Here is a 55,932-nt window from a genome sequence, read left to right on the forward strand (position 1 = left end):
AGGCCGACCTGGTGAAATCAAGGCCTGCCTGACGGCAGGCCGCTACCGGCCCGAACACAAAAAATCTGACAGTCCCCCAGCCGCCGTTACCGCAGCAATGGATATGTACTCGATCAACTGACAGGCCCCCATCGCGAGCAAGCTTTGCTCCCACCGGGGGGGGGGGAACGGCATCCATCGGCTATTTTTGCCGTTCGATAATCGCCCAAAACCCACACACGGCAATTGAACCGATCCGGCCCAGCCCTTCACCATCGCTGCCACAAAACCAATAACAACAGGTTCAACGCCATGTCCCTGCGCCCCGCCTCGCCCGGCTGATCCCCCAATCGCCCTAACAACCCTGGCTACCCCCTTACCGCTTGCACCTAAAAAAGTGCGGCAACGATCCGCTTCGTCCAGAAAAAATAAGAGACAACGCCCATGAAGCCCACACAGCATTTGTTCCCCAGCCTCATTGCCATCGCCCTGACCAGCACCGCCCTGCCCGTCCTGGCCGCAGAGTCGGGGTTCGTCGAGGACACGAAAGCCACGCTGAACCTGCGCAACTTTTACTTCAACCGTAACTTCACCAATGCCAACGCAACCCAGGGCAAGGCCGAGGAGTGGACGCAAAGTTTCATCCTCGACGCCAAGTCCGGCTTCACCCAGGGCGTGGTCGGTTTCGGCGTGGACGTGCTGGGCCTGTACTCGGTCAAGCTCGACGGTGGCAAGGGCACCGCCGGGACGCAACTGCTGCCGGTGCATGACGACGGTCGCCCCGCCGATGACTTCGGCCGCCTGGGCGTCGCGCTGAAGGCCAAGGTGTCGAAGACTGAACTGAAGGTTGGCGAGTGGATGCCGGTGCTGCCAATCCTGCGCTCCGACGATGGTCGTTCCCTGCCGCAAACTTTTCGCGGCGGCCAGGTGACTTCCACCGAGATCAACGGCTTGAGCCTCTACGGCGGCCAGTTCCGCGGCAACAGCCCGCGCAACGACGCGAGCATGGAAGACATGTCGATGAACGGCCGCGGCGCCTTCACCTCCGACCGCTTCAACTTCGGCGGCGGCGAGTATGCGTTCAATGACAAGCGCACCCAGGTCGGCATCTGGTACGCGGAACTGTCCGATATCTACCAGCAGCAGTATTTCAACCTGACCCACAGCCAGCCCATCGGCGACTGGACCCTGGGCGCGAACCTCGGTTATTTCACCGGCAAGGAAGACGGCAGCGCCCTGGCCGGCGACCTGGACAACAAGACCGCCTTCGCCATGCTCTCGGCCAAATACGGCGGCAACACGTTCTACGTCGGCCTGCAAAAAGTCAGCGGCGACGATGCCTGGATGCGCGTCAACGGCACCAGCGGCGGCACCCTGGCCAACGACAGCTACAACTCCAGCTACGACAACGCCAAGGAAAAATCCTGGCAACTGCGCCACGACTTCAACTTTGCCACCGTCGGCGTGCCGGGCCTGACCCTGATGAACCGCTACATCAGCGGCGACAACGTGCACACCGCCACCGTCGACGATGGCAAGGAATGGGGCCGCGAAACCGAACTGGCCTACACCGTACAGAGCGGCGCGCTGAAGAGCCTGAATGTGAAGTGGCGCAACTCGACGATGCGGCGGGATTTCAGCACCAACGAGTTCGATGAAAACCGGTTGATCGTCAGCTATCCGATCAGTTTGTTGTAAAAGCCGACGAAGAGGACGGCTGCAGCGCCGTCATCGCGAGCAAGCTCGCTCACCGGAGGATTTGCGCTGGAACGCGAACACTGCGCATACCCAAGGTCCAAGCGAGCCTGCCCGCGATAGCCCATGATCAGACGGAGCAGTTCACCCAGGCACCCCCGCATCCCCGCGCAACCCCACGCCCTCGACCGCGGTCAGCGCCACCCGCTCATCCACATCCGAAGCATCGCCACTGACCCCAATCGCCCCCAATACCTTTCCATCCTGATCGCGGATCAACACCCCACCTGGCGCAGGCACGACGTTGCCCTGCCCCAGCCCGTTGAGCGCAGCGAAGAAGGCCGGGCGCTGTTGGGCGTCCTGGGTGAGCAGGCGCGAGCCCTTGCCCAGGGCGATGGCACCCCAGGCCTTGCCGATGGCGATCTGGGGCCGCAGCAGGCTGGCGCCGTCTTCGCGCTGCAAGGCGATCAGGTGTCCACCGTTGTCCAGGACCGCGACGGTCAGCGGTGCAGCGTTGATTTCACGACCGGCGTCAAGAGCTTGTCCCGCCAGGTCGACGGCGATTTTCAAGGTTAAAGCGCTCATAGGTGCTGTCCTTCTTTTGTTATGAAAAAGCCTTGCGGGTTGCGTTTTCAGAAAAATCCAACACAACTAATAGAGCACAATAGAACATATATTTGTATACAAAAAATCACTCGAATTGCCCTATGCGACGAAAATACACAGCTTTCTAGCCCTTCCGATGAATAAAACAGGTGCTTGAGAAAATGGGTTGACCTGCGTCTTTCGCCGTGAATACACTCTGCGCAAAGCCGCTTGTATACAATTACAAAACGTAAGAGGCACAAACTATGAGCAAAATGAGAGCAATCGAAGCCGCCGTCCTGGTGATGCGCCGTGAAGGCGTGGACACTGCCTTCGGCATCCCGGGCGCTGCGATCAACCCGCTGTACAGCGCCCTGCAAAAGGTTGGCGGCATCGATCATGTCCTCGCTCGCCATGTGGAAGGTGCCTCACACATGGCCGAGGGCTACACCCGTACCCAGGCCGGCAATATCGGTGTGTGCATCGGCACGTCGGGCCCGGCCGGCACTGACATGGTCACTGGCCTGTACAGCGCCTCGGCCGATTCGATCCCGATCTTGTGCATCACCGGCCAAGCGCCCCGCGCCCGGCTGCACAAGGAAGACTTCCAGGCAGTGGACATCACCAGCATCGTCAAGCCGGTGACCAAGTGGGCGACCACGGTCCTGGAACCGGGCCAGGTGCCCTATGCGTTCCAGAAGGCGTTCTATGAGATGCGCTCCGGCCGCCCAGGCCCGGTGCTGATCGACCTGCCCTTCGACGTGCAGATGGCCGAGATCGAATTCGACATCGACGCCTATCAGCCCTTGCCGCTGGCCAAGCCTGCGGCCAACCGCGCCCAAGTGGAGAAAGCCCTGGCCATGCTCGACCAGGCCGAGCGCCCATTGCTGGTGGCCGGTGGCGGCATCATCAACGCCGATGCCAGCGAGTTGCTGGTGGAGTTCGCCGAACTCACCGGCATCCCGGTCATCCCCACGCTGATGGGCTGGGGCACCATCCCCGACGACCACCCGCTGATGGTCGGCATGGTCGGTCTGCAAACATCCCACCGCTATGGCAACGCGACGCTGCTCAAGTCGGACCTGGTACTGGGGATCGGCAACCGCTGGGCCAACCGTCACACCGGCTCGGTGGATGTGTACACCGAAGGCCGCCGGTTCATTCATGTCGACATCGAACCGACGCAGATCGGCCGCGTCTTCACCCCGGACCTGGGCATCGTTTCCGACGCGGCGTCGGCCCTGACGACCTTCATCGAGGTGGCCCGCGAATGGCAGGCCGCCGGCAAGCTGAAGAACCGCGGCGCCTGGTTGCAGGATTGCCAACAGCGCAAGGCCAGCCTGCAACGCAAGACCCACTTCGACAACGTGCCGATCAAGCCACAGCGCGTGTACGAAGAAATGAACCAGGCGTTCGGCAAAGACACCTGCTACGTCAGCACCATCGGCCTGTCGCAGATCGCCGGGGCGCAGTTCCTTCATGTCTACAAACCGCGCCACTGGATCAACTGCGGCCAGGCCGGTCCGTTGGGTTGGACGATCCCCGCCGCGCTGGGGGTGGTCAAGGCCGATCCGAACCGCAAGGTCGTCGCGTTGTCGGGTGACTATGACTTCCAGTTCATGATCGAGGAGTTGGCAGTGGGAGCGCAGTTCAAGTTGCCGTACATCCACGTCGTGGTGAACAACTCCTACCTGGGCCTGATCCGCCAGGCCCAGCGCGGGTTCGACATGGACTATTGCGTGCAACTGTCCTTCGACAACCTCAACGCGCCGGAACTCAACGGTTATGGCGTGGACCACATCGCCGTGGCCGAAGGCCTGGGCTGCAAGGCGCTGCGGGTGTTCGAACCGTCCGGCATCCAGCCGGCCTTGCGCCAGGCCCAAGCGATGATCGAGGAGTTCAAGGTGCCGGTGATCGTCGAAATCATCCTGGAGCGGGTGACCAACATCTCCATGGGCACCGAGATCAACGCCGTCAACGAATTCGAGGACCTGGCGCTGGTGGGCAACGACGCGCCGACGGCCATTGCGTTGCTTGATTGATATCCCGGGGTGGGAGCGGGCTTGTGTGGGAGCAAAGCCCGCCACCACAAGGCTTCATAATATTCATAGGAAACCACCATGCCGCGTTTCGCCGCCAACCTGTCCATGCTGTTTACCGAACAGGATTTCCTCGCCCGTTTCGAAGCCGCCGCCAAGGCCGGTTTCAGTGGTGTCGAATACCTGTTCCCTTATGACTACAGCTCTGCCGAACTCAAGGCCTTGCTCGACGCCAACGGCCTGGCCCAGGTGCTGTTCAACCTGCCGGCCGGCGACTGGGCCAAGGGCGAGCGCGGTATCGCTTGCCTGCCGGACCGGGTTGCCGAGTTCCGCGCCGGTGTCGACCTGGCGATTGCCTACGCCCAAGTGCTGGGCAACACCCAGGTCAACTGCCTCGCCGGGATCCGCCCACAAAACTGCGATGCGGCCCTGGCGGAAAAAACCTTGGTCGCCAACCTGAAATACGCCGCCGAGAAGCTGCAAGCCAAAGGCATCAAGCTGGTGATGGAGATGATCAACACCCGCGACATTCCAGGCTTCTTCCTCAACAACACCGCCCAGGCCCTGTCGATCCGCGAGCAAGTGGGCAGCGCCAACCTGTTCCTGCAATACGACATCTATCACATGCAGATCATGGAAGGTGACCTGGCCCGCACGCTGTCGGCGCACCTGGGCGAGATCAACCATGTGCAACTGGCGGACAACCCCGGGCGCAACGAACCGGGCACCGGCGAGATCAACTACCGCTTCCTGTTCGAACACCTGGACCGCATCGGCTACACGGGTTGGGTCGGCTGCGAATACAAGCCACTGACCACGACCGAGGCGGGGCTGGGTTGGTTGAAAACCCATAACGCGATCTGACCCGGCGCGAGCCCTTGTGGCGAGGGAGCTTGCTCCCGCTCGGTCGGTCCGACGCTTCGGGCGCAGCAGACGCATGATTTCACCCGGCACGATTTCTGGGGTCGCTTCGCGACCCAGCGGGAGCAAGCTCCCTCGCCACAGAAATCCCGGGATATCTAAATAAAAGAGGATTTACTCATGGCTAAAATCGGATTCATCGGCACCGGCATCATGGGTCACCCCATGGCACTGAACCTGCAAAAAGCCGGGCACAGCCTGTTCCTGTCCCAGCATCACGATGCGGCCCCGGCTGACCTGCTGGCCGGTGGCGCGGTGGCATTGGCCAACCCGAAGGAAGTCGCCCAGGAAGCCGAGTTCATCATCGTCATGGTCCCGGACACCCCGCAGGTCGAGGACGTGTTGTTCCGCGCCGACGGCGTGGCGGCCGGTGTCGGCGCGGGCAAAGTCGTGATCGACATGAGTTCGATCTCCCCCAGCGCCACCAAAGCGTTCGCGACGAAGATCAACGAAAAAGGCGCGCAGTACCTCGACGCGCCGGTGTCCGGCGGTGAAGTCGGCGCCAAGGCCGCGACCCTGAGCATCATGGTCGGCGGCGACAGCAGCGCCTTCGAACGTGCCCTGCCGCTGTTCCAGGCGATGGGCAAGAACATCACCCTGGTAGGCGGCAACGGTGACGGCCAGACCGCGAAGGTGGCGAACCAGATCATCGTCGCCCTGAACATCCAGGCCGTGGCCGAAGCCCTGCTGTTCGCCTCGAAAAACGGCGCCGACCCGGCCAAGGTCCGTGAAGCGCTGATGGGCGGTTTCGCTTCGTCCAAGATCCTGGAAGTGCACGGCGAACGGATGATCAAGGGCACCTTCGATCCGGGCTTCCGCATCAGCCTGCACCAGAAGGACCTGAACCTGGCCCTGCAAGGCGCCAAGGAGCTGAGCATCAACCTGCCCAACACCGCCAACGCCCAGCAAGTGTTCAGCACCTGCGCGGCCATCGGTGGCAGCAACTGGGATCACTCGGCGCTGATCAAGGGGTTGGAACACATGGCCAATTTCTCGATTCGCGATCAGTAAGCCCTACACTTCCCTGTGGGGGCGAGCTTGTTCGTTCCTACAGGGACTGCGTCAACGCCAATAATAAAAATCGGGAGCCCGCCATGTCGGTCGATCCGCAACAATTGCTGCGCGAGCTGTTTGCCACGGCCATCGACGCGGCCCATCCGCAGCATGTGCTTGAACAATACCTGCCGACCGACCGCAGCGGCCGGGTGATCGTCATCGGCGCCGGCAAAGCCGCCGCGGCGATGGCGCAAGTAGTCGAGCGCTGCTGGCAGGGCGAAGTCAGCGGCCTGGTGGTGACCCGCTATGGCCATGGCGCGCCCTGCCAGAAGATCGAAGTGGTGGAAGCCGCACACCCGGTGCCCGACGCCGCCGGCCTGGCGGTGGCCCGACGGGTGCTGGAGTTGGTGAACAACCTCAGCGAAGACGACCGCGTCATCTTCCTGTTGTCCGGCGGTGGCTCGGCCCTGCTCGCCTTGCCAGCCGAAGGCATCACCCTGGCTGACAAGCAAGCGCTCAACAAGGCCCTGCTCAAGTCCGGTGCGACCATCGGCGAGATGAATTGCGTGCGCAAACACCTCTCGGCGATCAAGGGCGGACGCCTGGCCAAGGCCTGCTGGCCGGCGACGGTGTACACCTACGCGATTTCCGACGTGCCGGGCGACCTCGCCACGGTCATTGCGTCTGGCCCGACCGTGGCCGACCCCAGCACCTCGGCCGAAGCCCTGGCGATTCTCCAGCGCTACCACATCGACGTACCGGCCGCAGTGCGCGCCTGGCTGCAAAGCCCGGCGTCAGAGACCGTAAAGCCCGGCGATCCGAGTCTGGCCCGCAGCCATTTCCAATTGATCGCCCGCCCTCAGCAATCGCTGGAAGCGGCGGCGGTGAAGGCTCGTCAGGCCGGCTTCAGCCCGTTGATCCTCGGCGACCTGGAAGGCGAATCCCGGGAGGTGGCGAAAGTCCATGCCGGCATCGCCCGGCAAATCGCCCTGCACGGCCAGCCACTGGCGGCGCCTTGCGTGATCCTGTCCGGTGGCGAGACCACGGTGACCGTGCGCGGCCAGGGCCGTGGCGGGCGCAACGCGGAGTTCCTGTTGAGCCTGACCGACAGCCTCAAGGGCCACCCGGGCATCTACGCCCTGGCCGGCGACACCGATGGCATCGACGGCTCCGAAGACAACGCCGGCGCCCTCATGACCCCGGACAGCTACCGCCGCGCTGCCGAGCTGGGCCTGAACGCCAGCGACGAGCTGGACAACAACAATGGCTACGGCTACTTCGCCGCGCTGGATGGGTTGATCGTCACCGAACCGACGCGCACCAACGTCAACGACTTCCGCGCCATCCTGATCCTCGAGAGCCCTCACCATGACGCCTGATAAAAAGGTCAAGATCCTCGCCACCCTCGGCCCAGCCACCCGAGGCATCGATGACATCCGCGCACTGGTGCAGGCCGGTGTGAACATCTTTCGCCTGAACTTCAGCCACGGCGAGCACGCCGACCATGCCCAACGCTACCAATGGATTCGTGAAGTCGAACAGCAGCTCAATTATCCGCTGGGCATTCTCATGGACCTGCAAGGCCCGAAGCTGCGGGTCGGCCGGTTCGCCGACGGCAAGGTGCTGCTGCAACGCGGCCAGGCCTTGCGTCTGGACCTGGATCCGACGCCGGGGGACGCGCGTCGGGTCAACCTGCCGCACCCGGAAATCATCGCGGCCCTGGAGCCCGGCATGGACCTGCTGCTGGACGACGGCAAGCTGCGCCTGCGGGTGACCCGCAAACACCCCGACGCCATCGACACCGAAGTGCTCAATGGCGGCGAGTTATCGGACCGCAAAGGCGTGAACGTGCCCCAGGCGGTGCTCGACCTGAGCCCGCTGACCGCCAAGGACCGCCGCGACTTGAGCTTTGGCCTGGAACTGGGTGTGGATTGGGTGGCGCTGTCGTTCGTCCAACGTCCCGAGGACATCCGCGAAGCCCGCGCGCTGATCGGCGACAAGGCGTTCCTGATGGCCAAGATCGAGAAGCCGTCGGCGGTGGCCCAGTTACGGGAAATCGCCGAGTTGAGCGATGCGATCATGGTCGCCCGCGGTGACTTGGGCGTCGAAGTGCCGGCCGAGAGCGTGCCGCAGATCCAGAAAAACATCATCGGCACCTGTCGTGCCCTCGGCAAACCGGTGGTGGTGGCGACCCAGATGCTCGAGTCGATGCGCTTCTCCCCGGCACCCACCCGCGCCGAAGTCACCGATGTCGCCAACGCCGTGGCCGAAGGCACCGATGCGGTGATGCTGTCGGCCGAAACCGCTTCGGGCGATTACCCACTCGAAGCCGTGCAGATGATGAGCAAGATCATCCGCCAGGTGGAAAACGGCCCGGACTACCAGACACAACTGGACGTCAGCCGGCCGAAAGCCGAGGCGACGGTGTCCGACGCCATCAGTTGCGCAATCCGCCGCATCAGCAACGTGCTACCGGTGGCGGTGCTGGTGAACTACAGCGAATCGGGCAGTTCCAGCCTGCGCGCCGCGCGGGAGCGGCCGACAGTGCCGATTCTCAACCTGACGCCGAACCGGCAGGCGGCCCGTCGGTTGACGGTGGCCTGGGGGGTACACTCGGTGGTCAACGATCGGTTGAAGCAGGTGGACGAAGTCTGTTCCACCGCCCTGGAAATCGCCCAGGCCCAGGGCATGGCCCAACGCGGCGATACCCTGCTGATCACCGCGGGCGTGCCGTTCGGGCAGCCGGGGTCGACCAATTCGCTGCGCATCGAGACGTTGGTCTGATTCTCTGTGGCGGGGGTGCTGGCTCCCTCGCCACAGTACTTTCTTATCCCTGACCCATCATGCCCAACCATTGCGCCAATCCCCACTGCCCCGACTGGGCCACCGCCCTGCTCAACGGCTTCAGCCAGGTTTTCCTCCAGCGCCATCCGCTATGTGGCCTGCTGTGCCTGCTGGCGATCCTGCTGACCGCGCCCGCCCAGTTCGGCGGCGCGTTGCTCGGCGGGGTGGCCGGCCTGCTCACGGCCCAGCGACGCGGCTACGCCAAGGCCGACCGCCAGGCCGGGTTGTTCAGCTACAACGGCATCCTGCTGGGCTTGCTGCTGAGCCTTGCGCTGCCCTGGTCGGCCCTGTTGCCACCGTTGATCATCGCGGCGGGCGGCCTCAGCGCCATGCTGACCCAGCAGTGGCTCAAGCGCAGCCGAGGTCCGCGCTGCCTGCCCGCCTACACGGCGCCCTTTGTAGGGTTGGCTTGGCTACTGTTGAATTTCAACCTGCCGCCCTCCCCAGCCACGCCGATTGAAATGACGATACCCAACCTGCTGGCCGCTCATTTGAGCGGACTGGGCCAGGTCATGTTTCTTCACCAGCCGCTGGCCGGTGCACTGATCGCGACGGGTCTACTGCTTGCCAACCGTCGTGCCGCCGCTTGGGCGCTGTGCGGTTCGGCCTTCGGCCTGGCATTCGCCTGGCTGCAACAAGAGAACGCCCAGGCTCTGTCGGGGCTGGGCGGCTACAACGCGGCCCTGGTGGCACTGGCCCTCAGCCAGCCAGCTTGTCGGCCGTGGGTGCCCTTGGCCGGTATCGTCCTGGCGTTGCTACTGGCGCCCGGTTTTAGCGCCCTCGGCCTGCCGCCTCTCACCGCGCCCTTCATCCTGGCGTGCTGGCTGGTCCACGCCACCGACCGGGCCTGGCGCCAGGCCTGCCTCGACAGCACGCCTTGCGCTCTACCGGGCAATCACCCTAGGCTTCCCTGATCTACGATTCAGGCGGACGTCATGGACCACAGCAACAACTGGCGGGAACGCCTCTACGTCATCATTTTCCAGACCGACACCGTGGCCGGCCGACGCTTCGACAGCACCTTGCTGTTGATCATCCTCGCCAGCCTGGTGACGGTGATGCTCGACAGCATCGACCGCGTGCACCAGAACTACGCCCCACTGTTGGCCGCTATCGAGTGGGGCTTCACGTTCATCTTCATCGTCGAGTACGGCCTGCGCCTGTACTGCTCGCCCAAGCCGTTGCGCTATGCCTTCAGTTTCTACGGCCTGGTGGACCTGCTGGCGATCGTGCCGGGGATCCTGGCGCTGTACTACAGCGACGCCCAATACCTGCTGATCATCCGGATCATCCGGATGCTGCGGATTTTCCGCGTGCTCAAGCTCAGCCCCTACCTCAAGCAAGCCAACTACCTGATGGCGGCGCTGCGCGGGAGCAAGCAGAAAATCATCGTGTTCCTGGTCAGCGTCTCGACCCTGGTGACCGTGTTCGGCACGCTGATGTACGTGATCGAAGGTCCAGAGCACGGCTTCACCAGCATTCCCAAGGGCATCTACTGGGCGATCGTGACACTGACGACCGTGGGCTTCGGCGATATAGTGCCCAAGACGCCACTGGGCCAGGTGGTTTCATCCCTGGTGATGATCACCGGTTACTCGATCATCGCCGTGCCCACGGGCATCTTCACCGCTGAATTGGCCACCGCCATGCGCGGTGATCCGCTGCAGCACGATTGCCCGGTATGCGCTAAAGCGCATCACGAGCAAGACGCCGCTTTCTGCTCGCGCTGTGGCAACGCACTGTTCAAGAAACTGGAATAAGCAAAGCACTTTTTAATGCTTGAAGGCCTATGGGCTTGTCATTAGTGTGCGGGCTAGTTGCCCGCTCCCCCCTAAAAAAAGGAATTCGCAGTGAAGAACTTCTTTGGCGCCTCCCTTCTCGCCGCCGGCTTGGCCTTTGGCAGCCTGGCCCACGCCGCCCCGTCCCTGCTCAACGTTTCCTACGACGTGATGCGCGATTTCTACAAGGACTACAACGTTGCCTTCCAGAAGCACTGGCAGGCCGAGCACAACGAGAACATCACCGTGCAGATGTCATTCGGCGGTTCCAGCAAGCAGGCGCGCTCGGTGATCGACGGGCTGCCGGCGGACGTCATCACCATGAACATGGCCACCGACATCAATGCCCTGGCGGACAATGGCAAGCTGGTGCCCGAGAACTGGGTCACGCGCCTGCCGAACAACAGCGCGCCGTTCACTTCAGCCACAGTGTTCATCGTGCGCAAGGGCAACCCCAAGGCCTTGAAAGACTGGCCCGACCTGCTCAAGGACGGCGTGCAGGTGATCGTGCCCAACCCGAAAACCTCCGGCAATGGCCGCTACACCTACCTGTCGGCCTGGGGCTACGTGCTGAAGAACGGCGGTGACGAGAACAAGGCCAAGGCCTTCGTCGGCAAGCTGTTCAAGCAAGCGCCTGTGCTGGACACCGGCGGCCGCGCCGCCACCACCACCTTCATGACCAACCAGATCGGCGACGTGCTGGTGACCTTCGAAAACGAAGCGGAAATGATCGCCCGCGAATTCGGTCGCGACCAGTTCGAAGTGGTCTACCCGAGCGTTTCCGCCGAGGCCGAACCACCGGTCAGCGTGGTCGACAAAGTGGTCGAGAAAAAAGGCTCCCGCGAAGCCGCCGAGGCGTACCTCAAGTACCTGTGGTCGCCTGAAGGCCAGGAAATCGCCGCCGCCAACTACCTGCGCCCACGGGACCCGGCGGTGTTGGCGAAATACACGGATCGCTTCCCGAAAGTCGATTTCCTCTCGGTGGAAAAAACCTTCGGCGACTGGCGCACCGTGCAGAAGACCCACTTCAATGATGGCGGGATTTTCGACCAGATCTACAGCGGGCAATAAATAAGCAAGCTACACGCGACCTTGTGGCGAGGGGATTTATCCCCTCGCCACAAGAGCATTCTCATATTTCCTGTGGCGGTGCCTACCATTAACCACAAGCATGACAGCTATCAACCACAAAGCCTGTCGCAACATCTGGGAACACTTTAGCCTCTCGCCATCTTCCTATTCCTTGACGAGATCGCCATGAGTGCCCATCCCTCCACCGTGCCCGCCGGTGCCAACCTGACCCGCGGCATGGTCCTGCTCTTCGCCTTCTGCTGCAGCGCCATCGTCGCCAACATCTATTACGCCCAACCGATCATCGAGCTGATCGCACCCGACGTCGGCCTGAGCAGCACCCTGGCCAGCCTGATCGTCTCGCTGACCCAGATCGGTTATGCCCTGGGTCTGTTTTTCCTGGTGCCGCTGGGCGACTTGCTGGAAAACCGCCGCTTGATGATTCTCACCACGGTGCTGGCGATTGCCAGCCTGCTGGGCGCGGCGTTTACCGATCAACCGAACGTGTTCCTGCTGGTGTCGCTGCTGGTGGGCTTCAGCTCGGTCTCGGTGCAAGTGCTGATTCCCCTCGCCGCCCACCTGACGCCGGAAGCGTCCCGTGGCCGGGTCGTGGGAAGCATCATGGGCGGCCTGCTGCTGGGGATCCTGTTGGCACGGCCGATTTCCAGCGTAGTGGCCGATCACTTCGGCTGGCGGGCGATGTTCATGATCGCCGCCGCCCTGATGGCGACGATCAGCATCGTCCTCGCACTCACCGTGCCCAAGCGCCAACCGGACCACAGCGCTTCCTACGGACAACTGCTCGGCTCCCTTGGTACCTTGCTGCGCCAGCAGCCGCTGTTGCGTCAACGGGCGTTTTACCAGGCCTGTATGTTCGCCACGTTCAGCCTGTTCTGGACCGCCGTACCGCTGGAGCTGTCGCGCAACCATGGCTTGTCACAGACGGAAATCGCCCTGTTCGCCCTGGTCGGTGCCATCGGCGCCATTGCCGCCCCCATCGCCGGTCGCCTGGCGGACGCGGGTCACACCCGCAATGCTTCGCTGCTGGCGATGCTGTTTGCCGGCCTGAGCTTCCTGCCGGCATTCATCCATCCGCTCTACAGCGTCATCGGCCTGGCCGTCACTGGCGTGGTCCTGGATTTTTGCGTGCAGATGAACATGGTGCTGGGCCAACGCACGATTTATGCCCTGGATGCGAAAAGTCGCAGCCGCCTGAATGCGCTGTACATGACCAGCATCTTCATCGGTGGCGCGTTCGGTTCGTCGATTGCCAGCGCGGTGTACGAGCACGGCGGCTGGCTGTGGGTGGTGATCGTCGGCAGTGCCTTCCCGCTGTTGGCCTTGCTGCGCTTCTTGAGCACCGAGCGGAAGCCGTCCCTGGCGACGGCGTGAACTCTGGACAAAAATGCCCGATCGCTCAGCGCGACCGGGCATTTCATGGTGCGGTCAAATACGCACATCGCCACGCGGCCCGGCAATGGCCCAGATGATCAGGCCCAGCACTGGCAACAGCAGGATCAGCAGCACCCAGAGGATTTTCATCCCGACTTCCGCGCCGCTCTTGAGTACGTTGATGATCGCCCAGATATCGAGCGCCAGGATAATCAGGCCGATCAGGCCATTGAAAGTGGAACCCATGGTGTCGCTCCCAAGTGGTGACATGCCCACTTAGGATAGCGGGGCCGTGGCGAGGGTTCCGTTTTATTGCTTCAGACGTGCACCGCGACCTTGAGGGCTTCCAGGGCCGGCGCGGCGGCGATGCCGACTTCGGCACACAGCTCCAGTACACGCGGTACGTCGTTGCCGTACACCAACACCATCTGCAGTTCATCGTCGAGCAACTGACTGATGTTCACCAGCGTGTAACCACCGTTTTCCTTGTTCAGGCTGCTCATCTGGATCTGGATGCGATTGAGCGCGGTCAGGGCCTCGGTCTTTGCCAGTTGCTTGGGCTTGAGATTGAACGCCACCCCGGGGCCGAACGACGCGAGGATGCCTTCGAACAACTCCACGTAGGTGTCGGCCTGGAACAGCACGGTGTCCGGCAGGCTACCGATCACCACCCACTCGCCCAGCGGGATCGGGAAGCTGTCGTCGTAGTTGATGTCCGGGTTGGCCGCCAGGAAAGCCGCCGGATCGGCGTAGGCCTGGGCCGCTTCGTCAGCGATCCGCTCGATGTCGGCATCGCCGAGGCAGCCGGAGCTGATTTTGCCGATGAGTTCGATGAGGGCGGCTTTCATGGGGTGAATCCTGTGGGGTGTCTTCAAGGGCGCGCAGGATAGCGCATTCCATAGGGCGAGTCAGAACCCCGTGGCGAGGGAGCTGGCGGTCTTTCAGCCCAACAACTTCTCCAACTGCGCCGTGGTATCCATCGCCCCCATGGTCTTGGCCGCGTCCAGCGCCGAGACGCCGTTGGCGTCCTTGACCTTCGGGTCGGCGCCCTTGCTGATCAGGTAATCGACGATCGCTACACGGTTGAACATCGCCGCCATCATCAATGCGGTGCGGCCATCGAAGGAGGCGCCCTCCACTTGCGCGCCGCCGTCCACCAGTGCCGTCACCACGGCCAGGTCGCCCTTGAACGCCGCACCGGCAATCGGACTCTGGCCGCTGTCGTTGCGGATTTCCGGGTCGGCCTGGTGTTCGAGTAGCACTTTCACGGTTTCGACATGCCCGTAGTACGCCGCGAGCATCAGCAAGGTGTCGCCTTTGTGATTGCGCAGGTTGGGCGGCAGGCCTTTGCTCAGCAGGGCGGCCATCATCGCCGCATCACCCTGGCGGGCGACATCGAACACCTGCTCGGCGAATTGCGCCGCTTCTTCGGGGGTCATCTGGCGGCTGGTATCGGACATGGGAAACTCCATTCAGGGTCATTCGCAAAGTCGCTAGTTTCCCGAGCGGCTCGCCCACTGTCATGCCTTTTTTCGCTGTAACGGTCATAGCCAGAATCAATGGCAACAGTGCAACGATCGATGCGGAACAGGCGAAGCGTGAGCACAGCAAAGCGATTTGGTTCCAAAAATGATCGCCGGGCCTCGCAAAATGCAGGACGCACGATGGCCATTCATGCAAGTTGCACGACACCAAAATCGCCAAGGAAAATTAACTCATTGTTTTAAAAGCAATTATCTCGGAATCCAATACTGGCATAGACACTGCACCTACTTCCCCATGGTTTGCCACACCAGGAGCAGTCAACGATGAATATGATTCAGGAAAAGTTTGCCTCGCTGTTTTCCAACTACGAAGTGACCACACAACCCCGCCCGGATGGCGGCATTCTGCTGACCTTGCGCAACAGCGAAGGCAAGCTGTTCAAGCGCACGATTTCCTATGCCCAATTGCATGCCGGGGACCAGTTGTCCTGGGCGATCAGCGCGATCCGCCGTGACCTGGCCGAACAGGCCAGCGAGTTGCCGCAGATCACGCTGTTGCAGAGCCAGCATCGCTTTGCCTTGCCGACTTATCACAGTGCTTGAGCCTGCTGGGTAAGGCTTGATGCTGCCTACTTCGGAAACGGCGCCTTCTCAGAAATGGAAAGCCAGGAATGGAAAGCCAGAAATGGAAAGCGCCGTTTTTTGAGGGGAGGCGTCAATCCTCCAACCGCGAAAAACGTCCAGCAATATCATCCCCAGTAAGCTGCGTCTCCTGCGAGCCGGCGGACATACGAACAGCAACCCAATAAGGGCGTTCCCCCATATCGAACCAATGCGGCGTACCCGCTGGCACCGTGATCAGATCATTCCGTTCGCACAACACCGCATAGACATAATCATCGATGTGCAAGCTGAACAAACCACGACCGGCGACGAAAAGTCGTACTTCGTCGTGACGATGGCTGCGCTCCTCAAGAGGCCCGGCCTGCGGTTCGGCTTCTTGCGCGTCATCGCTTTTGACCCTCAAGACCTCGACCGTGACGTAACCGCACTCGGTCATCAAGGCATCGATACGAGCCTGATAGGCCGCGATAATGTCCGCCTCGCTGGCATCCGGCTGGATCCTGGTCGCCGCTTCCCAACGCTCGAAACGCACGCCTCTTTCGGCCAAGGTCGCGGCAATGTCTTCGAAGTGGGTCAGCACCTTGTTCGGGATGTCGGGGCTTGAGACGTGGTAGACGGACAGGCTGCTCATGGCAATGGCTCCAACAAATTAGGGTTTGTACCTGGCGATTCGACGGCTCAGGGCCGCTCTTCCGGCATACGGGTGGCAATGATAACGGCTGCGGCAAAAGCGGCGAGGCTGGCAAGGGTGAATGTCCAGGCAGCGCCCAGGGCGTTCCAGCTGTAGCCCGAGTACAACGCGCCCAAAGCCCCGCCGGTGCCCGCGAGTGCCGCATACAGCGCTTGGCCCTGGCCTTGTTGACGAGGGCCAAAGCTGCGCTGTACGAAATGGATGGCCGCCGCATGAAAACTGCCGAACGTCGCCGCATGCAACACCTGGGCAAACAGCAGCACGGCGAGAAATTCCGCCAGCGACCCCAGCAACAACCAGCGCAAGGCGGCCAGCAGGAAACTCACCAGCAGTACCCGGCGCACGGAAAACCGCGCCAGGATCCGGCTCATAAACAGGAAAACCAGGACTTCCGCCACCACGCCCAGCGCCCACAGCAGGCCGATCAAGCCGCGACTGTAGCCCAGGTGTTCGAGGTGCAGGGTGAGGAAGGTGTAATACGGCCCATGGCTCACCTGCATCAGGCCCACGCACGTATAGAACGCCAGCACGCCAGGGTTGCGCAACTGCCGCAGGAAACCCTCCCCCGCCACACCCGGCCCTTGCACTGGCTGGGCGTTGGGCACCCAGAAACTGGCGAGCACGATGCCGGCCATGATCAACACCAGTGCCACCGGGTAGATGTCCAGGCTCAGCCATTCGAACAACCGGCCCAGCCCGACCACGGTGATGATGAAACCGATGGAGCCCCACAAGCGAATCTGGCTGTAGCGCGAGGCCTGTCCGCTCAAATGAGCCAGGGTAATGACTTCGAATTGCGGCAGCACGGCATGCCAGAAAAAGGCGTGCAAAGCCATGACCAGCGCCAGCCAGGCATAACTCTTGTGGATAAAGATCAGTGAGAAGGCCAGCAGCGTGCAGATCGCGCCAAAGCGCACGATCGCCAAGCGCTGGCCGGTGTAGTCCCCCAACCAGCCCCAGATGTTCGGTGCCACGCAACGCATCAGCATGGGGATCGCCACCAGCTCGCCAATACGCGCCGCGTTGAACCCCAGGTGATCGAAATACAACGCCAGGAACGGCGCCGTCGAACCGAGCAAGGCGAAGTAGAACAGATAGAAGCTGGAGAGCCGCCAGTACGGCAGTGCCGCCATGGTCTCAGGCCACGGCGGTCGGCAGGCCAGTCATCACAACTGGCCCAGCACCGGGGTGCTGACGCGTACGTCGGCGTTCTGGCCGCGATGGCGCAGCAGATGGTCCATCAACACGATCGCCATCATGGCCTCGGCGATCGGCGTGGCACGAATGCCCACGCACGGATCGTGGCGACCCTTGGTGATGACGTCCACGGGGTTGCCGTCGACGTCGATCGAACGACCCGGCGTGGTGATGCTCGACGTGGGCTTGAGTGCCAGGTGTGCAACGATCGGCTGGCCCGAAGAAATACCGCCGAGGATGCCGCCGGCATTGTTGCTGAGGAAACCTTGCGGGGTCAGTTCGTCGCGGTGCTCGGTGCCACGCTGGGCGACACAGGCGAAACCGGCACCGATTTCCACGCCCTTCACCGCGTTGATGCTCATCAGCGCGTGGGCCAGTTCGGCGTCGAGGCGGTCGAAGATCGGCTCGCCGAGGCCCGGCATCACGCCTTCGGCCACCACGGTGATCTTCGCGCCGACCGAATCCTGGTCCCGGCGCAACTGGTCCATGTAGACCTCCAGCTCCGGCACCTTGTCCGGGTCAGGGCTGAAGAACGCGTTCTGCTCCACCGACTCCCAGGTCTTGAACGGGATTTCGATCGGGCCCAATTGGCTCATGTAGCCACGGATCACGATGCCCTGGCTGGCCAGGTACTTCTTGGCGATCGCCCCCGCCGCCACGCGCATCGCGGTTTCCCGCGCCGAACTGCGACCGCCGCCGCGGTAATCGCGCTCGCCGTATTTATGGTGGTAGGTGTAGTCGGCGTGGGCCGGGCGGAACAGGTCCTTGATGGCCGAGTAGTCCTTGGACTTCTGGTCGGTGTTGCGGATCAGCAGGCCGATGGCGCAGCCGGTGGTACGACCTTCGAACACACCGGAGAGGATTTCGACTTCGTCGGCTTCCTGGCGCTGGGTGGTGTGGCGGCTGGTGCCGGGCTTGCGGCGGTCCAGGTCACGTTGCAGATCGTCCAGGGAAATCTCCAGGCCCGGCGGGCAGCCGTCGACAATGGCGACCAACGCCGGGCCATGGCTTTCGCCCGCGGTGGTGACAGTGAACAGCTTGCCGTAGGTATTGCCGGACATGCAGGGTGCTCCGTGAAATCGCTGAGATTCGTAATGGGCGCCAGTATACGCAGGCTCCCCGAGTAGTTCATCCTCGAACCTTATCGACGGCGGCCAGTCCAACCGCCATCTTCGCAACTAATGGCGTCATGATGTCAAGAGCGCTCGCCTTAAGCCTTATCCTGTTCACCAGCCTGCTTCCCGGCCTGGCCCAGGCCACCGTGCTGCAACGTCCCATCAGCCTCGATACCGGCAGCGGTGAGCTTTTCGGTTCGCTGTTGCTGCCCAAGTCCGACACGCCAGTGCCGGTTGTCCTGATCATTTCCGGGTCCGGTCCTACGGACCGCGACGGCAACAACCCCGAGGGCGGGCGCAACGACAGCCTCAAGCGCCTGGCTTGGGTGCTGGCCCGGCACAACATCGCCAGCGTGCGCTATGACAAGCGCGGCGTAGCCGCCAGCCTCGCGGCCACCCCGGACGAACGCAACCTCAGTGTCGACGCCTATGTGGCCGATGCCGTGGCCTGGAGCCGCAAACTGGCCGCCGACCCTCGTCTGGGCCCATTGATCCTGCTGGGCCACAGCGAAGGTGCGTTGATCGCCAGCCTCGCGGCGCCCCAGGCCAACGCGGCGGCGGTGATTTCCCTGGCCGGCAGCGCCCGCCCGATCGACCAGGTGCTGCGCCAGCAACTGAGCAATCGCCTGCCACCGCCGCTGATGCTGCGCAGCAATGAGTTGCTCGATAGCCTCAAGGCCGGTCGAGTCGATCCGAATGTCCCCGCGCCATTGCAAGTGATCTTCCGCCCCAGCGTGCAGCCGTACCTGATCTCGCTATTCCGCCAGGATCCGGCCCAGGCTTTCGCGGCGTTGAAGATGCCGGCCCTGATTATCCAGGGCAGCCATGACATTCAGGTCAGCGTCGATGACGCCAGGCGGTTGAAGGCCGTCAAGCCCGACGCCGTTCTGGTGCTGATCGAGGGCATGAACCATGTGATGCGCATCGTGCCCAGCGACATCAAGCGGCAAGTGGCCTCCTATCAGGACCCCAACCTGCCCCTGGCCGCCGAGCTCGGCACGCAAGTTCTGCGCTTTATTGACTCAATCGCCGCTCGTTAAGCGGATTTCGCTCCAGTCCTGGCAAAAACGGCCGATAACCCGAGTGTCGGACAGCGCGATAGCTGCCGACTCGCCGGCCTGACAGGACTTTGCCGTTATGACTGACACTGAAACTTCACCCGACACCGCTGCCGAAACAGCCGCCCCAGCCGCGGCGGAGTTGCCTTGGGCAGACGTGCAGGCTGAACATCACAAGATGCTCCGGCTGGCGCCGCTCAAGACCGACCGGACCACGGGTGCGCGGCCCCTGCGGTTTGTCGAATTCAACTATGCCGAGCGCCATAGCAAGGAACGCAGCCTGTTGCGCATGAGCATCCAGTTGCCGGGCCAGCGGGTGCGCAAGGAACAGAATCACTTGGACGTCTGGGCCGATCATGTCGAGAAACGCGTGTTTTTTTCGCCGGACAGCCTGCAAATCGAACCGCTGAACCGCGGCATCGGCCGTTTCCTTGCCGCCCAGGGCATCACCTGGGCGAAGAAACGCTGGTCCTCCTACCGGGTCGACGGCGCTGACCTGAACAACAAGGACGCGCTGAACGAAGACACCCGCCTGCGCCGCGATCGCTTTCTCAAGGCCCACGGTTTCGAGGTGGTCTACGCCGACGCCCAGCACCTCAAGGGCAGCGTCAAGCAAACCCAGGTCGGTGACCTGACCGGTGACTGGAACACCGAGAAGCTGCAGTTCGTGGAAATCCTCGAAGCCGCGCAGATGCTGCAACAAGCCGAGCAGAACCTGGCGGAACAGGAGGTCAAGCTCAAGCAGCAGGAAGAGAAGGTCAACAAGTTCAAGCGCGAAGACACTGGCCTGCGCTTCACCATTACCTGCCTGGTGGCGTTTGCCATGTTCCAGGCGGGGTTGCTGATCTGGATTGCGACGCGGCATTGATGGCCGGCTGGGAGGTCGCTGGCAAGTCACCTTGTGGCGAGGGGACTTATCCCCTCGCCACAGATGCGGTCACATCAGGAACAGGGATCAAACCCGCGAAGCGAACAACGCCTGATGCTCGCGGCACTGTTCGGCGCTGAGCATGAACACACCGTGCCCGCCGCGCTCGAAGTCCAGCCAGGCGAAATCGACTTCCGGGTACAACGCCTCGACATGAACCTGGCTGTTGCCCACTTCGACAATCAACAAGCCTTTTTCGGTCAGGTGGTCGGCCGCTTCGGCGAGCATCCGGCGCACCAGGTTCAAGCCGTCTTCGCCACAGGCCAGCCCCAGTTCCGGCTCGTGCTGGTACTCGGCCGGCATGTCGGCGAAATCTTCCGCGTCGACGTAGGGCGGGTTCGACACGATCAGGTCGAAACGCTGGCCCGGCAACCCGCCGAAGCCATCGCCCTGGACCGTGAACACCCGCTCATCGACACCATGGCGCTCGATGTTCTGGTTGGCCACTTCCAGCGCTTCGAACGACAGGTCGGCCAGCACCACTTCGGCCTCCGGGAACTCAAAGGCACAGGCGATCCCGATGCAGCCGGAACCGGTGCAGAGGTCGAGAATCCGTGCAGGCTCCTGGCCCAGCCACGGTTCAAAACGCTTTTCGATCAGCTCGCCGATGGGCGAGCGTGGAATGAGCACACGCTCGTCGACGATGAACGACATTCCGCAGAACCAGGCTTCACCCAGTAGGTAAGCGGCCGGAATACGTTCGGCGATACGTCGGCGCAGCAGGCGCTGCACATGGACCAATTCTTCGTCTTCAAGACGGCAATCCAAATAGCTGTCGGCAATTTCCCACGGCAGGTGCAACGCCCCCAACACCAGTTGGCGGGCTTCATCCCACGCATTGTCGGTGCCATGACCGAAAAACAGATCCTCCCCATGGAAACGGCTGACGGCCCAACGAATGTGGTCGCGCAGGGTGCGCAGGCGGGAAGTGATCACGGCGGTAACTCCTGGAAAATCGACGGGCGAGTCTACCAGCCAAACACGCCGCCACCCAAACCCGCGCCGAATACGAACGAAAAACACCGAGCCACCCGTAGGATTCGTCCCTTTTTTTCGCAACCCATTGAACAAGACATGCATCTTGACAAGGCTGTAGGCCAGCAACGACGGCCCTTGCAATGGAAGCGATTCACAGAACCGCTCAGCCAGAGGAGAATGTCGCAAAAGCCCCACCCGAAGGAGCCCCAGAATGTCCGTTCCAAAAACGATGTTTCAACTCAGCGGTCGTGGTTACGCGGCGGCCAACCTGAGTCAAGCGACCCTGATCATCATCGACGCCCAGAAAGAGTACCTCGCCGGCCCCCTGGCCCTGAGCGGCATGGACGCAGCGGTCGCGAACATCAAGCAATTGCTCGGCGCGGCCCGTGCCGCCGGCCGACCGATCGTTCATGTACGCCACCTGGGTACCCACGGCGGGCTGTTCGATCCACAGGGTGAGCGCGGGGAGTTCATTCCAGGCCTCGAACCCCAGGCTGACGAAACCGTCATCGGCAAGACGCTGCCCAGCGCCTTCCACGGTACCGAACTGAAAAAACGCCTGGAGGAATTCGGCCCCCTGGACCTGATCGTCTGCGGGTTCATGAGCCACTCCAGCGTCAGCACCACCGTGCGCGCGGCCAAGAACCTGGGCTTTCGCTGCACCCTGGTGGAAGACGCCTGCGCCACCCGCGACCTGCCGCACAAGGGCGGCGTGTTGAGCGCCGACCACGTGCACCAGACCGAAATGGCGATCATGGCGGACAACTTCGCCACCCTGGCCCTGACCCGCGATTTCGTCTGATCTCCCCTCGATGAGCGGCCAGCTTCGCCGCTCATCCGCAAAAATCTCTCATTTGCTAACCTCAGGAACAACCCGAACATCTTCCGGTCGAAGGGCCGATACCCATTGAGGAAGGTCGGAATGAAGTTATCCGATGGTTTTGACGCACGTCGCTTGCGGCCCAAGGGCCCGAGCAACTGGCGATTTCGTTTCGGCGCCGCCATCGCGGCGCTCCTGGCAACGCTGGGTGTACTGCTGGCCATGGCCGGTGCCGCCAGCCTGCTGGGCCGCCCTCCCGCGCTGGGCGAGTTGAACGCCACCCCAGTGGGTTCGGCGATCATCCTGGCGGTCGGTCTTTTCGTTCTGTTACTGGGTGTCTGGCTCTGGCGCCGCTGCCGCCGTCGCGCCCGCCAATCCCTGGAGCTGGCCATGGCTCCGCACCTGATGAAAAAGCACGACTGAAGCGCCATCCGACGTTTTTGTCGCGCCAGATCCCACCGCAGTTGGGTAAACTGGCCGACCTTCGCGGAGGCTGACATGCAAGACGACGACTTTTCCCTGTTCAAGAGTGCGATCCAGGGCGTAAAACCGATCAAACATGATCGCGCCGAGACCGGCAAACCCAAGACCGATCGCGCACAGATCGCCAAGCTGCGCCAGGCCGCCACCGTGCGCACCGAAACCACGACCGTGGACGGCTTGTCCGATCAGTTCGTGATCGACGTAGGACCGGAAGACGAGTTGATGTGGGCGCGCGACGGTGTCCAGGACAGCCAGATACGCAAGCTCAAGGCTGGCCAGATCCCCTTCGAAGGCAGCCTCGACCTGCACGGCATGAACGTCGAAAAGGCCCGGGAAACCCTCTGGGCCTTCCTCGCCGAAGCCACCCGCTTCGAAATCCGCTGCGTGCGCGTCACCCACGGCAAAGCCGTGCGGCTGGACGGCAAGCGGCCGATGATCAAGAGCCACGTCAACACCTGGCTACGCCAGCATCCGCAAGTGCTGGGCTTCACCTCCTGCCAGGCGAAACACGGTGGCGCCGGAGCGGTGTACGTGATGCTCAAGCGCACCATGATGGAAGGTCGCGACGAGTAGCGCGATTGCCGAGCTTGCAGCGCCGTGTCCGCCGCCGTACCCTTGCGCTTTGCTTAAAATCCCACAGGTAGTTTCATGTCTCTGGAACAGAATTACACCGCGATTCTCGGCCAACTGGGTGAGGACGTCTCCCGCGAGGGCCTGCTCGACACGCCCAAGCGTGCTGCCAAGGCCATGCAGTACCTCTGCCGCGGTTATGAGCAGACCCTGGAAGAAGTCACCAACGGTGCCTTGTTCAGCTCCGACAACAGCGAGATGGTGCTGGTCAAGGACATCGAGCTGTACTCGCTGTGCGAGCATCACCTGCTGCCGTTCATCGGCAGGGCCCACGTGGCCTACATCCCGAGCGGCAAGGTGCTGGGGCTGTCGAAGGTCGCGCGTATCGTCGACATGTATGCCCGTCGCCTGCAGATCCAGGAAAACCTCAGCCGCCAGATCGCCGATGCGGTCCAGAAGGTGACCGGCGCCCTGGGTGTGGCGGTGGTGATCGAGGCCAAGCACATGTGCATGATGATGCGCGGCGTGGAAAAGCAGAACTCCTCGATGATCACCTCGGTGATGCTCGGCGAATTCCGGGAAAACGCCGCCACTCGCAGCGAATTCCTCAGCCTCATCAAGTAACCTGGGGCACGAAGAAAACCGGCATCGATCGCCGGTTTTTTTTCGCCTGCGAAAAATCAGGTAAGCTGCGCGCCCTCCTTTTCCTGCCACGAGACTTATCCCGTGATCGTCAAAGCGCTTCGTGTTGGCCTGGGCCAGCTCATCATCTTCATCGATTTCATCACCCGCCCTGGCAAGCAAAAGCGTCCGGCCGAGGCCCAGGCGCAGGTTGACCAGGCCGCCCGCGGCCTGACGTTGTACCAGTTCCACGCCTGCCCGTTCTGCGTGAAAACCCGCCGCACCCTGCGCCGCCTCAACGTACCGGTGGCCCTTCGCGATGCGAAGAACAACGAGCAAGACCGCCAGACACTGCTGGAGCAAGGCGGCAAGATCAAGGTGCCGTGCCTGCGCATCGAAGAAAACGGCCAGACCACCTGGATGTATGAGTCCAAGGTGATCATTGATTACCTGGACAAGCGATTTGCGGCAGCCTGATCCCTTTGTACCGGGCCCAAGGGCCTCATCACGAGCCTGCTCGCGATAGGGCCCGCCCGATTATCGCGCCACTCAGGCCGCTTGCACCGCCAATGCTTCGCGCACCACCCCCGCCAACCGCTTGAGCCCTTCATCCAGCCGTGTCGGCTCGATGTGACTGAAATTCAGACGCAAGTGCCCGAGGTGCTTGTCCGGCTCGGGAAAGAACGGCTCCCCCGGCATGAACGCCACGTCTGCCGCCAGCGCGGCGGTGAGCAAGGTGCGGGTGTCCAGCGGTTGCTTGAGGGTCAGCCAGAAAAACAGCCCGCCCTGGGGCATGTTCCAGTCCGCGATGTCGGCAAAATGCGTGTGCAACGCTGCCTGGAACCGGTCACGACGCTCCCGGTAGAAAGCCCTCAACTCACTCAGGTGGCTGCGGTACCGCTCGGTGCCGATCCATTGCAGCGCCTGCCATTGGCCGATGCGATTGGTGTGCAGATCCGCGGATTGCTTGAGCCGCAGCAGGTGCGGGAACAGATCCGGGCTGGCGATCAGGTAGCCCACCCGCAACCCCGGCAACAGGGTTTTCGACACCGTGCCAGTGTAGATCCAACTGGCCTTCTTCAAGCGACTGACGATCGGCGTGGCACGGCCCTCGTCGAAAGTCAGCTCGCGGTAGGGTTCGTCCTCGATCAGGGTGACGCCAAACTCATCCAGCAGCGCCGCCACGGCGTCGCGCTTGGCCTCGCTGTAGCGCACCGCCGACGGGTTCTGGAACGTGGGGATCAGGTAGATGAATGCCGGCCGATGGCGCTCCAGCCGGGCACGCAACTGCCGCAGGTCCGGGCCGTCGGCCTCCAGCGGGACGGTGATGCAATCGGCGCCGAACAGCTGGAAAATCTGCAGGGCCGCCAGGTACGTCGGTGCTTCCAGCATGATTTCGGTGCCGACGTCGATATGCAGCTTCGCCGCCAGGTCGAGGGTTTGCTGGGAGCCGCTAACCACCAGCACCTGACTCGCCTCGCAGGCCAGGCCCAACGACCGCGCCTGCGCCGCCAAGGCTTCACGCAATGCCGGTTCACCTTCGCTCATGCCGTATTGCCCCATGGACACCGGCATGGCGCCCCACTCCACCTTCGGCAACATGGCTTCGGCCGGCAAACCTCCCGCGAACGACATCACTTCAGGGCGCTGGGCCGCCGCGAGGATTTCTCGGATCAGAGAACTTTTGAGGCGCGAGACACGTTCGGAAAAAGCCATGGGATCACCTGTAGCGGGGCCTTGGAGAAATGAGTCAAACTGATTGACCAAAATTACTCTGCCCCTTCTGGATACGTCAATATGCTTGACCTTAAAAACCCCACTTCTCAGCAAATGGCCATGGAAGCGTTCTTTTTCGGTTATCAGGCGTTCACCGCCAAGGCCGATGAAATGCTCGAGCGTCGCGGGTTGAGCCGGGTGCATCAGCGCATCGTGTTTTTCATCGCCCGCTACCCGTCATTGAGCATGAAGGAACTGCTGCATTTGCTGGGCGTGAGCAAGCAGGCCCTGAACATACCGTTGCGCCAGTTGATGGAAATGCACCTGGTCAACAGCCTCGCCTGCGAGACCGACAAGCGTAAGCGGCTGCTGGAACTGACCGCCGAAGGCGAACGCCTCGAGCAGGCATTGCGACGTGAGCAGGTGAAATTGCTCGAGCGGGTGTTTGCCGAAGCTGGGGAAGAGGCGGTGAATGGCTGGTTGGCGGTGAACCAGGCACTGGGCAAGGGCCAGACATCCGCCGCTTGAATGCGATATATCCCTATCGCTCAGACATTTAGTCGACAACACAGAAAACATTATTTGCATTATTTGTATACAAAAGCATAATTCGCCTCGTGCGAGTTCCTGACCAACAAGTCAACAAACTTCGCCAGCCTTACCTGCCTCAGCGCATCGCAGCCATCCTCCAGGACAGCGCGGTGCTGGAAATAACAATAAGACTCTTGAGGAGTACTCGCTGTGGAAAGCCGCAAACCCAACGCCCGGACGCTGGACCTCTCGCCGCCCCTACGCAGTGGCTGGCTGGAGCGCATCTTCAAACTCAGCTTGCACGGCACCACGGTGAAGACCGAGCTGATCGCCGGCCTGACGACCTTCATCACCATGGCCTACATCATCTTCGTCAACCCCAACATCATGGCCGACGCCGGCATCGATCATGGCGCCGCCTTCGTCGCCACCTGCATCGCCGCCGCCCTGGGTTGCCTGTTGATGGGCCTGTACGCCAACTGGCCGGTGGGCCTGGCGCCGGGCATGGGCCTGAATGCGTTCTTCACCTACACCGTGGTCGGCACCATGGGCTACCACTGGGAAACCGCGTTGGGCGCGGTGTTCGTTTCCGGTGTGCTGTTCATGGTCCTGACCCTATCACGAGTGCGCGAATGGCTGCTCAATAGCATCCCGGTAAGCCTGCGGTTCGCCATGGGCGCGGGGGTCGGCTTGTTCCTCGGGCTGATCGGCCTGAAGACCGCCGGGATCATCGTCGACAGCCCCGCGACACTGATCAAGCTCGGTTCGTTGCGTGAGCCCGGTCCGCTGCTGGCCGCCGTGTGCTTCCTGATGATCGCCGTGCTCAGTTATCACCGCGTCTTCGGCGCGATCCTCATCAGCATCATCGCCGTGACCCTGGCCGGTTGGGGCCTGGGGTTAGTGCAGTACAACGGCGTGATGTCAACGCCACCGAGCCTGGCCCCGACCTGGATGGCCATGGACGTGGCCGGCGTGTTCAACGTCAGCATGATCAGCGTGGTGTTGGCCTTCTTGTTCGTGCACATGTTCGACACCGCCGGCACCCTGATGGGCGTCGCCCAGCGTGCCGGACTGGTGAAAACCGATGGCAAGATCGAGAACCTGTCCCGTGCCTTGAAAGCCGACAGCGCCTCCAGCGTGTTCGGTGCCATGGTCGGCGTGCCGCCGGTAACCAGCTACGTGGAAAGCGCCGCCGGTGTGGCCGCGGGCGGGCGGACGGGGCTTACCGCGGTGACCGTCGGCGTGTTATTTATTGCCGCGATGTTCTTTGCGCCACTGGCCGGGATGATTCCGGCCTACGCCACGGCAGGTGCCTTGATCTATGTCGCCATGCTGATGATGGGCGGCATGGCCCACATCGAATGGGACGAGGCGACCGACAGCATCCCGGCCATCGTCACGGCCATCATGATGCCGCTGACCTTCTCGGTCGCCGATGGTATCGCGCTGGGCTTCATTACCTATGTGGTGCTCAAGGCCTGCACCGGTAAACGCAAGGACATTTCCGTCAGCCTGTGGGTGCTCTGTGGGATTTTCATCGCCAAGTTCATCTTCTTGTAAGCGACACCGAATCTAATCGCCTCACCCTTCGGGTGAGGCTTTTGTACATCAGGAGCAAAAGCAATGAATCTGGAAACCTGGCTGTTGTTCAGTGGCGCCGCGCTGGTGGTGATCCTCATTCCCGGCCCGCTGTCGTTGTTGATGATCGGCAACAGCCTGAACTACGGCCTGCGCCGCTCGTATCCGGCGTTTCTCGGCGGCGTGTTCGCCTCGATCTGCCTGTTGAGTGCCTCGGCGCTGGGGCTCGGTGCATTGCTGCTGGCCTCGGAAAAGTTGTTCAGTGCGTTGAAGATCGTCGGTGCGCTGTACCTGTTCTACCTGGCCTGGCAGAGCTGGCAGCAATCGCGCCAACCCTCCCAAGGCGCCGAAGTGCCTCAGGCCGCCGCCGTGCCGCGCTTTCGCGCGCTGTTTGGCCGGGCATTCGTGCTGGGCGCCAGTAACCCGAAGGACATCCTGTTCTTCGCCGCGTTCCTGCCACAGTTCCTGAGCGCCGAACAAGCGTTCCTGCCCCAACTGCTGATCATGATCGCCACCTGGACCGTCCTCGACCTGCTGTGCAAGCTGGCCTACGGCCTCGGTGCCCATGGCGCGGCACGTTACCTGCGCACCGGCAGAGGCCAGAGCTGGTTCAACCGGATCAGTGCCGGGCTGTTTGGTGGTGCGGGGACGGCCTCCCTGATTTCCGTCCATTGACCCCCTGGCTTTGCGAAATGGCCTCGTCTTTTCACTTGAGGCTTTCGCAAAACATAGCAACAACCCATTGATGTACACCCCTCCGGCAAACCTCTTACATATAGGGCCATTCATCATCGTTGAACAAGGACGTTCACAATGGCCAAGGTTTTCCAGCCCGGCTCAGCACCTGAGGAGCACGCCGTAGTCATTACGGATCTGGGCTTGCGTACAAATGAACACACGGTCGAGACACTTGATTTCAAGGCCATCGACAGGACGCAGCCGAGCCTGGAGCACAAGCGACGACGGGCCCGACTTGAAGTCGTCGACAAACTCTACGGCCCCCTCTCCATCGGCTGTGTGACCGTCACCCGCTCTGCCCTCGACGCGCTGGGCGCAACGACCGACGGACAGCCGCTCAACGCCGACAATACTTTTTTCCGCCACTCCAATCGTTTTTTCGTGAACTCGTTGCAGTTCAACGCGAGCGATATAGAAGCACATCTGAAACTGACCACCGATACAAACGATTACCGGCTGCCAACGCTGCTGTTTGAAATGGCCAGCCAGCGCTCTCCCTCCGCGCCCCCCTTGTTGAGGGAAGATCCTGAAGCACAGGCTGAACCCGCCAGCTACCGAAGCTCCCTTGAGAAGCTGCTCCTATCTGCCCAAAAGCTCGACATCCACGGGCTTTCCCATAAAACACCCTCCCATCAAGCACTCAGTTGGATCAGCACAGCCAAGAGCAATGTCCTCATTCCCACGGGGATTGGCCTTCAGGCCTTCGGAATCTACAGCGGCCTGCGAGGCCTGCAGGACGCCATCCGCAACAAGGACGCCTATCAGACGCTTTTCAATGGCAGCAGCGTGGCTGCCGAGTTCGCTTCAATCGGTGTCGAAGCGGCCGTCACCCGGCAAGCCACCCACATGATCAAGGCCGGCCAGCGTTCCCTCGGAGATTTCGCCAAGACCACATTCGCCACACGGCTGGCCCGTGGCAGTGCCCTGATTGCCAGCGTGCTCACGCTGCCTTTCGATATCATCGCCGCCGTCGACTCTTTCAAGGCCGCCGGCCAGGCCACCGGTAAAGAGGCCACCGACCATTACGTCAGCGCAGCCTTGAGCGTCACCAGCGCCGCCATGACCGTGACTATCGGCCTGGCGGCGCTGGCGGGGTTTGGCTCAGCCGGTCCCGTGGGCCTGGCGGCGGGGCTTATCCTGCTGGTTGGATCACAAATCTGGGGGGCGATTCGTCAAGTCGATGAAATCGACGACTACATTGAACTCACCGTACATGAGCGCCTGCGCACCGGTTGGTTCGCCTTCTGGGGAATCGAGGCTGACCGGGATATCCAGGATCGCTACATCATCGCCAAGGCCAGCGCCGAACATAGCAAGCTGCTGCAAGCCAATGCCCGAAACCTGCTCAAAGGGCCCCTGAAAGACAGCACAGAGGCGATCGTCAACGGCACATTCACCGTGGAGCTCGAACCGGTAACGTACAACACCTGGAACTGGTGGACCGGTAAAACGTACCAGGTGACGACAGTACGCCCCCGAATCAAAGACAGCGACGACCGGATCGATGCACGTAGCGGCGTCAATGCCGAGACGCCCGGTGCAGTCATTGAAACGGCGGGGGAACACAAGGACATCCATTGGTATATCGGCGGGGGCAACGACACCGTCACAGGCGTCGAGAACAAGCCGAACGTCTTCCACTACAGCGCCGGAATCAAGCACCTGACCGGAGGCATGAAAGATGACGTCTTTGTCTTCGAGGGCTCGACGCAAACCCTCGATGAAAGCGCCCCCCGTTCAGCGAATACACTGATAGGCGGCTTGGGCAATGACACTCTCATCTTATCGGGCCGTGCCCGCGACAGTAGGGCGCCGCGACAGGGTTATCACGTCGACCTGGACGCCGGGCACGTGTTCATCATTACCCAGGCAAGTGATGGCAAAGAAAGCGGGCGTTATCGCCATGCAGTCCTTGAAAGCATTGAAAACATAGAAATTCCGGAGGGTGGCGCCAACATCATCAAGGGCACATCCGGCTCGAACATCATCAAGTCCCGCGGCAATGACGACATCGACGCCGGTGCCGGCGATGACCGGATTTTCATCCTCAATGGCAGTAACCGCAACGCAGACGGCGGACCGGGCAATGACGTCTACGCCATTGCCCATAAACCGGGTTGTGTCTTCATCACCGAAGACGGCACCGGCAACAGCGTCATTGCACTGGACTGGCGAGCCGATCTGATCGAAAGCTGGCGAATCGAAGAAAATAACCTGGTGGTGACTTCAGGCTTCGATGCCAATGACCTGGAACTTCGCAAAGTCATCCTCCGAAAAGTCTACGCCGATGGCGATTATCCAAGGGCCCTGCAAAACAATCGACTGACGTTCATTACCCGGGATGGCTACCACCTGGCACCCGACCTACCCGACACGATCGAACACAGCGGTCCGCTCGATATAGAAACCGTGGTAATGCAGCAAGGAACACCACGACACCCCTTAATCCTGAATGATCGAAGCGAATGGAATATCGCCCATGACCAAGACACGAGCTGTTTTGTTTCGCGTCTTAATGAACTCACCACGCTTAACATCAAACACAAGAGCACATTTTCCACTGCGCTTTATCTGGACTATGCCGCCGCCGAGCTGACACGTATCGAAGCTCATTACAGTGCCTACGCCACCGAGCAAGAGGGGATAGAGACCATACGATATGGTGCATGTGGCCTGACGCTGCACTTTGGTACGCACCGAGTGCTCTTGAACAACCTGGCAAGTTCCGACGAGCGCTATAGCGCAAAACATCCGAAGACAGATCGGCGCGTATTATCTGCCTTGGCTTCGCAGCATACGGTTACGCTCATCCTGAATGACGGGGCGTCTTATCGCCTGGTCCCTCCCTCGCCCGACTATGGATTGTTACTGGACAAGACATTCGTAAATAAGGAACCGGTGAAGTGGACGACAGAAATTACGCTGCCACTCACACCGACAAAAAAGAAATGCCGCTTTTTATACCCTCTGGACAAGAAAGCACACGCCATGGGCCGTTGGGCAACGTGCGCCATGCTCACATCCCCCGCGCAACAGACAGGCATTGAAGTCCTGATGGGCCAAGGCGCCCGCTACCTTGTTCACCTGAGCCCGAACATGGCCCTGCGCCTGTCCACGCCAGGTGCACTGGCCAGCGCAAATCCCCGCTTACCCCATGCCTCCCTGTGGGAACTGGACGCCACGCACCTGGGTCAAGTCGGTATCGAACTGTCCTCCAACCTGCTGCGCATTGGCGCGACCGTGATCCATCTTCCCGTCCATGAAGCTGACGATCTGGTCGATCAGATACGTGTCATCACTGCGCAAGGCGTCGTCCATGCGGTCGATAGTCTGTTCGAGCGGGTTTATGTGCAAGCGCTGGATGGCCGGTATTTTTCCCCGCTCACCGATCCCGACACAGCATGGCCCGGCGAACTGTCCAACCTGACACGCCAAGAGCTGAAAGTACTTCACGTGGCCCTCAAGGACGGGACGCCCGGCCACTTGAGTTATAACCTCAAGACCCGCCAGTGGATCCTCGATACCGATAAGTCTCGGGTCATCAAGGCGACGGATCTGAAAAAGACCAGCCTGTGCGAACACCACCTCAAGATCTATCAGCAGTTGGCGCGTGAAGGCCTCAAACAGACTCCACCGCTGAATGAAGAGGCACTTCGTTCGTTGCACGCAAAGTGCGTGGAGTTCATGGAACGCTTCGCGTTCGAGAACTCGATGATATTGGCCCAAGCGTTATCGCTGAATGCGGCCTTCGGCATAAGGTTCGCTCGACTGGGAGAAATCCTCTCATTGGGTGAAGCCGCTGCCAGACATGCCTCGCCTTGACACTTCTTCGACCGTTTCCCCAGACGCTATATATATGTAGTGCACCCACCCATTGAGTTCGCGCGAACATCTTTCAAGCCCTTGGCCTGTCGAACTGCTCGCGGTACGACAGGCCATTAGCTTCACGGCCGCATAAAGATCATCGGCTTCTTTCGAACTCCAGAGCGCACTTCAATGAGTCCAAAACGAAACACCCGGCCCAATATTCCAAAATCGCCCCCTGATACCCCTCCTGCCCATCGCGATCCGACACTGGAAACCTTGCCCAGAAATCCCACGCCGGAGGATGGAACCGCTCAGGCCACCTTCTCGCCACCCGAACGGCAAGCGCAACCCCCTGAATCACGCCCCCCGGCCGTTCAGATAGCCGAGATCGCATCGCAGACAACCGTCAGTGAAGCGCCACACTCGGTATCGCTGGACAATTATTACCTTTCACCCGAGCTGGTCCCCATGCTATCGGAGCCAGACACAGCCTCCGGGATCCGAACGTTCCGGACACGCACTTATGTCGAGCTTTCAGAGGGTGGGACGGTGCTGCTTGGGCGTGACGCCGACCAGCATTACAGGGCCCGGTCCAGCAGCGAACTCGTCGCCTCCGGCCCTCGCCTGGAGCAAATGGAAGGCAGCCACCTGTGGCGTCGGATTCCACATCACGACGTGACGCTCAGCAGCGATTCCAATCCCGCCTCTACGCCCCCCAAACTCACCGATGACGAGTGGTCAGAAGGAGGGGCTTCCAAACGTCCGCGCCCATCAACCTCACAAAGCGCAGAAACACAGAGCGCCCCGGCGTTCGGGAAGAACTGGGGACTCGACCCACGGTTCACCCTGTCGCAATTCGTCACCCTGGACAATGTCCACTACAAGGTGGTGACAAGCCTCAACGCCCGTGAGCATCCGATCATCTACATTCAGTCGCCCGCCCATCCCGTTTATGACTTCGATCTGCTGGAGGCCATCCTCAGGCACACCCCCGACGAACAACCGCGCAGTGCGATACAAGTTCCGCCGGACAACCATTGGGTCATCGATACCAGGCTTCCTTTCGAAAAAACCCTCACGGCCTATGTCAGGGATGCTTTTCCAGAGATCACGACCGTCACCCTGGAAAACATCGCGAGAAAACAGTTCGAACTCGCCAATAACTCAGAGTTCGCTGAGGCGGCGGGCTTAACCGCACTGCGGCAGATTTTCCACAGCTGGAAAAACGCGACCCCATCGCCGCATCCGCAATGGTCCGATCCGTTATTGATGCTGACCACGCTGGCAACCTCTTCATCCGCCCGAGGCACCGCCCGTTCGATCGCCCTGCCCCTCCCTTCCACGAAAGGGACACTGGACCGGCTGGACTTCGATCCCCTGCGATTCCAGCAACAGTGGAATTACTTCCTTTCGACCTACACGCCCGTGGATCTCAAACGTTTCATGGCCGGTCTTCTGAGACGCAATGGTTACACCGTGATGGAGCCCAGCTCTTACAGCAGCTTTCCAGCGCTGGTATTCCAACGAGCGGGGCATGACTTTGTATTTTTCCTCAGTCTGCATCGAACCAGAATCCCGAAGATTTCCCTGCCGGGGTACACCGATCCCAATGTCGCCGGCGTCCTGCTGGAGAATCAGGTCGGCGAAGCCGCTGCGAAAGTCGTCAGGGACGCCCACCATGCCAACAAGGTGATCTGGCTCAAAGGCGGTACCGAAATCCGCCCAGGCATTGCGGACACGGTCTTTATCATCCGCGACGACAATTCCAGGCTGTAGGCACCCGACATAAAAAAGCCCGCAGTGTGGGCGGGCAAAAACCAAAGAAGCAGTATGCGCAGTCGCTTCCAGGCACAAGGCAGTTGCTTGGGGGATCAACTGCCCCGATAGGTCGAATAGGCGTAAGGCGAAATCAGCAGGGGCACGTGGTAATGCTCCTGCTCGGCCGAAATGCCGAAGCGCAACACCACCACATCCAGGAACGCCGGCTCGGGCAATTGGGTACCGCGGGCGCGGTAGTAGTCGCCGGCATGAAATTGCAGTTGGTAGACACCCGAACGGTAATCATCGCCTTGCAACAACGGCGCGTCGCAACGGCCATCGCTGTTGGTCAGCGCACTGGCGACCCATTGCAACTGCGCCCCCTCCACACGGTACAGCTCGATCTTGATCGAGCTGCCCGGGCAGCCGTGGGCGGCATCCAAAACGTGAGTAGTCAAACGTCCCATTGATTGTGCGCGCCTCGCTGCAATGCAGCCCGGCCCGGCGCCTCCTGAATCGATTGAAAGACAAGCCGCACCGCTCCAGGGCATGGAAGGCTGCGACGACCAGCGAATTAAGACACTTTAAAATAAAATTGTACACAATAAAAAATAGATTTTTCGTCTCCCGCTCTTTCCACGGTGTCGCTGTTCCAAGTCCAGGCCAAACCAGTGGCGACGCTGGCCTCCCAATGATTCATTGACCAAATGGGCAGGTTTCTTGCAGTGTAGACAACGGATGGGCCAGGGTGAAAAATGCAAAAAATCAGGCTTACAAATCGCACATAAAGTTGTATACAATCAACCCATCGTCGTGACGCCAGCCTGTGTTTCGTCATCAGGGCGCCACCCACATGGTTCGAACAAGAAGGAAGACTGCAGTGAGCGCTGACTACCCACGCGACCTGATCGGTTACGGCAGTAACCCTCCCCACCCGCAATGGCCGGGCAATGCCCGCATCGCCTTGTCCTTTGTGCTCAATTATGAGGAAGGGGGCGAGCGTAACATCCTGCATGGCGACAAAGAGTCCGAAGCGTTCCTCTCGGAGATGGTCGCGGCGCAACCGCTGCAGGGCGAACGCAACATGAGCATGGAATCGCTGTACGAGTATGGCAGTCGTGCGGGTGTCTGGCGGATCCTCAAGCTGTTCAAGGCCTTCGACATTCCACTGACGATCTTCGCCGTGGCCATGGCCGCCCAGCGCCATCCCGACGTGATCCGCGCCATGGTCGCCGCCGGTCACGAGATCTGCAGCCACGGCTACCGCTGGATCGACTACCAATACATGGATGAGGCCCAGGAGCGCGAGCACATGCTCGAAGCCATTCGCATCCTGACCGAAATCACCGGCGAACGCCCGCTAGGCTGGTACACCGGTCGCACCGGTCCCAACACTCGCCGACTGGTGATGGAGGAAGGTGGTTTTCTCTACGACTGCGATACCTACGATGACGATCTGCCCTACTGGGAACCGAACACACCCCACGGCAAACCGCACCTGGTGATCCCGTATACCCTGGACACCAACGACATGCGCTTCACCCAGGTGCAGGGGTTTAACAACGGCGACGACTTCTTCCAGTACCTCAAGGATGCCTTCGACGTGCTGTATGCCGAAGGCGCCGAAGCCCCCAAAATGCTTTCCATCGGCCTGCACTGCCGCCTGATCGGTCGCCCGGCCCGCCTCGCCTCGCTCAAGCGTTTCCTCGAATACGCCAAGAGCCATGAACAGGTCTGGTTCAGCCGCCGCATCGACATCGCCCGCCACTGGCAGCAGACGCATCCCTGCCCGTCAGTGGTCAAACCGGGAGTGTCTAAATGACCGCGTTCCAGACCCTTAAGCCTTCCAGCTTGAGCCGCGCAGCGTTCGTCAATGCCTTCGCCGATATCTACGAGCATTCGCCCTGGGTGGCCGAGAAAGCCTTCGACCTGGGCCAGGACCCGTCGATCGACCAGATCGAAACCCTGCACCAGCGCATGAGCGACATCCTCTTGAGTGCCGATCAGGCCAGCCAACTGGCCCTGATCAACGCTCACCCGGACCTGGCCGGCAAAGCCGCTATCGACGGCCAACTGACCGAAGCCAGCACGAACGAACAGGCCGGTGCCGGTATCCACCAGTGCACGGCCGAAGAGTTCCAGCGCTTCACCGAGTTGAACGATGCCTACAAGGCCAAATTCAGGTTTCCCTTCATCATGGCGGTCAAGGGCAGCAACCGGCACCAGATCCTCGCGGCGTTCGAAACGCGTATTCATCATTCGGTCGACACCGAATTCAAATGCGCGCTGGCAGAGATCAACAAGATCGCCTTGTTCCGACTACTGACCCTTTAGCCGCCCGCCCTGCACACATCCCCAGCCACTCATTAAAGGCAGACAAAAAGAATGAAAGCTTACGCCGTACCTTTCGAGAAATTCGTCAACCTGGCCGACGCCCGCCTGGGCACCAAGATCATCTCGGTCACCGATGACTGGTTCGCCGACGCCAACCGCCTGTTCCAGCCGACCCCGGCGGTGTGGAAAGAAGGCGTGTTCGATGACAACGGCAAGTGGATGGATGGCTGGGAGTCGCGGCGCAAGCGTTTCGAAGGCTACGACAGCGCGGTGATCCGCCTGGGGGTGGCCGGCTCGATCAAGGGCGTGGACATCGACACTTCGTTCTTCACCGGCAACTACCCACCGTCGGCCTCCCTGGAAGCCTGCTTCCTGAGCGAAGGCGAGCCGGACGAAAACACCCAGTGGACCGAAGTGCTGTCGGCCGTCGAGCTGCAAGGCAACAGCCATCACTACCACGAAATCAGCAATGACCAGGCTTTCAGCCACCTGCGCTTCAACATCTACCCCGATGGCGGCGTGGCCCGCTTGCGGGTCTACGGCATCCCGTACCGCGACTGGACAGCGGTGGGCGACAACGAACAGATCGACCTGGCCGCCGCCCTCAACGGTGGCCGCGCCCTGGCCTGCTCCGATGAACACTTCGGTCGCATGAGCAACATCCTCAACCCGGGTCGTGGCGTGAACATGGGCGACGGCTGGGAAACCGCCCGTCGCCGCACTCCGGGCAATGACTGGGTGATCGTCGCCCTGGGCCATGCCGGTATCGTTGAGCAGGTTATCGTCGACACCCTGCATTTCAAGGGTAACTACCCGGACAGTTGCTCGATCCAGGGCGCCTTCGTCAAGGGTGGCACCGACAGCCAGATCGAGACCCAGTCGTTGTTCTGGCGCGAATTGCTGCCGAGCCAGAAACTGCAAATGCACGCCGAGCACACCTTCGCCGAGCAGATCAAGGCCCTGGGGCCGATCACCCACATCCGCCTGAATGTGTTCCCCGATGGTGGGGTGAGTCGCTTGCGGGTGCTCGGCAAGGTCGCGAAATAAGCGTGCCCCCGTGGTGAGGGAGCTGGCTCCCTCACCACGGAAGCTAAACCAACAACACAGAATTTGGATTGAGAAAACCAGCATGCGCACACTCAAGATCGAACCCTTGACCAAAGAAGCCTTCGCCCCGTTCGGTGACGTGATCGAAACCGACGGCAGCGATCACTTCATGATCAACAACGGTTCGACCATGCGCTTCCATCGCCTGGCGACGGTTGAAACCGCCACGTCGGACGACAAGGCGATCATCAGCATCTTCCGCGCCGACGCGCTGCAGATGCCGCTGACCGTACGCATGCTGGAGCGCCATCCGCTGGGCAGCCAGGCTTTCATTCCGCTGCTCGGCAACCCCTTTCTGATCGTGGTCGCGCCACTTGGCGATGCACCTGTATCAGGCTTGGTCCGCGCCTTCGTCACCAACGGCAGGCAGGGCATCAATTACCATCGCGGCGTCTGGCACCACCCGGTGCTGACGATCGAAAAGCGGGATGACTTCCTGGTGGTTGATCGCAGTGGCACAGGCAATAACTGCGATGAGCATTTCTTCATAGAGGATGAATTACTAGTCCTCGATCCCCACCAATAAGAGAAGGTCCGATCACGCGAGAACAAGCGTGACGGGCGAGAGGTAAAGACTGTGGAAGCACATATGCTGGAATGGCTGAACCTGAGCGTGCGCTGGGTTCACATGATCACTGGCGTGGCTTGGATCGGCGCGTCGTTCTACTTCGTCTGGCTGGAAAACAACCTCAATCGCGTCAACCCCAAAAGCGGCCTGGCCGGCGACCTGTGGGCCATCCACGGCGGCGGCATCTACCACCTGGAGAAATACAAACTCGCGCCACCGTCCATGCCGGACAACCTGCACTGGTTCAAATGGGAAGCCTACTTCACCTGGATGTCAGGCATCGTGTTGCTGTGCCTGGTGTTCTACTGGAACCCGAGCGTCTACCTGCTGGCCCCCGGCAGCAGTCTCAGCGGCCCCGAAGGCGTCGCCCTGGGCATCGGCTCGTTGTTGGTGGGCTGGTTCGTCTATTCCTTTCTCTGCGACTCGGCCCTGGGCAAGCGTCCTGCCCTGCTCGGCGGGATCCTGTTCGTGCTGTTGATTGCCGCGGCCTACGGGTTCAGCAAGGTGTTCAGCGGACGCGGTGCCTACCTGCATGTCGGGGCGGTCATCGGGACGATCATGGTCGGCAACGTGTTCCGCATCATCATGCCGGCCCAACGCGCCCTGGTGGCGGCGATCGCCGAGAACCGCACACCTGACCCGGCGTTGCCGGCCAAGGGTTTGCTGCGCTCGCGCCACAACAACTACTTCACCCTGCCGGTGCTGTTCATCATGATCAGCAACCATTTCCCGAGCACCTATGGCAGCCAATACAACTGGCTGATCCTGGCCGGTATCGCCGTGGCAGCGGTGTTGGTGCGGCATTACTTCAACACTCGCCACGACAGCAACCGGTTTGCCTGGACGCTGCCGGTTGGCGCCCTGGCGATGATCTGCCTGGCTTATGTCACGGGCCCGAAAGCGCCACCCAGCGCGCCGGAAGTGGCCCCCGCCCAGGCAGCCAGCGCCCAAGGCCCGTCGTTCGAGAAAGTCCACAGCGTGATCCAGGAACGCTGTTCCGTCTGCCACTCGGCCAAGCCCACCAGCCCGCTGTTCAGCGCAGCGCCGGGCGGCGTCATGTTCGACACGCCGCAGCAGATCCAGCAACAGGCTGCGCGCATCCAGGCCCAGGCCGTGACCAGCCAGATCATGCCCCTGGGCAACATCACCCAGATGACCCAGCAGGAGCGCGACCTGATCGGCGCGTGGATCAGCCAGGGCGCTCGGACCAACTGAAACCCCGCGTTCCAAAACCGCTACACCACTGACAGGCCGACCGGCATCCCGCCGGTCGCCCGTCAGCGGCTGCCTGTGCCCGACCGATTCCTTTTTTGACTCGCCCGATTCCATGTCCACTGTGGGTCCGTTCTACCGAAAAAAACCTGACCGAACGGATGTTTTGTAGTAAAAGGCGCCGCCTCAAAGCGACTCAAAAAAAAAACGTACTACCGACCTTAGGAGCAAACCGAATGAACCGTACGTGCACCCGCCTGCTACTCGCCTCCTTATTGACCAGCGGCCCGGTGATGGCCGATGACCTGTTCCAATGGCAAAACAACAGCCTGACCTATCTCTACGGCAAGGACTTTCAGGTCAACCCCCGCATCCAACAGACCGTGACCTTCGAACACGCCGATGCCTGGAAATACGGCGATAATTTCTTCTTCCTCGACCGGATTTTCTACAACGGCAAGGAGGACAGCCAGTCAGGCCCGAACACCTACTACGGCGAATTCAGCCCACGCCTGTCGTTTGGCAAGATCTTCGACCGGAAGCTGGAAGTCGGTCCAATCAAGGATGTGCTGCTGGCCATGACTTATGAGTTCGGTGAGGGTGACAACGAGTCCTACCTGATCGGCCCGGGATTCGACCTGGCAATCCCCGGTTTCGACTACTTCCAGCTGAACTTCTACAACCGCCACACCGAAGGCCCGCGCGCCGGCGACAACGTCTGGCAGATCACCCCGACCTGGGCCTACACCCTCCCGGTGGGTTCATCGGACATCCTCATCGACGGTTTCATTGACTGGGTGGTGGACAACGACAGCAACGCCAAAGGCACCTACCACGCCAACCTGCACATCAACCCGCAGATCAAATATGACCTGGGCAAGGCCCTGAATCTTGGCGCCAAGCAACTGTATGTGGGGGTGGAGTATGACTACTGGAAGAACAAATACGGGATCGAAGACAGCGAAGGGTTCAAGACCAACCAGAGCAATACCAGCTTCTTGCTGAAGTATCACTTCTGATACCTGCATTGATCTTTCCTTGTGGTGGCAGGCCGGTTGGCATCAACTCCCTGCCCACCCCAAGAACCGCCCCAACGCCTCACGCTGGGCCAAGGCATCCTGGCGCCCCAGCTCGATCAGTTCGCTGCAATACCCCGCCTCGAACAACAGGTAGCTCAGCACCCCCGCGCCGCTGGTCTTGGTTGCACCCGGCCCGCGCAGGAACAACCGCAACGCCCGGGGCAGTTCCTGGCGATGGCGGGCGGCGATTTCGTCGATGGGCTGGCTGGGTGAAATCACCAGCACGTCCACCGGGGTCGCCCCCAGGGCGTGGGCCGGTACGTCATCGGGCAGCAGGTGACTGAACCCGTTCAGGCGCTCAAGCAGCTCGATATCGCTTTCCAGGCTGTCGATGAACGTACTGTTGAGCAGGTGGCCGCCAATCTGCGCCAGGGTCGGTTGCTGGCCGGTGTAGCTGCGCTCCAGAGGGTTCTGCACCAGGCCACGCGGGTTACCACTGACGCCGATGACCAGCACCCGGTTGGCCCCCAGGTGCAAGGCCGGGCTGATGGGCGCCGACTGGCGCACCGCGCCGTCGCCAAAGTACTCCTGGCCAATCTTGACCGGCGCGAACAACAAGGGAATCGCCGAACTGGCCAGCAGGTGCTCGACCGACAAGCGCGTCGGCACCCCGACCCGACGATGGCGCAGCCAGGCGGCGATGGCGCCGGCGCCCTGGTAGAAGGTCATTGCGTGGCCGGATTCATAGCCGAACGCCGTCACCGCCACCGCCCGCAATTGCTGTCCGGCGATGGCCTGTTCGATCCCGCAAGGCTGGAATTGTGCCTGGAGCAGCTCACGCAACGGCGAACTGTCGACCAGCGCCACCGGCAATTTTGCGCCCAGGCCCAGCAAGCTGTGGCTGATGAAGCGCGTTGCCTGGCGCACCACGCCCGACCAGTCGCTGCGCATGACATGGCGGCTGCGAATCGCTTGCCAGAAGGCGGTCAGGCGTTCGACAGAGGTTTTGAAGTCACTTGCCCCGCTCGCCAGGCTGACCGCGTTGATCGCCCCGGCCGAGGTGCCGACGATCACCGGAAACGGATTCTGCGCACCCTCCGGCAACAGCTCGGCAATCGCCGCCAACACCCCCACCTGATACGCCGCACGAGCCCCGCCGCCGGAAAGAATCAAACCTGTCACCGGTGCCACTGGGGTCATCGCAACACTCCGTGCTCAACGAAAGGGATTACAGCTTCAACCGCGCTTGTCATACAGCTTCGGCTCGCCCGGCGGACGGCTCTTGAAGCGTCGGTGCGCCCAGAGGTACTGCTCGGGGCAATCGCTCACCGAACGCTCGACCCACTGGTTGATACGGATGCAATCGGCTTGCTCGGTCTCCCCCGGGAAATCCTCCAGCGGCGCCTGGATCACCAGGCGATAGCCGCTGCCATCGGCCAACCGCTCCTGGATGAACGGCACGACCAGCGCCTTGCCCAGGCGGGCGAACTTGCTGGTCGCCGTGACGGTTGCAGCCTGGATACCGAACAGCGGCACGAACACGCTTTGCTTGGCGCCGTAATCCTGGTCCGGCGCATACCAGATCGCCCGACCGGCCCGCAGCAGCTTGAGCATGCCACGCACATCGTCACGCTCCACCGCCAGGGAATCAAGGTTGTGCCGCTCACGGCCCCGCCGCTGGATGTAGTCGAACAACGGGTTCTTGTGCTCGCGGTACATGCCATCGATGGTGTGCTGCTGACCGAGCAGGGCCGCGCCAATTTCCAGCGTGGTGAAATGCAGCGCCATCAGGATCACGCCCTTGTCCTCGCGCTGGGCCTGCTTGAGGTATTCCAGGCCCTCGACGTGGGCCAGCTTCGCCAGGCGCCGACGCGACCACCACCAGCTCATGGCCATCTCGAAGAAGGCGATGCCGGTGGAAGCAAAGTTTTCCTTGAGCAGGCGCTTGCGCTCGGCGGCGGATTTTTCCGGGAAGCACAGTTCCAGGTTGCGCTTGGCAATACGCCGTCGGTCGCCTGCCGCCCGGTACATCAGCGCGCCCAGCGCGCGACCGGCCCGCAGCAAAAACGGATAAGGCAATTGGACAATCAACCACAACAGCCCCAGGCCGCACCACAGCAGCCAGAAACGCGGATGAAAGAATGCAGCTCGAAATCGCGGGCGATCCATTACAGCTTCCATAAAGACATGGGTCGCGCATTCTACATTGTTCGACCCGGGTTGCGGCTCGCGGACGATCTCGTTATAAGTCTCGGCACTTTTAGTGACAAGCCGTTGTACGCCGACCATGAGCCAAACCGAACCGCTAGACCAAGACCCCGTGTTCCAGTTGAAGGGCAGTATGCTCGCCATTACGGTGCTGGAGCTGGCCCGTAACGACCTGGAAGGCCTTGACCGGCAATTGGCGGCGAAAGTCGCCCAGGCCCCGAACTTCTTCAGCAACGCCCCGTTGGTGCTGGCGCTGGACAAGCTGCCGGCCGACCAGGGCTCGGTGGACCTGCCTGGCCTGATGCGCGTTTGCCGCCAGCACGGCTTGCGCACCCTGGCCATCCGCGCCAGCCGCATCGAAGACATCGCCGCCGCCATCGCCGTGGACATCCCGGTGTTGCCGCCGTCCGGCGCCCGCGAGCGGGTGCTGGAGCTCAGCCCAGTCGAAGCGCCAAAGAAGCCGGAAAGACCACCGGAACCCACCATCAAGCCCACCCGGGTGATCACCTCGCCGGTGCGCGGCGGGCAGCAGATTTATGCCCAGGGTGGCGATCTGGTCGTCGTGTCTTCGGTCAGCCCGGGGGCGGAACTTCTGGCCGATGGCAACATCCATGTATACGGCCCGATGCGCGGGCGTGCGCTGGCCGGCGTCAAGGGCGATACCAAAGCCAGGATCTTCTGCCAGCAATTGAGCGCTGAACTGGTCTCCATCGCCGGGCAGTACAAGGTTTCCGAGGATTTACGCCGCGACCCGCTGTGGGGGGCCGGTGTCCAGATCAGTCTGTCGGGCGACGTGTTGAACATCATTCGGCTTTAACGGATACTGCCGCATTTTCCAAGCATCTCTAAAACGTAGCGAAAAACGGCGCAATCGACGTAGGAACAGGATCCGGCAGCGTTTACCGGAGGTAAACCCGGCCCGGCATCCGGTTCCAGCCAGGCCTGTCCAATTGCAGCAGTTTTCCAGAGATGTTTTTCAGGGGCTGACAAAGTCCTTCTTCCTTAGGGGTGAAACACCTTGGCCAAGATTCTCGTGGTTACATCCGGCAAGGGTGGTGTGGGTAAGACCACCACCAGCGCCGCTATCGGTACCGGCCTCGCTCTGCGCGGCCACAAGACTGTCATCGTCGACTTCGACGTCGGCTTGCGTAACCTGGACCTGATCATGGGGTGCGAGCGTCGCGTGGTCTATGACTTCGTCAACGTGGTCAACGGCGAAGCGAACCTGCAGCAAGCCCTGATCAAGGACAAGCGCCTTGAGAACCTCTACGTGCTGGCCGCCAGCCAGACCCGCGACAAAGACGCGCTGACCCAGGAAGGCGTGGAAAAAGTCCTGATGGAGCTCAAGGAACAATTCGAGTTCGTGGTCTGCGACTCCCCGGCCGGTATCGAGAAAGGCGCCCACCTGGCCATGTACTTCGCCGACGAAGCGATTGTCGTGACCAACCCGGAAGTGTCCTCGGTGCGTGACTCCGACCGCATGCTGGGCCTGTTGGCGAGCAAATCCCGTCGCGCCGAGAAGGGCGAAGAGCCGATCAAGGAACACCTGCTGATCACCCGCTACCATCCGGAGCGCGTCGAAAAAGGCGAGATGCTCGGCGTCGAAGACGTCAAGGAAATCCTCGCTGTGCGCCTGCTCGGTGTGATTCCCGAGTCCCAAGCCGTGCTCAAGGCGTCCAACCAGGGCGTGCCAGTGATCCTCGACGACCAGAGCGACGCCGGCCAGGCCTACAGCGACACCGTTGACCGTCTGCTGGGCAAAGACCTGGAACACCGGTTCCTCAACGTCGAGAAGAAGGGATTCTTCGAGCGCCTGTTTGGAGGTAGGTAATGAACCTTTTTGACTTCTTTCGTGCCAACAAAAAGCCCAGTACCGCCTCGGTCGCGAAAGAGCGTCTACAGATCATCGTGGCGCACGAACGCGGCCAACGCAGCACCCCGGACTACCTGCCTTCCTTGCAGAAGGAACTGGTCGAGGTGATCCGCAAGTACGTCAACATCGGTAACGATGACGTGCATGTCGCGCTGGAAAGCCAGGGCAGCTGCTCGATTCTGGAACTCAATATCACCCTGCCGGATCGCTGATCGATCCAGCGGGAGCCACGGCGGCTCGGGTCCTTGTAGCCTGACCCTGTGGGAGCAAAGCTTTGCTCCCACAGGGTCAGGGGAAACGGGCCCGAGCCGCCGTTGGCGTTTGTAACGAGACTGCTTCAATGCCCCTCTCCAACATCCGCATCATTCATCAGGACGCCGCCGTCCTGGTGGTCGACAAGCCGACCCTGCTGCTCTCCGTGCCCGGCCGGGCCGACGACAACAAGGACTGCCTGATCACCCGCTTGCAGGAAAACGGTTATCCGGAAGCACGAATCGTGCACCGATTGGACTGGGAAACCTCCGGCATCATCCTGCTGGCCCGGGACCCGGACACCCACCGCGAACTGTCACGGCAGTTTCATGATCGCGAAACCGAAAAAGCCTACACAGCACTGTGCTGGGGACAACCGGAGTTGGACAGCGGCAGCATCGACCTGCCCTTGCGCTACGACCCGCCGACCAAGCCCCGGCATGTGGTGGACCATGAACACGGCAAACACGCCCTGACTTTCTGGCGCGTGCTGGAACGTTGCGGCGACTGGTGCCGGGTCGAACTGACGCCGATCACCGGGCGCTCGCACCAATTGCGCGTGCACATGCTGTCCATCGGTCACCCGTTGCTGGGCGATGGCCTCTACGCCCACCCACAGGCCCTGGCCGCCTGGCCCCGGCTGTGCCTGCACGCCAGCATGCTCAGCTTCACCCACCCGCAAAGCGGCGAGCGCCTGCGCTTCGAGTGCCCGGCGCCGTTCTGAGAGATCGCGTCGAGGCCATCGCGAGCAAGCTTTGCTCCCACAGGGATTTGTAGTGAATGCTGGGTCTACGAACACCCCGCAATCCATGTGGAAGCAAGGCTTGCCCGCGATGACGGCGGCACATTCAACCCTGATATCACCTGCCTTCCACCCTCCCCATCCCGCACCAATACGGTAAACTCCCGCCCATTGCTGTCTGGAGCTTTTTTATGCGCGCAGAGTTGAACCAGGGCCTGATCGATTTCCTCAAGGCCTCTCCCACCCCGTTCCACGCCACTGCCACCCTCGCCCAACGCCTGGAGGCAGCCGGTTACCAGCGCCTCGACGAGCGCGAGACCTGGGCCACCGAGGCCAATGGCCGCTATTACGTCACGCGCAACGACTCCTCGATCATCGCCTTCAAGCTCGGCCGCAACTCACCGCTGCATGACGGCATCCGCCTGGTCGGCGCCCACACCGACAGTCCCTGCCTGCGGGTCAAGCCCCAGCCAGAACTGCAGCGCCATGGCTTCTGGCAACTGGGCGTGGAGGTCTACGGTGGAGCGTTGCTGGCGCCGTGGTTCGACCGCGATTTGTCCCTGGCCGGACGCGTCACCTTCCGCCGTGACGGCAAGGTCGAGAGCCAGTTGATCGATTTCAAGGCACCAATCGCCACCATCCCGAACCTGGCCATCCACCTCAATCGCGAGGCCAACCAAGGCTGGGCGATCAATCCGCAAAACGAGCTGCCGCCCATCCTCGCCCAGTTCGCTGGCGACGAGCGTGTCGATTTCCGCGCCGTGCTCACCGACCAACTGGCTCGCGAACACGGTCTCAATGCCGACGTGGTGCTCGATTACGAGCTGAGTTTCTATGACACCCAGAGCGCCGCCATCATCGGCCTGCACGGTGATTTCATCGCTGGCGCACGCCTGGACAACCTGCTGTCGTGTTACGCCGGCCTGCAAGCCTTGCTGAATGCCGACAGCGAGGAAACCTGCGTGTTGGTGTGCAACGATCACGAGGAAGTCGGTTCATGCTCGGCCTGCGGCGCCGACGGCCCGATGCTGGAACAGACCCTGCGGCGCCTGCTGCCCGAAGGTGAAGAATTCGTCCGCGCCATTCAGAAATCCCTGCTGGTGTCTGCCGACAATGCCCACGGCGTGCACCCCAACTACGCCGACAAGCACGACGCCAACCACGGCCCCAAACTCAACGCCGGACCGGTGATCAAGGTCAACAACAACCAGCGCTACGCCACCAACAGCGAAACCGCCGGGTTCTTCCGCCACCTGTGCATGGCCGAAGAAGTGCCGGTACAGAGCTTCGTGGTGCGCAGCGACATGGGCTGTGGCTCGACCATCGGCCCGATCACCGCCAGCCAGTTGGGCGTGCGCACCGTGGACATCGGCCTACCGACCTTCGCCATGCATTCGATCCGTGAACTGTGCGGTAGCCATGACCTGGCGCATTTGGTGAAGGTGCTGAGTGCGTTCTATGCCAGTCGGGAATTGCCCTGATCGCAGCAGAACCTAATGGCGAGGGATTTATTCCTCTGTGGGAGCAAAGCTTGCTCGCGAAGCAGGCGACTCGTTTTCTGAAAGACCGCATGGCCTCCATCGCGGGCAAGCCTTGCTCCCACAAAAGCTCCCTCGCCACAACAATGTTCGCCTCGCAATCGAGGACGACGTGATGCACATCAGCACACCCCGGCCAAACCCCAACTAGACTGCCCTTATCCCTTCCGACCAGGCCGTCGCCATGATCTCGATGTCTTCGTTCCACGCCATGCTCGTGCCCATCATCGCCGGCATGATCCTGCTGGCCATCGGTTTCAACTTCCGTGACAAGAACGTTGGCGTCTTCACCATGTGGATCGGCATGCTGCTGATCCTCGCCACCGTGCTGTTCAAGATCCTGGCCAAGCTCAACGAGTCACTTTGACCTCGGGTTGTTCCGGTACGTCGACGCCGACATGGATCGCATCGTGCCGCCAGAACTCCAGGTCGCAGTCGATCAGCCGCTGGTGCTGGTCATAGTTGACCCGGGCGATCCGCAGCCCGGGGCTGCCCACCGAGACCTTCAATGCGGCTGCCGCTTGCGGCTGTAGCGAAGTGGGGACGATCTCGAATTTCACCCGACCGTAATGCAAGTCGTAGTGCCGGGCGTACAGCTCGGTGATGGACTGATTGAGGTCGAACTCGAGGATGTCCGGAAAGTATTGCGGATTCAGGTAGTGCTCGACGTACAACACCAACCGTTCATCGATGCGCCGCACGCGGCAGATCTGGATCACGCTCGACAACGCCGGCAACTGCAACCAGGCACACACCGCCGCCGAGGCCGGTTGCAGGCGGGCCGAGATCACCTGGGTAGAAGGCACCCGCCCCTGCGCCTCCACCATGGCGTGGAAGTGGCTGCGCTGCATCAGGTTGTATGCCAGCCGTGGCGGCGAAACGAACCAGCCCCGGCGCTCCTCGCGGTAGATCTGGCCCTGGGCCTCGAGCTGCAACAACGCCTCGCGCACGGTAATCCGCGTGGTGCCGAACAGTTCGCTGAGCTTGCGCTCGGCCGGCAATTGGCTGCCCGGTGCGAGCAAGCCGTGGTCAAGCTGCTCTTGCAGGACCTGCCCGATGGTTGTCACCGCTTTGGTCGTCTCGATGCGCATCAACGTTACCTATCTGGACTAGACCAGCACTGTTTCGGGGCGGCAATCGATCACGTATCGATCCGCTTCGGGTTCCGGCAAGCCTAGGCACTGCAGATGACTGGCAGATGACAGAGCCGCCGAACGGTAGCGTAGCCAGCCTGCAAATCAGCGGCCAAGTCCTTTCAGATCAGCTGCTTAACCATGGTCTACGCTTAATTCGCAGCCAACCTGCCCGAGCCTGCGCTTTTGCGAAGCCTGCGACGCCGACATCAAAATGTCACAGGGCTTGCCTACATTGGCTCAGGTATTGCTGACCTAGACCAACACAACCGCAATCGCCGCGTTGAAAACGCCCATAGGAGCTTCGGATGAAACAGCTTTTCCTGGCATCACTGTTAGGCTCGACCATCGCCATGTGCACCGCCGCCATGGCCGCTGATACCGATTTGAAAGCGCTGGAAACCGCCGCGAAAGCGGAAGGCGCCGTCAACAGCGTCGGCATGCCCGATGACTGGGCGAACTGGAAAGGCACCTGGGAGGACCTGGCGAAAAACTACGGTTTGAAACACATCGACACCGACATGAGTTCGGCCCAGGAAATCGCCAAGTTCGCCGCCGAGAAAGACAACGCCAGCGCCGACATCGGCGACGTCGGCGCGGCTTTCGGCCCGATCGCGGTCAAGCAGGGCGTGGTGCAACCCTACAAGCCAAGCACCTGGGAGCAGGTTCCGGCCTGGGCCAAGGACAAGGACGGCAACTGGGCCCTGGCCTACACCGGCACCATCGCGTTCATCGTCAACAAGAAGCTGCTGCACGGTTCCGACGTGCCGACCAAATGGGCCGACCTCAAGAGCGGCAAGTACAAGGTTTCCATCGGTGACGTGAGCACCGCGGCCCAGGCGGCCAACGGCGTACTGGCCGCGGCCTTGGCCAACGGCGGCGACGAGAAGAACCTGCAACCGGCGTTGTTGATGTTTGCCGAGATCGCCAAGCAAGGACGCCTGTCCATGGCCAACCCGACCATCGCCACCATGGAAAAAGGCGAAGTCGAAGTGGGTGTGGTCTGGGATTTCAACGGCCTGAGCTACAAGGCCAAGATGGCCAACCCGGATGACTACGTCGTGCTGATTCCGTCCGACGGCTCGGTGATCTCCGGCTACACCACGATCATCAACAAGTACGCCAAGCACCCGAACGCCGCCAAGCTGACTCGCGAGTACATTTTCAGCGACGCCGGCCAGATCAACCTGGCCAAGGGCAATGCACGGCCGATCCGCGCCGAGCACCTGACCCTGCCGGAAGACGTCAAGGCCAAGCTGCTGCCGAACGAGCAGTACAAGAAGGTAACGCCGATCAAGGATGCCGATGCGTGGGAGAAGACGTCCAAGGCGTTGCCGCAGAAGTGGCAGGAAGAAGTGATCATCAACATGCAGTGAGGCGTCAGCTCCCGCTCGGATAGCCATTGGAGATCCAACAGCGGGAGCCAGACCTGTGGGAGCAAAGCTTGCTCGCGATGCCGGCGACTCGGTGTAACTTCGGACCGTGTCATCGTTTATCGCGAGCAAGCTTTGCTCCCACAGAAGCTTGCTTCCATCTCGCTACCTGATGAATCCGAGTTTTCTGGTATTTACCCGGAGTCCCGCTCCCCATGAAGCACAACGTCATCCTGGTCATCCTCGACGGCCTCAACTACGAAGTCGCCCGGCATGCCATGGGACATTTGCAGGCGTATGTCGGCGCAGGACGCGCGGCGCTCTACTCACTGGAATGTGAACTGCCGGCCCTGTCCCGTCCGCTCTACGAATGCATCCTCACCGGCGTCGCGCCCCTCGACAGCGGGATCGTGCACAACAACGTTTCGCGCCTGTCGAACCAGCGCAGTATTTTCCATTACGCCACTGAAGCCGGCTTGACCACAGCGGCAGCGGCGTATCACTGGGTCAGCGAGCTCTACAACGTTTCACCGTTCGAGGCCAGTCGCGATCGTCACACCGACAACCCCGCCCTGCCGATTCAACATGGGCATTTCTACTGGAATGACCACTACCCCGATTCGCACGTGCTCGCCGACGCCGAACACCTGCGCCTGCGCCACCGGCCGAATTTCCTGCTGGTGCATCCGATGAACATCGACGATGCCGGCCACAAGCACGGCCTCGACACCCCGCAATACCGCAACAGCGCCCGCTCGGCCGACATCCTCCTGGCGAACTACCTGCAAGCCTGGCTCGACGCCGGCTACCAAGTGCTGGTGACATCCGACCACGGCATGAACAACGACCGCTCCCACAATGGCCTGCTGACCGAAGAGCGCGAAGTGCCATTGTTTGTCCTGGGCGACGGCTTCAGCCTCGACCCCGGCGCGACGCCTCGCCAGACCGAACTGTGCGGCACCGTCTGCCAGTTGCTCGGCGTCGACCACGACAAACCCTATTGCCCGGAGTTGCTCAAGTGAACGCCATGACGCGCGGCAAATGGCTGGCAGCCTTGTGCCTGGTGCCCTTCGCGATTTTCTTCATCGTGTTCCAGATCGCCCCGCTGCTCTGGGTGCTGGTCAACAGCCTGGAATCGGAGGAGTTCGGCTGGGGCCTGGCCAACTTCAGCAAGATCTTCAGCTCCAGATTCTATGTGCAGGCCATCCAGCACAGCCTGGAGATCAGCTTCTGGTCCAGCGTGTTCGGCATCGTCATCGCCGTGCTCGGCAGCTATTCGCTGCGCCGTGTGGATTCGCGGCTGCGTAACTTCGTCAACGCCTTCGCCAACATGACCAGCAACTTCGCCGGCGTGCCCCTGGCCTTCGCCTTCATCATCCTGCTGGGGTTCAACGGCAGCATCACGATCATGCTCAAGCAGGCCGGGATCATCGAGGACTTCAACCTGTACTCGGAAACCGGCCTGATCATTCTCTACACGTACTTCCAGATTCCCCTCGGTGTGTTGCTGCTCTACCCGGCCTTCGACGCCCTGCGCGAGGACTGGCGCGAGTCCGCCGCACTGCTGGGCGCCAGCGGTTGGCAGTTCTGGCGGCACATCGGCCTGCCGGTGCTGACCCCGGCGCTGCTGGGCACTTTCGTGATCCTGCTAGCCAATGCCCTCGGCGCCTACGCCACGGTGTACGCGCTGACCACCGGCAATTTCAACGTGCTGCCGATTCGCATCGCCGCCATGGTTTCCGGCGATATCTCCCTGGACCCGAACATGGCCAGCGCCCTGGCCGTAGTCCTCGTGGCGTTGATGACCCTGGTCACCGTCGTCCATCAGTTGCTGCTCAAGAGGAGTTACCATGTCTCGCGCTGAATCGAGCCCTGTCGGGCTCTATCATCGGGCAGTGGTGTACCTGCTGTTCGCCATCCTGCTGCTGCCGCTGGCCGGCACGCTGATCTACTCCATCGCCAGCAGTTGGTCGGCCACCGTGCTGCCCGCCGGCTTCACGTTCAAATGGTACGTGCAGTTGTGGAGCGACCCGCGCTTTCTCAGTGCCTTCGGCCAGTCGCTGCTGGTCTGCGTCGGCGCATTGGTGCTCTCGGTGGTGCTGATCCTGCCGCTGCTGTTCGTGGTGCATTACCACTTTCCCAAGCTCGATGCGCTGATGAACATCCTCATCCTGCTGCCCTTCGCGGTGCCGCCGGTGGTGTCGTCGGTGGGGCTGTTGCAACTGTATGGCTCCGGGCCGCTGGCGATGGTCGGCACGCCGTGGATCCTGATCGGCTGCTACTTCACCGTCGCCCTGCCGTTCATGTACCGGGCCATCACCAACAACCTGCAAGCCATCAACCTGCGCGACCTGATGGACGCCGCCCAACTGCTCGGCGCCAGTACCTTTCAGGCGGCCTTGCTGGTGGTACTGCCGAACCTGCGCAAGGGCTTGATGGTGGCGCTGCTGCTGTCGTTCTCGTTCCTTTTCGGCGAATTCGTATTTGCCAACATCCTCGTCGGCACCCGCTATGAAACCTTGCAGGTGTACCTGAACAACATGCGCAACAGCAGCGGCCACTTCACCAGCGCGCTGGTGATTTCCTACTTTTTCTTCGTACTGGTCCTGACCTGGGCGGCCAACATCTTGAACAAGGACAAAAGCCAATGAGCTACGTCAGCGTCCAACACCTGCAAAAAAGCTATGCCGGCACGCCGGTGTTCAGCGACATCCAATGCGAAATCGGCAAGGGCGAGTTCGTCACCCTGCTCGGCCCTTCCGGCTGCGGCAAGTCCACGCTGCTGCGCTGCATCGCCGGCCTGACGCCCGTGGATGCCGGCAAGATCCTGCTGGACGGCCAGGACATCGTTCCGTTAAGCCCGCAAAAGCGTGGGATCGGCATGGTGTTCCAGAGCTACGCGCTGTTCCCGAACATGACCGTGGAACAGAACGTGGCGTTCGGCCTGCGCATGCAAAAGATCCAGGCCGACGACAGCCGCCAGCGGGTAGCGGAAATCCTCCGGCTGGTGGAGTTGCACGACTTTGCCACCCGCTACCCCCACCAACTTTCCGGCGGTCAATGCCAGCGCGTCGCCCTCGCCCGCTCCCTGGTCACTCGGCCACGCCTGTTGCTGCTGGACGAGCCACTGTCGGCCCTGGATGCGCGGATTCGCAAGCACCTGCGCGAACAGATCCGTCAGATCCAGCGCGAACTGGGCCTAACCACGATCTTCGTCACACACGACCAGGAAGAAGCGCTGACCATGTCCGATCGGATTTTCCTGATGAACCAGGGAAAGATCGTACAAAGCGGCGATGCCGAAACCCTTTACACGGCACCGGTGGACATCTTTGCCGCCGGTTTCATCGGCAACTACAACCTGCTGGACGCCGACAGCGCCAGCCAACTGCTGCAACGGCCGGTGAACGGCCGCATCGCGATCCGCCCGGAAGCCATCGAACTGAGCCGCAGCGGTACACCCGACGCCCTGATCCGCAGCCACAGCCTGTTGGGCAACGTGATCCGCTACCGGGTCGAGGCCCGCGGCGTGGAATTGGTGGTGGATGTGCTCAATCGCTCAGCTGCCGACCTGCACCCTGACGGCGCACTGCTGTCACTTTCCATCGATCCGTCGGCGCTATGTGAAGTAGCTTGATGTGAAGTAGCTTGAGGCGAAGTGGCTTGAGGTGAAGTAGCGTGATGAGTGAGGTAGCCTGATGGCTTGGTTGATTTTGAAATTGATCCTGAAGAGAGAAGCGCGCTGATGGCCCTGGCAATTTTTGATCTGGACGAAACCCTGATCCATGGCGACTGCGCCACCCTCTGGAGCGAGCAGATGGGGCGCCTGGGCTGGGTCGATCCCGAATCGTTCATGCAGCGCAACAACGCGCTGATGGACGCCTACAGCCACGGCAAGCTGCGCATGGAAGAATACATGGACTTCAGCCTCGAGCCGATGATCGGCCGCACCCCGGAAGAGATCGAGCACCTGGTGACGCCATGGGTCGAGGACTTCATCGAACCGATCATCTTCAGCGATGCCACCAAGGCCATCGCCGAACATCGCAAGGCCGGCGACCGCATCCTGGTGATCTCGGCCTCGGGTACGCACCTGGTCGGGCCGATTGCCGCACGCCTGGGGATCGATGAAATCCTGGCGATCGACCTCGAAGTGGCCCATGGCGTGTACAGCGGCAAGACCGTCGGCACCCTGACCTACCGCGAAGGCAAGATCGCGCGACTGCTGGACTGGTTGGACGCCGAGGAAGAAAACCTTGAAGGGGCGAGTTTTTACTCCGATTCGCGCAACGACTTGCCGTTGTTGCAGCGAGTGGATCATCCCCACGTGGTGAATCCGGATCCGGTATTGAAAGCCCATGCCGAACTGGCCGGGTGGCCGATTCATAGCTGGATATAAGTGCCCACGGTTTCAGCCCAGCAGCAGCCACAAGCTCCAGCCCAACAACAGCAAACCGCAGAGACGACTGAGCCAGAGTCCCTGCGGCAGGCTTTTTTCCAGCAGGATGAAAGCAGCGATCACCGCCACCCAGAACAGGTTCATCACACCGACCACGAACAGCAAGCCCATCAGGGCCCAGCAGCAGCCCACACAGTAGGCGCCATGGGCCAAGCCCATGCGCCAGCCACAGAGCACGTCGGGCCGCCAGTAGCTGAGCAGAAAATGCAACGGCCCGCGACAATGCTCAAGGCATGCCGCCTTGCTGGGCAGCCACTGATAGACACCGGCAACCATCAGCAGGCCGGCGCCCAGCGCGGTACTGCTGCTACGCATCCCCGGAAGCAGAGCGAGTTGCTCGAGCGCCCATTGCAGCACAGTGGCGACCAGGGCGAAGCCGACCCAGACCAGGCCATAGGCGCTACAGAACAACAGCAGGGCCAAGTGTCGCTGCGGTGCCGGCATGCGCTTGCGCAGCATCTGCTGGTAGATCAACAACATGGGCAGGGTGCTCGGCAGCATCATGCCAAGCATCATCACCACCCACATGGTGAACATCAGCAGAGCATCGGCCAGGCTCCACGGCATGATCATGCCGCCCATGGCCGCATCCGCCATGCCACCCGGCGCACTCATGTCGCGAGCCATGCGCAGCAGCATCAGCCAGGCCAGGGCGGTCAGCGCGAGCAGGCAGAACAGGAGCAGCAACTGCTCTCTTGTCAGTCGCTTGCCCTGCGTCGCCGCCTGGGGCTCTGCCATCTTTACGGCTCTATGCCATGGCCGGTGAAGTGCACATGGGCGAGGTGGCTATGACTGCCTTGGGATTGCAGCTTGAGGGCTGAATGCGTCTGGTAGCTGCCGCTGGCCACTTCGGCCTCAAGGAACTCGAAGCCGTTGGGCAGAGACAGGCGGACTCGATGCGGGGAGCCATCGACCGGGCTGCGGATCGGCTCGCCACTGGCCTGCAGCACGCCAGGAATGTCCAGGTGCGCCAACCGCTGATCGACGTCGATGGACAGGGTGATGGGCACGAACTGCGGTTCGAACGCTTCACTCATGGTGGTGCTGAACACCTGGAACACGTTGGCCCCGGGGTCGCTTTCCAGGCCGGAGAGGATGGTCAGCAGAGCCTGGCGTTGCGTCTCGTCCGCGCGCTCATCGATGAACACCTGGCAACTGCCGTTGCCCTCATGGATGGCGCCCGGCCAGGCGAAAGTGGCGGCCCAGCACAAGCCGTCCAGCGCTACTTGATTGAAATACCCGTGTTCCACTCGCATCGACGCCACCGCCTGGCAGTGACCATGGGTCGGTGGCGCATTGAATTGACAGGGGCAACCCCAATTGCAATTGCAGGCAATGAATTCGACGCCCTGCATGCGCCATTCGGCGATGGCCATGATCAACCTCTTCACCTGGCAGGTGAAATGAGAGCTGCGGTTATCCCCCCTCCATTAATTAACGCTAGCAGGGCGTGCCCATCGGAAATGGGCTGCCGACCAAAGGTCGGCTCACCAGCGCCTACACCGCTGCCACAGGTCGCCCATAACGGTCGAAATCAGCTCAGGCTTTCATCGATCACCAGCACCAGCTTCCCGGACACCTGGTTGGTCGCCAGTTCCGCAAACGCCGCCTCGGCGTCCTCGATCGGGAACGTCCTGGCCAGTTGCGGGCTCAGGCGACCTTCGGCAAACAGCGGCCAGACCTGCTGGCTCAGTTCACTGAACAGGTCGGCCTTGAACTGCTCGTCACGGCCGCGCAGGGTCGACCCCAGCAGTTGCACACGCTTGGCCAATACCTGCGCCAGGTCCAGTTGGGTTTCCCGCCCGCCCATCAGACCGATCAACACCCAGCGCCCGTCAACTGACAAAAGTTTCACGTTGAGCCTGGCGTAACTCGCGCCGACCGGATCGAGGATCACATCGAAAGGCCCGAAGTCCTTCAACCGTTCGATGTCTTCGGTGCGCACCACCCCACCCTGGGCGCCCAGGGCCTCGCAATAGGCCAGCCGCTCAGCCGAACCGACGCTGACCCAGCAGGGGTTGCCGAACGCCTTGCACAGCTGGATCGCGGCCGAGCCGACGCCGCTGGCCCCGGCATGCAGCAGCACTTTTTCACCCGGCTTGAGCCCGGCCAGCTGA

The 55,932-nt window shown here is 61.5% G+C and carries 57 protein-coding genes (1 of these 57 only partly in view); 41 read left to right on the plus strand and 16 right to left on the minus strand.

Annotated elements, in window-relative coordinates:
* Window positions 1–423 precede the first annotated feature (423 nt).
* Window positions 424–1,677: an OprD family porin gene (locus N4Q37_RS21710; RefSeq protein WP_260961672.1), complete on the plus strand. Its 1,254-nt coding sequence runs from the start codon at window positions 424–426 to the stop codon at window positions 1,675–1,677.
* A 141-nt stretch (window positions 1,678–1,818) separates the two neighbouring features.
* Here N4Q37_RS21710 and N4Q37_RS21715 read toward each other — a convergent pair whose 3' ends face one another.
* The gene (locus tag N4Q37_RS21715) at window positions 1,819–2,259 is read right to left on the minus strand and encodes a GlcG/HbpS family heme-binding protein (protein ID WP_260961673.1); all 441 of its coding nucleotides are present in this window, start codon (window positions 2,257–2,259) and stop codon (window positions 1,819–1,821) included.
* A gap of 266 nt (window positions 2,260–2,525) precedes the next feature.
* Between N4Q37_RS21715 and gcl the strand changes: the two genes are divergently transcribed.
* From gcl to N4Q37_RS21760, 9 genes are all read left to right on the plus strand, one after another.
* A complete protein-coding gene (gcl, locus tag N4Q37_RS21720; protein ID WP_260961674.1) occupies window positions 2,526–4,301 on the plus strand; it encodes a glyoxylate carboligase in 1,776 nt (591 codons plus the stop codon).
* A 78-nt stretch (window positions 4,302–4,379) separates the two neighbouring features.
* Window positions 4,380–5,162 carry a hydroxypyruvate isomerase gene (hyi, locus tag N4Q37_RS21725; RefSeq protein WP_260961675.1) on the plus strand — a complete coding sequence of 261 codons (783 nt, stop codon included), beginning with the start codon at window positions 4,380–4,382 and terminating at the stop codon, window positions 5,160–5,162.
* Between the two features lie 177 nt (window positions 5,163–5,339).
* Entirely contained in the window at window positions 5,340–6,230 is an 891-nt protein-coding gene (locus N4Q37_RS21730; protein WP_260961677.1) for a 2-hydroxy-3-oxopropionate reductase, read from the plus strand.
* 83 nt (window positions 6,231–6,313) lie between these two features.
* Complete coding sequence (locus tag N4Q37_RS21735) at window positions 6,314–7,594, plus strand: glycerate kinase type-2 family protein (protein ID WP_260961678.1); 1,281 nt, start codon at window positions 6,314–6,316, stop codon at window positions 7,592–7,594.
* Window positions 7,584–8,999 (plus strand): pyruvate kinase, encoded by a 1,416-nt coding sequence (pyk, locus tag N4Q37_RS21740; RefSeq protein WP_260961679.1) that lies wholly within the window; start codon window positions 7,584–7,586, stop codon window positions 8,997–8,999. The genes N4Q37_RS21735 and pyk overlap by 11 nt, the downstream gene beginning before the upstream one ends.
* A 59-nt stretch (window positions 9,000–9,058) precedes the next feature.
* On the plus strand, window positions 9,059–9,973 hold the full coding sequence (locus N4Q37_RS21745) for an urea transporter (protein WP_260961680.1): 915 nt from the start codon (window positions 9,059–9,061) through the stop codon (window positions 9,971–9,973).
* Between the two features lie 21 nt (window positions 9,974–9,994).
* Window positions 9,995–10,819, plus strand: coding sequence for an ion transporter (locus tag N4Q37_RS21750; protein ID WP_260961681.1), 825 nt, complete (start codon window positions 9,995–9,997; stop codon window positions 10,817–10,819).
* A 90-nt stretch (window positions 10,820–10,909) separates the two neighbouring features.
* Entirely contained in the window at window positions 10,910–11,908 is a 999-nt protein-coding gene (locus N4Q37_RS21755) for a sulfate ABC transporter substrate-binding protein (protein WP_260961682.1), read from the plus strand.
* Between the two features lie 186 nt (window positions 11,909–12,094).
* Window positions 12,095–13,300: an MFS transporter gene (locus N4Q37_RS21760; RefSeq protein WP_260961683.1), complete on the plus strand. Its 1,206-nt coding sequence runs from the start codon at window positions 12,095–12,097 to the stop codon at window positions 13,298–13,300.
* Between the two features lie 54 nt (window positions 13,301–13,354).
* On the opposite strand, the gene N4Q37_RS21765 is transcribed toward N4Q37_RS21760, so the two are convergent.
* The 3 genes from N4Q37_RS21765 to N4Q37_RS21775 form a co-directional block, all read right to left on the minus strand.
* A complete protein-coding gene (locus N4Q37_RS21765; protein ID WP_260961684.1) occupies window positions 13,355–13,546 on the minus strand; it encodes a PLDc N-terminal domain-containing protein in 192 nt (63 codons plus the stop codon).
* A 71-nt stretch (window positions 13,547–13,617) separates the two neighbouring features.
* A complete protein-coding gene (locus N4Q37_RS21770; RefSeq protein WP_260961685.1) occupies window positions 13,618–14,148 on the minus strand; it encodes a hypothetical protein in 531 nt (176 codons plus the stop codon).
* A 93-nt stretch (window positions 14,149–14,241) separates the two neighbouring features.
* Window positions 14,242–14,760, minus strand: a complete 519-nt coding sequence (locus N4Q37_RS21775; RefSeq protein ID WP_260961687.1) for an ankyrin repeat domain-containing protein — start codon at window positions 14,758–14,760, stop codon at window positions 14,242–14,244.
* Window positions 14,761–15,108: 348 nt separating this feature from the next.
* Here N4Q37_RS21775 and N4Q37_RS21780 point away from each other — a divergent pair, with 348 nt between their 5' ends.
* Window positions 15,109–15,387 (plus strand): DUF3509 domain-containing protein, encoded by a 279-nt coding sequence (locus tag N4Q37_RS21780; RefSeq protein WP_260961688.1) that lies wholly within the window; start codon window positions 15,109–15,111, stop codon window positions 15,385–15,387.
* 112 nt (window positions 15,388–15,499) lie between these two features.
* Here N4Q37_RS21780 and N4Q37_RS21785 read toward each other — a convergent pair whose 3' ends face one another.
* The 3 genes from N4Q37_RS21785 to aroC are packed head-to-tail and all read right to left on the minus strand — an operon-like array spanning window position 15,500 to window position 18,357.
* Window positions 15,500–16,039, minus strand: a complete 540-nt coding sequence (locus tag N4Q37_RS21785) for a 1,2-dihydroxy-3-keto-5-methylthiopentene dioxygenase (protein ID WP_260961689.1) — start codon at window positions 16,037–16,039, stop codon at window positions 15,500–15,502.
* A 47-nt stretch (window positions 16,040–16,086) separates the two neighbouring features.
* On the minus strand, window positions 16,087–17,232 hold the full coding sequence (locus N4Q37_RS21790) for an MFS transporter (protein WP_260961690.1): 1,146 nt from the start codon (window positions 17,230–17,232) through the stop codon (window positions 16,087–16,089).
* Between the two features lie 33 nt (window positions 17,233–17,265).
* Window positions 17,266–18,357, minus strand: coding sequence for a chorismate synthase (aroC, locus tag N4Q37_RS21795; protein WP_260961691.1), 1,092 nt, complete (start codon window positions 18,355–18,357; stop codon window positions 17,266–17,268).
* 128 nt (window positions 18,358–18,485) lie between these two features.
* Between aroC and N4Q37_RS21800 the strand changes: the two genes are divergently transcribed.
* Together N4Q37_RS21800 and N4Q37_RS21805 are read left to right on the plus strand one after the other, a co-directional pair.
* Window positions 18,486–19,451 carry an alpha/beta hydrolase gene (locus tag N4Q37_RS21800; RefSeq protein WP_260961692.1) on the plus strand — a complete coding sequence of 322 codons (966 nt, stop codon included), beginning with the start codon at window positions 18,486–18,488 and terminating at the stop codon, window positions 19,449–19,451.
* Between the two features lie 97 nt (window positions 19,452–19,548).
* Window positions 19,549–20,337 carry a hypothetical protein gene (locus N4Q37_RS21805; protein WP_260961693.1) on the plus strand — a complete coding sequence of 263 codons (789 nt, stop codon included), beginning with the start codon at window positions 19,549–19,551 and terminating at the stop codon, window positions 20,335–20,337.
* A gap of 87 nt (window positions 20,338–20,424) precedes the next feature.
* Here the strand turns inward: N4Q37_RS21805 and prmB are convergent, their stop codons facing one another.
* Window positions 20,425–21,333 carry a 50S ribosomal protein L3 N(5)-glutamine methyltransferase gene (prmB, locus tag N4Q37_RS21810; RefSeq protein ID WP_260961695.1) on the minus strand — a complete coding sequence of 303 codons (909 nt, stop codon included), beginning with the start codon at window positions 21,331–21,333 and terminating at the stop codon, window positions 20,425–20,427.
* A 253-nt stretch (window positions 21,334–21,586) separates the two neighbouring features.
* Here prmB and N4Q37_RS21815 point away from each other — a divergent pair, with 253 nt between their 5' ends.
* The 5 genes from N4Q37_RS21815 to N4Q37_RS21835 all read left to right on the plus strand — a co-directional run bounded on the left by N4Q37_RS21815 (window position 21,587) and on the right by N4Q37_RS21835 (window position 24,346).
* Window positions 21,587–22,177: a cysteine hydrolase family protein gene (locus tag N4Q37_RS21815; RefSeq protein ID WP_260961696.1), complete on the plus strand. Its 591-nt coding sequence runs from the start codon at window positions 21,587–21,589 to the stop codon at window positions 22,175–22,177.
* A gap of 120 nt (window positions 22,178–22,297) precedes the next feature.
* Entirely contained in the window at window positions 22,298–22,618 is a 321-nt protein-coding gene (locus N4Q37_RS21820) for a hypothetical protein (RefSeq protein ID WP_260961697.1), read from the plus strand.
* A 75-nt stretch (window positions 22,619–22,693) separates the two neighbouring features.
* Entirely contained in the window at window positions 22,694–23,251 is a 558-nt protein-coding gene (locus N4Q37_RS21825) for a Smr/MutS family protein (protein ID WP_260961699.1), read from the plus strand.
* Window positions 23,252–23,326: 75 nt separating this feature from the next.
* Window positions 23,327–23,872, plus strand: a complete 546-nt coding sequence (gene folE / locus N4Q37_RS21830) for a GTP cyclohydrolase I FolE (protein WP_260961700.1) — start codon at window positions 23,327–23,329, stop codon at window positions 23,870–23,872.
* A 102-nt stretch (window positions 23,873–23,974) separates the two neighbouring features.
* Window positions 23,975–24,346, plus strand: coding sequence for a glutathione S-transferase N-terminal domain-containing protein (locus N4Q37_RS21835; RefSeq protein WP_260961701.1), 372 nt, complete (start codon window positions 23,975–23,977; stop codon window positions 24,344–24,346).
* A 72-nt stretch (window positions 24,347–24,418) separates the two neighbouring features.
* On the opposite strand, the gene N4Q37_RS21840 is transcribed toward N4Q37_RS21835, so the two are convergent.
* The gene (locus N4Q37_RS21840; protein ID WP_260961702.1) at window positions 24,419–25,585 is read right to left on the minus strand and encodes an aminotransferase-like domain-containing protein; all 1,167 of its coding nucleotides are present in this window, start codon (window positions 25,583–25,585) and stop codon (window positions 24,419–24,421) included.
* Between the two features lie 81 nt (window positions 25,586–25,666).
* Between N4Q37_RS21840 and N4Q37_RS21845 the strand changes: the two genes are divergently transcribed.
* The 5 genes from N4Q37_RS21845 to N4Q37_RS21865 all read left to right on the plus strand — a co-directional run bounded on the left by N4Q37_RS21845 (window position 25,667) and on the right by N4Q37_RS21865 (window position 34,015).
* The gene (locus N4Q37_RS21845; RefSeq protein WP_260961703.1) at window positions 25,667–26,113 is read left to right on the plus strand and encodes a MarR family winged helix-turn-helix transcriptional regulator; all 447 of its coding nucleotides are present in this window, start codon (window positions 25,667–25,669) and stop codon (window positions 26,111–26,113) included.
* Window positions 26,114–26,326: 213 nt separating this feature from the next.
* Window positions 26,327–27,676, plus strand: coding sequence for an NCS2 family permease (locus N4Q37_RS21850; protein ID WP_260961704.1), 1,350 nt, complete (start codon window positions 26,327–26,329; stop codon window positions 27,674–27,676).
* Between the two features lie 63 nt (window positions 27,677–27,739).
* Window positions 27,740–28,369, plus strand: coding sequence for a LysE family translocator (locus N4Q37_RS21855; RefSeq protein ID WP_260961705.1), 630 nt, complete (start codon window positions 27,740–27,742; stop codon window positions 28,367–28,369).
* A 138-nt stretch (window positions 28,370–28,507) separates the two neighbouring features.
* Window positions 28,508–32,254 carry a calcium-binding protein gene (locus N4Q37_RS21860; protein ID WP_260961706.1) on the plus strand — a complete coding sequence of 1,249 codons (3,747 nt, stop codon included), beginning with the start codon at window positions 28,508–28,510 and terminating at the stop codon, window positions 32,252–32,254.
* A gap of 174 nt (window positions 32,255–32,428) precedes the next feature.
* Entirely contained in the window at window positions 32,429–34,015 is a 1,587-nt protein-coding gene (locus N4Q37_RS21865; protein ID WP_260961707.1) for a hypothetical protein, read from the plus strand.
* A 95-nt stretch (window positions 34,016–34,110) separates the two neighbouring features.
* On the opposite strand, the gene uraH is transcribed toward N4Q37_RS21865, so the two are convergent.
* Window positions 34,111–34,464 (minus strand): hydroxyisourate hydrolase, encoded by a 354-nt coding sequence (uraH, locus tag N4Q37_RS21870; RefSeq protein WP_260961708.1) that lies wholly within the window; start codon window positions 34,462–34,464, stop codon window positions 34,111–34,113.
* Window positions 34,465–34,877: 413 nt separating this feature from the next.
* On the opposite strand from uraH, the gene puuE reads away from it, so the two are divergent.
* The 6 genes from puuE (at window position 34,878) to N4Q37_RS21900 (ending at window position 40,237) form a co-directional block, all read left to right on the plus strand.
* Complete coding sequence (puuE, locus tag N4Q37_RS21875) at window positions 34,878–35,819, plus strand: allantoinase PuuE (RefSeq protein WP_260961710.1); 942 nt, start codon at window positions 34,878–34,880, stop codon at window positions 35,817–35,819.
* The gene (gene uraD / locus N4Q37_RS21880) at window positions 35,816–36,331 is read left to right on the plus strand and encodes a 2-oxo-4-hydroxy-4-carboxy-5-ureidoimidazoline decarboxylase (RefSeq protein ID WP_260961711.1); all 516 of its coding nucleotides are present in this window, start codon (window positions 35,816–35,818) and stop codon (window positions 36,329–36,331) included. The genes puuE and uraD overlap by 4 nt, the downstream gene beginning before the upstream one ends.
* A gap of 51 nt (window positions 36,332–36,382) precedes the next feature.
* A complete protein-coding gene (gene alc / locus N4Q37_RS21885; RefSeq protein WP_260961712.1) occupies window positions 36,383–37,378 on the plus strand; it encodes an allantoicase in 996 nt (331 codons plus the stop codon).
* Between the two features lie 82 nt (window positions 37,379–37,460).
* A complete protein-coding gene (locus N4Q37_RS21890; protein ID WP_260961713.1) occupies window positions 37,461–37,964 on the plus strand; it encodes an ureidoglycolate lyase in 504 nt (167 codons plus the stop codon).
* A 51-nt stretch (window positions 37,965–38,015) separates the two neighbouring features.
* The gene (locus N4Q37_RS21895; protein ID WP_260961714.1) at window positions 38,016–39,221 is read left to right on the plus strand and encodes a urate hydroxylase PuuD; all 1,206 of its coding nucleotides are present in this window, start codon (window positions 38,016–38,018) and stop codon (window positions 39,219–39,221) included.
* Between the two features lie 233 nt (window positions 39,222–39,454).
* Window positions 39,455–40,237 (plus strand): outer membrane protein OmpK, encoded by a 783-nt coding sequence (locus tag N4Q37_RS21900; protein ID WP_260961715.1) that lies wholly within the window; start codon window positions 39,455–39,457, stop codon window positions 40,235–40,237.
* A gap of 42 nt (window positions 40,238–40,279) precedes the next feature.
* On the opposite strand, the gene N4Q37_RS21905 is transcribed toward N4Q37_RS21900, so the two are convergent.
* Window positions 40,280–41,437, minus strand: coding sequence for a patatin-like phospholipase family protein (locus N4Q37_RS21905; protein ID WP_260961716.1), 1,158 nt, complete (start codon window positions 41,435–41,437; stop codon window positions 40,280–40,282).
* A gap of 36 nt (window positions 41,438–41,473) precedes the next feature.
* Complete coding sequence (locus N4Q37_RS21910) at window positions 41,474–42,406, minus strand: lipid A biosynthesis lauroyl acyltransferase (protein ID WP_260961717.1); 933 nt, start codon at window positions 42,404–42,406, stop codon at window positions 41,474–41,476.
* A gap of 118 nt (window positions 42,407–42,524) precedes the next feature.
* Here N4Q37_RS21910 and minC point away from each other — a divergent pair, with 118 nt between their 5' ends.
* The 6 genes from minC to N4Q37_RS21940 all read left to right on the plus strand — a co-directional run bounded on the left by minC (window position 42,525) and on the right by N4Q37_RS21940 (window position 47,217).
* Entirely contained in the window at window positions 42,525–43,262 is a 738-nt protein-coding gene (gene minC, locus N4Q37_RS21915; protein ID WP_260961718.1) for a septum site-determining protein MinC, read from the plus strand.
* Window positions 43,263–43,463: 201 nt separating this feature from the next.
* On the plus strand, window positions 43,464–44,276 hold the full coding sequence (gene minD / locus N4Q37_RS21920) for a septum site-determining protein MinD (protein WP_024779631.1): 813 nt from the start codon (window positions 43,464–43,466) through the stop codon (window positions 44,274–44,276).
* Complete coding sequence (gene minE, locus N4Q37_RS21925) at window positions 44,276–44,530, plus strand: cell division topological specificity factor MinE (protein WP_007960071.1); 255 nt, start codon at window positions 44,276–44,278, stop codon at window positions 44,528–44,530. Before minD ends, minE begins: the two co-directional genes overlap by 1 nt.
* Before the next feature lie 128 nt (window positions 44,531–44,658).
* Window positions 44,659–45,294, plus strand: coding sequence for an RluA family pseudouridine synthase (locus N4Q37_RS21930; protein ID WP_003204542.1), 636 nt, complete (start codon window positions 44,659–44,661; stop codon window positions 45,292–45,294).
* A 209-nt stretch (window positions 45,295–45,503) separates the two neighbouring features.
* On the plus strand, window positions 45,504–46,793 hold the full coding sequence (locus tag N4Q37_RS21935) for a M18 family aminopeptidase (RefSeq protein WP_260961720.1): 1,290 nt from the start codon (window positions 45,504–45,506) through the stop codon (window positions 46,791–46,793).
* Between the two features lie 241 nt (window positions 46,794–47,034).
* On the plus strand, window positions 47,035–47,217 hold the full coding sequence (locus N4Q37_RS21940) for a hypothetical protein (RefSeq protein ID WP_260961721.1): 183 nt from the start codon (window positions 47,035–47,037) through the stop codon (window positions 47,215–47,217).
* Here the strand turns inward: N4Q37_RS21940 and N4Q37_RS21945 are convergent.
* Window positions 47,201–47,941, minus strand: a complete 741-nt coding sequence (locus N4Q37_RS21945; protein ID WP_260961722.1) for a UTRA domain-containing protein — start codon at window positions 47,939–47,941, stop codon at window positions 47,201–47,203. The two genes, N4Q37_RS21940 and N4Q37_RS21945, sit on opposite strands and share 17 nt — an antisense overlap.
* Before the next feature lie 350 nt (window positions 47,942–48,291).
* On the opposite strand from N4Q37_RS21945, the gene N4Q37_RS21950 reads away from it, so the two are divergent.
* The 6 genes from N4Q37_RS21950 to N4Q37_RS21975 all read left to right on the plus strand — a co-directional run bounded on the left by N4Q37_RS21950 (window position 48,292) and on the right by N4Q37_RS21975 (window position 53,755).
* Window positions 48,292–49,359, plus strand: coding sequence for an ABC transporter substrate-binding protein (locus tag N4Q37_RS21950; RefSeq protein ID WP_260961723.1), 1,068 nt, complete (start codon window positions 48,292–48,294; stop codon window positions 49,357–49,359).
* 212 nt (window positions 49,360–49,571) lie between these two features.
* Window positions 49,572–50,378 carry an alkaline phosphatase family protein gene (locus N4Q37_RS21955; protein ID WP_260961724.1) on the plus strand — a complete coding sequence of 269 codons (807 nt, stop codon included), beginning with the start codon at window positions 49,572–49,574 and terminating at the stop codon, window positions 50,376–50,378.
* 5 nt (window positions 50,379–50,383) lie between these two features.
* The gene (locus tag N4Q37_RS21960) at window positions 50,384–51,220 is read left to right on the plus strand and encodes an ABC transporter permease (RefSeq protein WP_260961766.1); all 837 of its coding nucleotides are present in this window, start codon (window positions 50,384–50,386) and stop codon (window positions 51,218–51,220) included.
* Window positions 51,207–52,007, plus strand: coding sequence for an ABC transporter permease (locus N4Q37_RS21965; RefSeq protein ID WP_260961725.1), 801 nt, complete (start codon window positions 51,207–51,209; stop codon window positions 52,005–52,007). Before N4Q37_RS21960 ends, N4Q37_RS21965 begins: the two co-directional genes overlap by 14 nt.
* The gene (locus N4Q37_RS21970; RefSeq protein ID WP_260961727.1) at window positions 52,004–52,993 is read left to right on the plus strand and encodes an ABC transporter ATP-binding protein; all 990 of its coding nucleotides are present in this window, start codon (window positions 52,004–52,006) and stop codon (window positions 52,991–52,993) included. Before N4Q37_RS21965 ends, N4Q37_RS21970 begins: the two co-directional genes overlap by 4 nt.
* A gap of 108 nt (window positions 52,994–53,101) precedes the next feature.
* Window positions 53,102–53,755, plus strand: a complete 654-nt coding sequence (locus N4Q37_RS21975; protein ID WP_260961728.1) for an HAD family hydrolase — start codon at window positions 53,102–53,104, stop codon at window positions 53,753–53,755.
* Window positions 53,756–53,767: 12 nt separating this feature from the next.
* Here N4Q37_RS21975 and N4Q37_RS21980 read toward each other — a convergent pair whose 3' ends face one another.
* From N4Q37_RS21980 to N4Q37_RS21990, 3 genes are all read right to left on the minus strand, one after another.
* Window positions 53,768–54,553 (minus strand): DUF2182 domain-containing protein, encoded by a 786-nt coding sequence (locus N4Q37_RS21980; protein ID WP_260961729.1) that lies wholly within the window; start codon window positions 54,551–54,553, stop codon window positions 53,768–53,770.
* Window positions 54,554–54,555: 2 nt separating this feature from the next.
* Window positions 54,556–55,191, minus strand: a complete 636-nt coding sequence (locus N4Q37_RS21985; RefSeq protein ID WP_260961730.1) for a DUF1326 domain-containing protein — start codon at window positions 55,189–55,191, stop codon at window positions 54,556–54,558.
* 158 nt (window positions 55,192–55,349) lie between these two features.
* Window positions 55,350–55,932 carry the 3' portion of a zinc-binding dehydrogenase gene (locus tag N4Q37_RS21990; protein WP_260961731.1) on the minus strand. The gene runs 380 nt beyond the window's last position, so only the last 583 of its 963 coding nucleotides appear in the window; the start codon falls outside the window, past its right edge; it ends in the stop codon at window positions 55,350–55,352.

Origin of the sequence: Pseudomonas citri, assembly GCF_025336485.1 — a bacterium.
GTDB classification, from domain to species: Bacteria; Pseudomonadota; Gammaproteobacteria; order Pseudomonadales; family Pseudomonadaceae; genus Aquipseudomonas; species Aquipseudomonas citri.

Excerpts from the sequence above, each read along its gene's own strand:
- N4Q37_RS21710 (WP_260961672.1), top strand. The coding sequence starts at position 424 with ATGAAGCCCACACAGCATTTGTTCCCCAGCCTCATTGCCATCGCCCTG.
- N4Q37_RS21715 (WP_260961673.1), bottom strand. The coding sequence starts at position 2,259 with ATGAGCGCTTTAACCTTGAAAATCGCCGTCGACCTGGCGGGACAAGCT.
- gcl (WP_260961674.1), top strand. The coding sequence starts at position 2,526 with ATGAGCAAAATGAGAGCAATCGAAGCCGCCGTCCTGGTGATGCGCCGT.
- hyi (WP_260961675.1), top strand. The coding sequence starts at position 4,380 with ATGCCGCGTTTCGCCGCCAACCTGTCCATGCTGTTTACCGAACAGGAT.
- N4Q37_RS21730 (WP_260961677.1), top strand. The coding sequence starts at position 5,340 with ATGGCTAAAATCGGATTCATCGGCACCGGCATCATGGGTCACCCCATG.
- N4Q37_RS21735 (WP_260961678.1), top strand. The coding sequence starts at position 6,314 with ATGTCGGTCGATCCGCAACAATTGCTGCGCGAGCTGTTTGCCACGGCC.
- pyk (WP_260961679.1), top strand. The coding sequence starts at position 7,584 with ATGACGCCTGATAAAAAGGTCAAGATCCTCGCCACCCTCGGCCCAGCC.
- N4Q37_RS21745 (WP_260961680.1), top strand. The coding sequence starts at position 9,059 with ATGCCCAACCATTGCGCCAATCCCCACTGCCCCGACTGGGCCACCGCC.
- N4Q37_RS21750 (WP_260961681.1), top strand. The coding sequence starts at position 9,995 with ATGGACCACAGCAACAACTGGCGGGAACGCCTCTACGTCATCATTTTC.
- N4Q37_RS21760 (WP_260961683.1), top strand. The coding sequence starts at position 12,095 with ATGAGTGCCCATCCCTCCACCGTGCCCGCCGGTGCCAACCTGACCCGC.
- N4Q37_RS21765 (WP_260961684.1), bottom strand. The coding sequence starts at position 13,546 with ATGGGTTCCACTTTCAATGGCCTGATCGGCCTGATTATCCTGGCGCTC.
- N4Q37_RS21770 (WP_260961685.1), bottom strand. The coding sequence starts at position 14,148 with ATGAAAGCCGCCCTCATCGAACTCATCGGCAAAATCAGCTCCGGCTGC.
- N4Q37_RS21775 (WP_260961687.1), bottom strand. The coding sequence starts at position 14,760 with ATGTCCGATACCAGCCGCCAGATGACCCCCGAAGAAGCGGCGCAATTC.
- N4Q37_RS21780 (WP_260961688.1), top strand. The coding sequence starts at position 15,109 with ATGAATATGATTCAGGAAAAGTTTGCCTCGCTGTTTTCCAACTACGAA.
- N4Q37_RS21785 (WP_260961689.1), bottom strand. The coding sequence starts at position 16,039 with ATGAGCAGCCTGTCCGTCTACCACGTCTCAAGCCCCGACATCCCGAAC.
- N4Q37_RS21790 (WP_260961690.1), bottom strand. The coding sequence starts at position 17,232 with ATGGCGGCACTGCCGTACTGGCGGCTCTCCAGCTTCTATCTGTTCTAC.
- aroC (WP_260961691.1), bottom strand. The coding sequence starts at position 18,357 with ATGTCCGGCAATACCTACGGCAAGCTGTTCACTGTCACCACCGCGGGC.
- N4Q37_RS21800 (WP_260961692.1), top strand. The coding sequence starts at position 18,486 with ATGATGTCAAGAGCGCTCGCCTTAAGCCTTATCCTGTTCACCAGCCTG.
- N4Q37_RS21805 (WP_260961693.1), top strand. The coding sequence starts at position 19,549 with ATGACTGACACTGAAACTTCACCCGACACCGCTGCCGAAACAGCCGCC.
- N4Q37_RS21815 (WP_260961696.1), top strand. The coding sequence starts at position 21,587 with ATGTCCGTTCCAAAAACGATGTTTCAACTCAGCGGTCGTGGTTACGCG.
- N4Q37_RS21820 (WP_260961697.1), top strand. The coding sequence starts at position 22,298 with ATGAAGTTATCCGATGGTTTTGACGCACGTCGCTTGCGGCCCAAGGGC.
- N4Q37_RS21825 (WP_260961699.1), top strand. The coding sequence starts at position 22,694 with ATGCAAGACGACGACTTTTCCCTGTTCAAGAGTGCGATCCAGGGCGTA.
- folE (WP_260961700.1), top strand. The coding sequence starts at position 23,327 with ATGTCTCTGGAACAGAATTACACCGCGATTCTCGGCCAACTGGGTGAG.
- N4Q37_RS21840 (WP_260961702.1), bottom strand. The coding sequence starts at position 25,585 with ATGGCTTTTTCCGAACGTGTCTCGCGCCTCAAAAGTTCTCTGATCCGA.
- N4Q37_RS21845 (WP_260961703.1), top strand. The coding sequence starts at position 25,667 with ATGCTTGACCTTAAAAACCCCACTTCTCAGCAAATGGCCATGGAAGCG.
- N4Q37_RS21855 (WP_260961705.1), top strand. The coding sequence starts at position 27,740 with ATGAATCTGGAAACCTGGCTGTTGTTCAGTGGCGCCGCGCTGGTGGTG.
- N4Q37_RS21860 (WP_260961706.1), top strand. The coding sequence starts at position 28,508 with ATGGCCAAGGTTTTCCAGCCCGGCTCAGCACCTGAGGAGCACGCCGTA.
- N4Q37_RS21865 (WP_260961707.1), top strand. The coding sequence starts at position 32,429 with ATGAGTCCAAAACGAAACACCCGGCCCAATATTCCAAAATCGCCCCCT.
- uraH (WP_260961708.1), bottom strand. The coding sequence starts at position 34,464 with ATGGGACGTTTGACTACTCACGTTTTGGATGCCGCCCACGGCTGCCCG.
- uraD (WP_260961711.1), top strand. The coding sequence starts at position 35,816 with ATGACCGCGTTCCAGACCCTTAAGCCTTCCAGCTTGAGCCGCGCAGCG.
- alc (WP_260961712.1), top strand. The coding sequence starts at position 36,383 with ATGAAAGCTTACGCCGTACCTTTCGAGAAATTCGTCAACCTGGCCGAC.
- N4Q37_RS21890 (WP_260961713.1), top strand. The coding sequence starts at position 37,461 with ATGCGCACACTCAAGATCGAACCCTTGACCAAAGAAGCCTTCGCCCCG.
- N4Q37_RS21900 (WP_260961715.1), top strand. The coding sequence starts at position 39,455 with ATGAACCGTACGTGCACCCGCCTGCTACTCGCCTCCTTATTGACCAGC.
- N4Q37_RS21905 (WP_260961716.1), bottom strand. The coding sequence starts at position 41,437 with ATGACCCCAGTGGCACCGGTGACAGGTTTGATTCTTTCCGGCGGCGGG.
- N4Q37_RS21910 (WP_260961717.1), bottom strand. The coding sequence starts at position 42,406 with ATGGATCGCCCGCGATTTCGAGCTGCATTCTTTCATCCGCGTTTCTGG.
- minC (WP_260961718.1), top strand. The coding sequence starts at position 42,525 with ATGAGCCAAACCGAACCGCTAGACCAAGACCCCGTGTTCCAGTTGAAG.
- minE (WP_007960071.1), top strand. The coding sequence starts at position 44,276 with ATGAACCTTTTTGACTTCTTTCGTGCCAACAAAAAGCCCAGTACCGCC.
- N4Q37_RS21930 (WP_003204542.1), top strand. The coding sequence starts at position 44,659 with ATGCCCCTCTCCAACATCCGCATCATTCATCAGGACGCCGCCGTCCTG.
- N4Q37_RS21935 (WP_260961720.1), top strand. The coding sequence starts at position 45,504 with ATGCGCGCAGAGTTGAACCAGGGCCTGATCGATTTCCTCAAGGCCTCT.
- N4Q37_RS21940 (WP_260961721.1), top strand. The coding sequence starts at position 47,035 with ATGATCTCGATGTCTTCGTTCCACGCCATGCTCGTGCCCATCATCGCC.
- N4Q37_RS21945 (WP_260961722.1), bottom strand. The coding sequence starts at position 47,941 with ATGCGCATCGAGACGACCAAAGCGGTGACAACCATCGGGCAGGTCCTG.
- N4Q37_RS21950 (WP_260961723.1), top strand. The coding sequence starts at position 48,292 with ATGAAACAGCTTTTCCTGGCATCACTGTTAGGCTCGACCATCGCCATG.
- N4Q37_RS21955 (WP_260961724.1), top strand. The coding sequence starts at position 49,572 with ATGAAGCACAACGTCATCCTGGTCATCCTCGACGGCCTCAACTACGAA.
- N4Q37_RS21960 (WP_260961766.1), top strand. The coding sequence starts at position 50,384 with ATGACGCGCGGCAAATGGCTGGCAGCCTTGTGCCTGGTGCCCTTCGCG.
- N4Q37_RS21965 (WP_260961725.1), top strand. The coding sequence starts at position 51,207 with ATGTCTCGCGCTGAATCGAGCCCTGTCGGGCTCTATCATCGGGCAGTG.
- N4Q37_RS21970 (WP_260961727.1), top strand. The coding sequence starts at position 52,004 with ATGAGCTACGTCAGCGTCCAACACCTGCAAAAAAGCTATGCCGGCACG.
- N4Q37_RS21975 (WP_260961728.1), top strand. The coding sequence starts at position 53,102 with ATGGCCCTGGCAATTTTTGATCTGGACGAAACCCTGATCCATGGCGAC.
- N4Q37_RS21980 (WP_260961729.1), bottom strand. The coding sequence starts at position 54,553 with ATGGCAGAGCCCCAGGCGGCGACGCAGGGCAAGCGACTGACAAGAGAG.
- N4Q37_RS21985 (WP_260961730.1), bottom strand. The coding sequence starts at position 55,191 with ATGGCCATCGCCGAATGGCGCATGCAGGGCGTCGAATTCATTGCCTGC.